This is a genomic window from Vitreimonas sp., assembly GCF_035627415.1.
GTDB lineage: Bacteria > Pseudomonadota > Alphaproteobacteria > Caulobacterales > Aquidulcibacteraceae > Vitreimonas.
Map to the genome: position 1 here is coordinate 1 of NZ_DASPLU010000014.1, position 41,304 is coordinate 41,304.

General features: G+C 66.2%; 50 protein-coding genes, 1 other RNA gene and 1 pseudogene. 25 read left to right on the forward strand and 27 right to left on the reverse strand.

Annotation, left to right across the window (positions count from 1 at the left end):
- Nucleotides 1-151: 151 nt before the first annotated feature.
- Entirely contained in the window at nucleotides 152-1,408 is a 1,257-nt protein-coding gene (locus VEA80_RS10335) for an MFS transporter (protein WP_325060655.1), read from the reverse strand.
- Between the two features lie 125 nt (nucleotides 1,409-1,533).
- Here VEA80_RS10335 and VEA80_RS10340 point away from each other — a divergent pair, with 125 nt between their 5' ends.
- Complete coding sequence (locus tag VEA80_RS10340) at nucleotides 1,534-2,031, forward strand: N-acetyltransferase (RefSeq protein ID WP_325060656.1); 498 nt, start codon at nucleotides 1,534-1,536, stop codon at nucleotides 2,029-2,031.
- On the opposite strand, the gene VEA80_RS10345 is transcribed toward VEA80_RS10340, so the two are convergent.
- A complete protein-coding gene (locus VEA80_RS10345; RefSeq protein ID WP_325060657.1) occupies nucleotides 2,028-3,122 on the reverse strand; it encodes a hypothetical protein in 1,095 nt (364 codons plus the stop codon). The genes VEA80_RS10340 and VEA80_RS10345 overlap by 4 nt on opposite strands.
- A gap of 108 nt (nucleotides 3,123-3,230) precedes the next feature.
- On the opposite strand from VEA80_RS10345, the gene VEA80_RS10350 reads away from it, so the two are divergent.
- Entirely contained in the window at nucleotides 3,231-4,580 is a 1,350-nt protein-coding gene (locus VEA80_RS10350) for a peptidoglycan-binding protein (RefSeq protein WP_325060658.1), read from the forward strand.
- Between the two features lie 3 nt (nucleotides 4,581-4,583).
- Here the strand turns inward: VEA80_RS10350 and VEA80_RS10355 are convergent, their stop codons facing one another.
- The 4 genes from VEA80_RS10355 to VEA80_RS10370 form a co-directional block, all read right to left on the reverse strand.
- Nucleotides 4,584-6,629 (reverse strand): hypothetical protein, encoded by a 2,046-nt coding sequence (locus VEA80_RS10355; RefSeq protein WP_325060659.1) that lies wholly within the window; start codon nucleotides 6,627-6,629, stop codon nucleotides 4,584-4,586.
- Nucleotides 6,626-9,271: a DUF4159 domain-containing protein gene (locus VEA80_RS10360; protein WP_325060660.1), complete on the reverse strand. Its 2,646-nt coding sequence runs from the start codon at nucleotides 9,269-9,271 to the stop codon at nucleotides 6,626-6,628. Before VEA80_RS10360 ends, VEA80_RS10355 begins: the two co-directional genes overlap by 4 nt.
- 13 nt (nucleotides 9,272-9,284) lie before the next feature.
- A complete protein-coding gene (locus VEA80_RS10365; RefSeq protein ID WP_325060661.1) occupies nucleotides 9,285-10,124 on the reverse strand; it encodes a DUF58 domain-containing protein in 840 nt (279 codons plus the stop codon).
- Between the two features lie 147 nt (nucleotides 10,125-10,271).
- The gene (locus VEA80_RS10370; RefSeq protein WP_325060662.1) at nucleotides 10,272-11,267 is read right to left on the reverse strand and encodes a MoxR family ATPase; all 996 of its coding nucleotides are present in this window, start codon (nucleotides 11,265-11,267) and stop codon (nucleotides 10,272-10,274) included.
- 33 nt (nucleotides 11,268-11,300) lie between these two features.
- Here VEA80_RS10370 and VEA80_RS10375 point away from each other — a divergent pair, with 33 nt between their 5' ends.
- The 6 genes from VEA80_RS10375 to VEA80_RS10400 all read left to right on the forward strand — a co-directional run bounded on the left by VEA80_RS10375 (nucleotide 11,301) and on the right by VEA80_RS10400 (nucleotide 15,537).
- The gene (locus VEA80_RS10375; RefSeq protein ID WP_325060663.1) at nucleotides 11,301-11,879 is read left to right on the forward strand and encodes a DUF1285 domain-containing protein; all 579 of its coding nucleotides are present in this window, start codon (nucleotides 11,301-11,303) and stop codon (nucleotides 11,877-11,879) included.
- Complete coding sequence (locus tag VEA80_RS10380; RefSeq protein ID WP_325060664.1) at nucleotides 11,876-12,280, forward strand: hypothetical protein; 405 nt, start codon at nucleotides 11,876-11,878, stop codon at nucleotides 12,278-12,280. Before VEA80_RS10375 ends, VEA80_RS10380 begins: the two co-directional genes overlap by 4 nt.
- A 157-nt stretch (nucleotides 12,281-12,437) precedes the next feature.
- Entirely contained in the window at nucleotides 12,438-12,971 is a 534-nt protein-coding gene (locus VEA80_RS10385; RefSeq protein WP_325060665.1) for a hypothetical protein, read from the forward strand.
- A 241-nt stretch (nucleotides 12,972-13,212) separates the two neighbouring features.
- A complete protein-coding gene (locus tag VEA80_RS10390; protein ID WP_325060666.1) occupies nucleotides 13,213-13,827 on the forward strand; it encodes a CoA pyrophosphatase in 615 nt (204 codons plus the stop codon).
- Nucleotides 13,828-13,837: 10 nt separating this feature from the next.
- Nucleotides 13,838-14,302: a hypothetical protein gene (locus tag VEA80_RS10395; protein WP_325060667.1), complete on the forward strand. Its 465-nt coding sequence runs from the start codon at nucleotides 13,838-13,840 to the stop codon at nucleotides 14,300-14,302.
- A complete protein-coding gene (locus tag VEA80_RS10400) occupies nucleotides 14,299-15,537 on the forward strand; it encodes a CCA tRNA nucleotidyltransferase (protein ID WP_325060668.1) in 1,239 nt (412 codons plus the stop codon). The genes VEA80_RS10395 and VEA80_RS10400 overlap by 4 nt, the downstream gene beginning before the upstream one ends.
- Here the strand turns inward: VEA80_RS10400 and VEA80_RS10405 are convergent, their stop codons facing one another.
- Together VEA80_RS10405 and VEA80_RS10410 are read right to left on the reverse strand one after the other, a co-directional pair.
- Entirely contained in the window at nucleotides 15,538-15,936 is a 399-nt protein-coding gene (locus tag VEA80_RS10405; protein WP_325060669.1) for a hypothetical protein, read from the reverse strand.
- Between the two features lie 67 nt (nucleotides 15,937-16,003).
- A complete protein-coding gene (locus tag VEA80_RS10410) occupies nucleotides 16,004-17,137 on the reverse strand; it encodes an acyltransferase (RefSeq protein ID WP_325060670.1) in 1,134 nt (377 codons plus the stop codon).
- A 73-nt stretch (nucleotides 17,138-17,210) separates the two neighbouring features.
- Between VEA80_RS10410 and VEA80_RS10415 the strand changes: the two genes are divergently transcribed.
- Both VEA80_RS10415 and VEA80_RS10420 read left to right on the forward strand, forming a co-directional pair.
- Nucleotides 17,211-17,519 carry an AbrB/MazE/SpoVT family DNA-binding domain-containing protein gene (locus VEA80_RS10415; RefSeq protein ID WP_325060671.1) on the forward strand — a complete coding sequence of 103 codons (309 nt, stop codon included), beginning with the start codon at nucleotides 17,211-17,213 and terminating at the stop codon, nucleotides 17,517-17,519.
- Nucleotides 17,516-17,905 (forward strand): type II toxin-antitoxin system death-on-curing family toxin, encoded by a 390-nt coding sequence (locus tag VEA80_RS10420; RefSeq protein ID WP_325060672.1) that lies wholly within the window; start codon nucleotides 17,516-17,518, stop codon nucleotides 17,903-17,905. The genes VEA80_RS10415 and VEA80_RS10420 overlap by 4 nt, the downstream gene beginning before the upstream one ends.
- A 4-nt stretch (nucleotides 17,906-17,909) precedes the next feature.
- Here the strand turns inward: VEA80_RS10420 and hemF are convergent, their stop codons facing one another.
- Both hemF and VEA80_RS10430 read right to left on the reverse strand, forming a co-directional pair.
- On the reverse strand, nucleotides 17,910-18,797 hold the full coding sequence (hemF, locus tag VEA80_RS10425; protein ID WP_325060673.1) for an oxygen-dependent coproporphyrinogen oxidase: 888 nt from the start codon (nucleotides 18,795-18,797) through the stop codon (nucleotides 17,910-17,912).
- A 1-nt stretch (nucleotide 18,798) separates the two neighbouring features.
- Nucleotides 18,799-19,260, reverse strand: coding sequence for a tRNA (cytidine(34)-2'-O)-methyltransferase (locus VEA80_RS10430; RefSeq protein ID WP_325060674.1), 462 nt, complete (start codon nucleotides 19,258-19,260; stop codon nucleotides 18,799-18,801).
- Between the two features lie 133 nt (nucleotides 19,261-19,393).
- Between VEA80_RS10430 and petA the strand changes: the two genes are divergently transcribed.
- The 6 genes and pseudogenes from petA to VEA80_RS10460 all read left to right on the forward strand — a co-directional run bounded on the left by petA (nucleotide 19,394) and on the right by VEA80_RS10460 (nucleotide 24,205).
- Nucleotides 19,394-19,930, forward strand: coding sequence for a ubiquinol-cytochrome c reductase iron-sulfur subunit (gene petA / locus VEA80_RS10435; protein WP_325060675.1), 537 nt, complete (start codon nucleotides 19,394-19,396; stop codon nucleotides 19,928-19,930).
- A 16-nt stretch (nucleotides 19,931-19,946) separates the two neighbouring features.
- Nucleotides 19,947-21,065, forward strand: a pseudogene (locus tag VEA80_RS10440) (cytochrome b); the annotation flags it as partial.
- A gap of 471 nt (nucleotides 21,066-21,536) precedes the next feature.
- Complete coding sequence (locus VEA80_RS10445) at nucleotides 21,537-22,379, forward strand: cytochrome c1 (RefSeq protein WP_325060677.1); 843 nt, start codon at nucleotides 21,537-21,539, stop codon at nucleotides 22,377-22,379.
- Between the two features lie 58 nt (nucleotides 22,380-22,437).
- Entirely contained in the window at nucleotides 22,438-23,361 is a 924-nt protein-coding gene (locus VEA80_RS10450) for a CPBP family intramembrane glutamic endopeptidase (RefSeq protein ID WP_325060678.1), read from the forward strand.
- 2 nt (nucleotides 23,362-23,363) lie between these two features.
- A complete protein-coding gene (locus VEA80_RS10455) occupies nucleotides 23,364-23,714 on the forward strand; it encodes a ribonuclease E inhibitor RraB (protein ID WP_325060679.1) in 351 nt (116 codons plus the stop codon).
- Nucleotides 23,711-24,205: a cupin domain-containing protein gene (locus VEA80_RS10460; RefSeq protein WP_325060680.1), complete on the forward strand. Its 495-nt coding sequence runs from the start codon at nucleotides 23,711-23,713 to the stop codon at nucleotides 24,203-24,205. The genes VEA80_RS10455 and VEA80_RS10460 overlap by 4 nt, the downstream gene beginning before the upstream one ends.
- 33 nt (nucleotides 24,206-24,238) lie before the next feature.
- On the opposite strand, the gene VEA80_RS10465 is transcribed toward VEA80_RS10460, so the two are convergent.
- From VEA80_RS10465 to VEA80_RS10475, 3 genes are all read right to left on the reverse strand, one after another.
- Nucleotides 24,239-25,039, reverse strand: a complete 801-nt coding sequence (locus VEA80_RS10465) for a cell wall hydrolase (RefSeq protein ID WP_325060681.1) — start codon at nucleotides 25,037-25,039, stop codon at nucleotides 24,239-24,241.
- A gap of 479 nt (nucleotides 25,040-25,518) precedes the next feature.
- Nucleotides 25,519-26,124, reverse strand: a complete 606-nt coding sequence (locus VEA80_RS10470; RefSeq protein WP_325060682.1) for an ATP-dependent Clp protease proteolytic subunit — start codon at nucleotides 26,122-26,124, stop codon at nucleotides 25,519-25,521.
- Nucleotides 26,125-26,255: 131 nt separating this feature from the next.
- Entirely contained in the window at nucleotides 26,256-26,855 is a 600-nt protein-coding gene (locus VEA80_RS10475; RefSeq protein ID WP_325060683.1) for a type 1 glutamine amidotransferase domain-containing protein, read from the reverse strand.
- A gap of 96 nt (nucleotides 26,856-26,951) precedes the next feature.
- On the opposite strand from VEA80_RS10475, the gene VEA80_RS10480 reads away from it, so the two are divergent.
- Complete coding sequence (locus VEA80_RS10480; RefSeq protein WP_325060684.1) at nucleotides 26,952-27,392, forward strand: toll/interleukin-1 receptor domain-containing protein; 441 nt, start codon at nucleotides 26,952-26,954, stop codon at nucleotides 27,390-27,392.
- Here VEA80_RS10480 and thiE read toward each other — a convergent pair.
- The 5 genes from thiE to VEA80_RS10505 all read right to left on the reverse strand — a co-directional run bounded on the left by thiE (nucleotide 27,358) and on the right by VEA80_RS10505 (nucleotide 30,690).
- The gene (gene thiE, locus VEA80_RS10485) at nucleotides 27,358-27,999 is read right to left on the reverse strand and encodes a thiamine phosphate synthase (RefSeq protein WP_349257244.1); all 642 of its coding nucleotides are present in this window, start codon (nucleotides 27,997-27,999) and stop codon (nucleotides 27,358-27,360) included. The two genes, VEA80_RS10480 and thiE, sit on opposite strands and share 35 nt — an antisense overlap.
- A complete protein-coding gene (locus VEA80_RS10490) occupies nucleotides 27,996-28,463 on the reverse strand; it encodes a hypothetical protein (RefSeq protein WP_325060686.1) in 468 nt (155 codons plus the stop codon). The genes thiE and VEA80_RS10490 overlap by 4 nt, the downstream gene beginning before the upstream one ends.
- Nucleotides 28,456-28,683, reverse strand: a complete 228-nt coding sequence (locus tag VEA80_RS10495) for a hypothetical protein (RefSeq protein ID WP_325060687.1) — start codon at nucleotides 28,681-28,683, stop codon at nucleotides 28,456-28,458. Before VEA80_RS10495 ends, VEA80_RS10490 begins: the two co-directional genes overlap by 8 nt.
- Nucleotides 28,684-28,803: 120 nt before the next feature.
- Complete coding sequence (locus VEA80_RS10500; protein WP_325060688.1) at nucleotides 28,804-29,520, reverse strand: DUF805 domain-containing protein; 717 nt, start codon at nucleotides 29,518-29,520, stop codon at nucleotides 28,804-28,806.
- Nucleotides 29,521-29,667: 147 nt separating this feature from the next.
- A complete protein-coding gene (locus tag VEA80_RS10505) occupies nucleotides 29,668-30,690 on the reverse strand; it encodes a class I fructose-bisphosphate aldolase (RefSeq protein WP_325060689.1) in 1,023 nt (340 codons plus the stop codon).
- A 204-nt stretch (nucleotides 30,691-30,894) separates the two neighbouring features.
- Between VEA80_RS10505 and VEA80_RS10510 the strand changes: the two genes are divergently transcribed.
- Nucleotides 30,895-31,560 (forward strand): hypothetical protein, encoded by a 666-nt coding sequence (locus tag VEA80_RS10510; RefSeq protein ID WP_325060690.1) that lies wholly within the window; start codon nucleotides 30,895-30,897, stop codon nucleotides 31,558-31,560.
- Here the strand turns inward: VEA80_RS10510 and VEA80_RS10515 are convergent.
- The 7 genes from VEA80_RS10515 to gap form a co-directional block, all read right to left on the reverse strand.
- Nucleotides 31,557-31,766: a hypothetical protein gene (locus tag VEA80_RS10515; RefSeq protein ID WP_325060691.1), complete on the reverse strand. Its 210-nt coding sequence runs from the start codon at nucleotides 31,764-31,766 to the stop codon at nucleotides 31,557-31,559. The two genes, VEA80_RS10510 and VEA80_RS10515, sit on opposite strands and share 4 nt — an antisense overlap.
- A 117-nt stretch (nucleotides 31,767-31,883) precedes the next feature.
- Complete coding sequence (locus VEA80_RS10520; RefSeq protein ID WP_325060692.1) at nucleotides 31,884-33,068, reverse strand: phosphoglycerate kinase; 1,185 nt, start codon at nucleotides 33,066-33,068, stop codon at nucleotides 31,884-31,886.
- 151 nt (nucleotides 33,069-33,219) lie between these two features.
- A complete protein-coding gene (locus tag VEA80_RS10525; protein WP_325060693.1) occupies nucleotides 33,220-33,726 on the reverse strand; it encodes a DUF1993 domain-containing protein in 507 nt (168 codons plus the stop codon).
- Nucleotides 33,727-33,740: 14 nt separating this feature from the next.
- Complete coding sequence (locus tag VEA80_RS10530; RefSeq protein ID WP_325060694.1) at nucleotides 33,741-34,019, reverse strand: hypothetical protein; 279 nt, start codon at nucleotides 34,017-34,019, stop codon at nucleotides 33,741-33,743.
- A gap of 79 nt (nucleotides 34,020-34,098) precedes the next feature.
- Nucleotides 34,099-34,374: a hypothetical protein gene (locus VEA80_RS10535; RefSeq protein WP_325060695.1), complete on the reverse strand. Its 276-nt coding sequence runs from the start codon at nucleotides 34,372-34,374 to the stop codon at nucleotides 34,099-34,101.
- 4 nt (nucleotides 34,375-34,378) lie between these two features.
- On the reverse strand, nucleotides 34,379-34,720 hold the full coding sequence (locus tag VEA80_RS10540; RefSeq protein WP_325060696.1) for a hypothetical protein: 342 nt from the start codon (nucleotides 34,718-34,720) through the stop codon (nucleotides 34,379-34,381).
- Nucleotides 34,663-35,670, reverse strand: a complete 1,008-nt coding sequence (gene gap, locus VEA80_RS10545; RefSeq protein ID WP_325060697.1) for a type I glyceraldehyde-3-phosphate dehydrogenase — start codon at nucleotides 35,668-35,670, stop codon at nucleotides 34,663-34,665. Before gap ends, VEA80_RS10540 begins: the two co-directional genes overlap by 58 nt.
- 298 nt (nucleotides 35,671-35,968) lie before the next feature.
- Between gap and VEA80_RS10550 the strand changes: the two genes are divergently transcribed.
- From VEA80_RS10550 to VEA80_RS10570, 5 genes are all read left to right on the forward strand, one after another.
- Nucleotides 35,969-36,298, forward strand: coding sequence for a cell division protein ZapA (locus tag VEA80_RS10550; RefSeq protein WP_325060698.1), 330 nt, complete (start codon nucleotides 35,969-35,971; stop codon nucleotides 36,296-36,298).
- A gap of 34 nt (nucleotides 36,299-36,332) precedes the next feature.
- Nucleotides 36,333-36,493, forward strand: a non-coding RNA gene (ssrS, locus tag VEA80_RS10555) — 6S RNA.
- Between the two features lie 130 nt (nucleotides 36,494-36,623).
- Entirely contained in the window at nucleotides 36,624-37,220 is a 597-nt protein-coding gene (locus tag VEA80_RS10560; protein WP_325060699.1) for a 5-formyltetrahydrofolate cyclo-ligase, read from the forward strand.
- A 113-nt stretch (nucleotides 37,221-37,333) separates the two neighbouring features.
- Nucleotides 37,334-38,527, forward strand: a complete 1,194-nt coding sequence (locus tag VEA80_RS10565) for a zinc-dependent alcohol dehydrogenase (RefSeq protein WP_325060700.1) — start codon at nucleotides 37,334-37,336, stop codon at nucleotides 38,525-38,527.
- Between the two features lie 15 nt (nucleotides 38,528-38,542).
- Nucleotides 38,543-39,094, forward strand: coding sequence for a hypothetical protein (locus VEA80_RS10570; protein WP_325060701.1), 552 nt, complete (start codon nucleotides 38,543-38,545; stop codon nucleotides 39,092-39,094).
- Nucleotides 39,095-39,122: 28 nt separating this feature from the next.
- On the opposite strand, the gene VEA80_RS10575 is transcribed toward VEA80_RS10570, so the two are convergent.
- The gene (locus VEA80_RS10575) at nucleotides 39,123-39,590 is read right to left on the reverse strand and encodes a GNAT family N-acetyltransferase (protein WP_325060702.1); all 468 of its coding nucleotides are present in this window, start codon (nucleotides 39,588-39,590) and stop codon (nucleotides 39,123-39,125) included.
- A 162-nt stretch (nucleotides 39,591-39,752) separates the two neighbouring features.
- Here VEA80_RS10575 and VEA80_RS10580 point away from each other — a divergent pair, with 162 nt between their 5' ends.
- A complete protein-coding gene (locus VEA80_RS10580; RefSeq protein WP_325060703.1) occupies nucleotides 39,753-40,193 on the forward strand; it encodes a hypothetical protein in 441 nt (146 codons plus the stop codon).
- A gap of 151 nt (nucleotides 40,194-40,344) precedes the next feature.
- Here VEA80_RS10580 and VEA80_RS10585 read toward each other — a convergent pair whose 3' ends face one another.
- Entirely contained in the window at nucleotides 40,345-40,890 is a 546-nt protein-coding gene (locus VEA80_RS10585) for a hypothetical protein (RefSeq protein ID WP_325060704.1), read from the reverse strand.
- A 7-nt stretch (nucleotides 40,891-40,897) separates the two neighbouring features.
- On the opposite strand from VEA80_RS10585, the gene VEA80_RS10590 reads away from it, so the two are divergent.
- Entirely contained in the window at nucleotides 40,898-41,044 is a 147-nt protein-coding gene (locus VEA80_RS10590) for a hypothetical protein (RefSeq protein WP_325060705.1), read from the forward strand.
- The last annotated feature ends 260 nt before the right edge of the window (nucleotides 41,045-41,304 follow it).

Genomic DNA, 41,304 nt, shown 5'->3' on the forward strand with positions numbered 1-41,304 from the left:
TCCCCCGCACGCGTCTCTGTCCAGCGTCGCCGCCGCGCCCGACGTCACGTGCGCCGACACGTCTTGATGCAACCCCCACGGCCCCGCACGCCCGCCCCCGCGCCGAACAGGACGTTCGCCGCGGCCGCAAGTGCTGCGCGCGTGGAGCGCCTCAAGTCTTCGGCTCGAATCCGTCCGCCTTCGCCAGCTCCGGGAAGAGCCGCATCCACCACACCGACGCCGCCACCGCCGCCACGCCGCCGATCGTCACCGCCAGCACCGGTCCGAAAATGCGCGCCATCAGCCCGGCTTCGAAATCACCGAACTCGTTCGACGCCGAGATGAAGACGAAGCTCACCGCCGCCACGCGCCCGCGCATCGCATCCGGCGTCGCCAGTTGGATCAGGCTCTGGCGCACGTACACGGAGATCATGTCGACCCCGCCCGCGACCGCGAGCGCCGCCGCCGTCAGCCAAAGATATTTCGATTGCCCGAACACGATCGTCGCCAGTCCGAACGCGATCGTCGCGCCGAACATCCACAGGCCCACCCGCGCCCGCAGCGGCTTCACCGCGAGCCACAGCGCCACCGCCGCCGCGCCGACGCCCATCGCCGAACGCAGCACGCCGAGCTCGCTCGGCCCCGCATTGAGGATGTCGCGCGCGAACACCGGCAGCAGCGCCACCGCGCCCGCGAGCAGCACCACGACAAGATCGAGCGAGATCGCGCCGAGCACGATCTTGTTGCGCCAGACGTAATGCAGTCCTTCGACGATCATGCCGATCGTGCGCGCGTCCTTCACCGGCTCTTGCGGCGGCGGCTTCAGCGTGAGCATCAGCACAGCCGAGATCGAAGCCAGCACGAAAGCGGTGAGATAGGGAACGACAGGCCCGCCGCCATAGAGCAGGCCGCCGATCGCTGGCCCGACGATCAGCGAAAACTGGAACGCGAGCGAGGACCAGGCGATTCCCGGCGGCAGCGCCTCGCGCGGCAGCAGCATCGGCAAAAGGGCGCTCGCCGCCGGCGGCATGAAGGCGTTGATCATCCCGGCGCTGATGGCCGCGGCGAACACCGCCGGAATGACGATCTCGGGCCCCATGTTCGAAGCCAGCGCCAGCCACAGCACGATCAGCGCCTTGGCGACGATGCAAGCCGTAAGGATGAGACGGCGATTGTAGCGGTCCGCCGCCTGGCCGCCGAACAGCGAGAGAAACAGCAGCGGCAGAAATTGCGCGAGCCCGACGAGCCCCAGCACGAACGCCGCTTCGGCGATGCTCTGCCCGGCGGCGCGCGCGGCGTCATAGACCTGCCAGCCCATCGCCGTCGATTGGATCTGCACCGCCATGCTGGCGAACATCCGCCCCGCCCAGAACTGGGCGAACAGCCGATGCCGGAAGATGTCGAGGGAAGGGATGCGAAGCGCGGCCAAGGCGCAAGCCGTATGGACCGCGTCCGCCCCAGCCTGCAACAGGTTCTAGGTTTTCGTTGGAGAGCGTCGCGCTTTGTGCTTCATGCGCCTCCCCAGAACCTAGCACTTAGAACCCAGACCCTCCGTTGGCCCACACGCTCGTCGCCGAAAAACCCGAACACGCCGCCGCAATCGAGCGCGTGCTCGACCGCGCTTTCGGCCCCGGCCGCTTCGCCAAGACCAGCGAACGCGTGCGCGAGCGCGGCGCGATGCTGGAGCCTTGGCTCTCGCGCGTCGCGCTCGACTCCGAAGGCGAGGTCATCGGCGTTTGCCGCATTTGGCGCGTCGAAGCGGGCGCGCCGCTCTATTTTCTGGGTCCGCTCGCCGTCGATCCCGCCGCGCAAGCCGCCGGCCTCGGCCTTGCCTTGGTGCGCGACGCCATCGCCGCCTGCCGCAGCGTCGGCGGCTCCGGCATCGCGCTCGTCGGCGCCGAGCGCTTCTTCCGTCCGGCCGGTTTCAGCGTCGCGCCCGAGGGCCGCATCGGTTTGCCCGGCCCGGTCGATCCGAAACGTCTGCTCTGGCTCGAACTCCGCCCCGGCGGCTTCGACAAGGTCCGCGGCGAGATCGGCGCGCCGAAACCCTAGCGCCGGCCGACGATGCGCTGGATCGCGTCGAACCAGAACGGCGCGCCTTGGGCCGCGGCGACGATCGTGATCAGCCAGCCCAGCAACACCTCGAGCACGCCATTGCGCTCGAAGTCCGGCCCATACACGGGCGCGGCTTGCACGGTGAGATCCGCCGTCGCGACCTGCTGCGAAGCCGCCTGCAGCACCGTGAGCCGTTGTGCGAGTTGGCTGCCGGGCGCCACCCGCTCTTGCGCCGCCGCGCAGGCCGCATTGGCCGAGGTGTCGACGCCGCCGCGAATCCGCTCGGCCACGTCCGCCATCCACGGCCAGCCGACAGGAATGTCTCTATCGCCGCCGGCGCAGCGCGCGATCGTCAACAGCGTCACCACTTCTTGCGCGCTGAGTGCGGGGTCTGCGCCCGTCTCCGCAGCGGCCGTTTCGCCATCCGGCGCCGCCGGCTGCGTCGCCAGCGTCGTGAACGCCGCCTGCGATTGCGCCAGCTCCGGCGTCACCGAGGCGAGTGCGGCGCGCATGTCGTCGTTCGCCTGCAGCCGCTTGCCGATTTCGATCGTGCTCACGTTCAGCGTGATGGTCAGCACCGCCGCCACGGCCCACGACAGCGCCGTGCAATCCGCCTTGAAGCGGTCGGACATCTTCTGCGCCGAGGTGTTGAACCAAGCCTTCACCGCGGTCGCGATTTCATCGCGCGATGCGCCCGCCGCAGGCAGCACCAATTGTAGCCGCTGCTTCAGGTCGCCATCGCGCAGCGCCGCCACGGACGCCGGCAGCGCAAGCACCGGATCGCCGTTCGACCAGCTCGGCTGCACCGCGCTCGCCAAGGCGACGACGAACGTGTCCGGCTCCATGCAGGTCGTCTGCGCCCGTCCGCCCGAAAGCGCCGCGGTCATCGGATGGCGATAGAAACGTTTGGCGATCTCGTCCTTGTAGGTCTTGTCGCTCAAGAGCTTGGTGATGCTGCTGCGCAACGTTCGCGCCCGCAGCCGAAAGCCTTCGACGACGAATTGCTGAACCAGGCTGACGAGGCCCGCCATCACCAGAAAAACGAGCAGCAGCGCCAAGGCGAGCTGAAACAACGGGCTGTTGAGCATGGCCCCCCTCCAGCGCCACGCCGCCTTCACGGCTGCCCAACTTCCGCGTTGGCGCGCCGCCAGTCGTAATATAGATTAACGCCAAGCGCAATTTCGGGGGAGGCTGCGATGTCGGACGAAGGCTCACGCCTGTCGCCGATCGAGATCGGGACGATCGACGCGATCGTCTCCTTGTTCGAGACCAACTCGCCCGGCAAATACGATGCGATCGCCCGCAGCGCACAGGACCGCGGCGGCTTGAGCTACGGCAAGCACCAGGCCGCGCTGGTCAGCGGCTCGCTGCACCGGCTCATCTCGCAATATTGCAGCGCCGACGGCGCTCAATGCGCGGATCGGTTGCGCCCGTATTTGCCGCAGATGCAGGCGGAGGATCGGGCGCTCGATCATGACGATGCGCTCGTCGCCGTGCTCCGCGAAGCGGCCGCCGATCCGGTGATGCAGCGCACGCAGGATGAGTATTTCAATCACCATTACATGGGGCCAGCCTTGCGGGAGGCGCAGGCGTGCGGCTTCGTCACGCCGCTCGGCTGCGCGGTCGTGTACGACAGTTTCGTGCACGGCTCCTGGGAAGCGATGAAGGGTCGTGCGAGCAATGTCGCCGGCCAGCCTAGCGCTCAGAACGAGAGGCAATGGATCGCCGCCTATCTGAGCGAACGCCGCGCTTGGCTCGCCGGGCACAGCAATGCGCTGCTGCCGCGCACCGTCTATCGGATGGATTGCTTCCTCGATCTCATTCGTCAGGACGCTTGGGACTTACGATTGCCGCTGACGCTCCAGCTCAACGGCTTCACCTTCACGCTGACCGCTTGGGATTTGGGCGCGCATCTGTTCGACGATCCGGTGTTCCGGGCCGAAGCGACGGGACTCGGAATCGTGAAAGCGCGCCGCGCCGTCGTCGCCGAAGGCCGAGATCGCCACGTGCAGCTTCTGCTCGCCGATCTCGGCTTGCTCAACGCATCGAGCGGCGTCGACGGCAAGTTCGGCTCCGGCTCGGCCAACGCCGTGCGCAGCTTCCAACTGAGCAGCGGCATGACTGGCACAGGCGAGGTCGACGCCGGGACGTACGTGCAGCTGTCCAATTCGGTGCAGCGCCGTCAGAGCAGCGCGCAGTCGGGCGACGGCGCGTTCACCCCGCTGCCTGAACGCGAGCGCGGCGCGACCGGAGCGGCGCTCAACGGCGCCGGGGCGACGACGGCCGCCGGCGGCGGCGCCGCCGTGGGCTCGCAAATCCTCGAAGGCGAGGAAAGCAGCGCGCCCGATGCGCAGCCCCCGGCCAGCACCGAAGCGCAAGCGCCAACCGGTGTGGAAACGCCGCCGCCCTCCGGCGCCGAGTCCGTCGGCGGGCACGACGCCATCATCCTCGGCCTGAGCTGGAGCGAGCTGCTGCCGTGGATCGGCGTCGCTCTGCTGCTGGCGGCGCTTGCGTTCTTCGCGCTCGCCCGCCGCCGCGCGTACTGAGCCTCACGCGCTCTCGCGCCGCCAGCCCAGCATCAGCAGCGCAACGCCGATCACGGCCCAAAGCCAGCCCGGCCCGAGCGGGCTCGCCCGCGCGGCGCGCACGACATAAGCACCGTTGCGTTCGATGCCGATCCAGTCGCCGCCGCTGGCGCGCGCGCCGCGATCGATGCGCCGCACGTCCGGCAAACGCCGTCCGTCTTCGCCGGTGAGAAAAACGCTGCCGCCGGTCGCCTCGGCGAACGGGCGCAGAATATCCGGATCGGCCGCAAGCGCCGCCGCCTCGCGCGGATTGAGCGGCCCCACCGCGGCGAACGCGCGGAGATTGCCGCTGCGCGCTTCGTACAAGCCTTGCTCCTCGGCATCCGCTTCGCCGGTGAATAGTCCCGGCGCGCTTTCGCCAAGCGCAACCGTCGATCGCGCGCCCGAAGGCGCGATGATCTCGACGGGCGCCACGCCCGCCGCCAGCGTCGAACGTTCGATCTCGAGACCACGCGGCCCGGGCTCAAGCGAAAGCCGCTCGTCCTCCAGCTCCGGCTCCTGCATCAGCCAGTGCGCGAGTCGCCGCAGCAACTCGCCGTGCGGTCCGCCGCCGTCATAGCCGCGCGCCCACAACCACGGCTGATCGGACCAGAGCTGCGCGACGCGTCCGTTGCCCGCGCGATCGAGCGTCAGCAGCGGCGCGCCGCCGGCGCCCTGCAGCACCGTCTGCCCGCCCGTCGCCTGCGCTTCGACCTGCACCGTCCAGCGCCCCCAGCGCTCCGGCGACGGCAAGCCGCGCACCACCGGATGGCGCCGCCCGAGCGCTGTCGGCGCCGGGCGATACGGCGTCGTCGACACATTGCCCGTCGGCTGCGCCGGCAGAATGCCGGCGAGCGCGGTGCGATGAATGCCTTCGACGCCCGCTTCCGCTTCGCTCGCGGTGATCAGCAGCGCCCCGCCTTGCTCCACCCGTCGCGCGATCGAGGCGAAATAGTACGCCTGCAAGATGCCGCGCCGGCGATAGCGGTCGAAAATGATGAGGTCGAATTCGTTGAGCCGCCGCTCGAACAATTCCTCGGTCGGGAAGGGGATCAAAGCCAGCTCGTTGAGCGGCGTGAAGTCTTGCTTGTCCGGCGGCCGCAGAATCGAGAAGTGAACCAGATCCACCGCCGGATCGCTCTTCAGCAGATTGCGCCACACCCGCGCGCCCTGATGCGGCTCGCCAGTCACCAAGAGCACGCGCAGCCGGTCGCGCACGCCGTTCGCCGCGAACGCGGCGCGATTGTTCGCCAGCGTGATCTCGCGCGGGCCTTCTTCCGCCTCCACCACCACCATGTTGCGCCCGCGCTTGGGCAGGCGCACATTGATCGAGAATTCCTGGTTCGCGCGCGCGGTCGTCTGCGTCACGCGCACGCCGTCGATGCTGACGCTGACGCGGACAGGCGCATTGAAGCCTTCGTCGATTACCCGCGCCGTGATCCGCATCGGCTCGTCGACGATGCCGAATGTGGGCGCCGACACCAATTCGAGCCGCCGGTCGCCGCGCTCGGGATCGCCGACGATGAGGATGTGCGCCGGCCCAAGCTCGCGCAATCGGTTCGGCTCGGCTGGCGGATCGGCGGCTTGGCCGTCGGTGATCACAACGACGCCGCCGATGCGGTCGCGCGCGACATCGCTCAGCGCATCTTCGATCACCGATGTGATCATCGTCCCATCCGGCCCGCCGCGCGTTTCGCGCACGCGCACTTCGAGCCCCGGCTCGCGCGCCAGCGCGACCGCCATCGCATCGCCCGCCGCCCGCGCCGCCTCGCGGCGTCCGGCAAGCCCGAGGCTCTCGCTTTGATCGACGACGACGAGCGCAATGTCTTCCGCCGGCTCGCGCGTTTCGCGCACCCATTGCGGCTGCATCAGCCCGAGAAAAACAAACGCCAGCCCAAGCGCGCGCAGGATCGGCGCGCCGCCGCCGCGCCAGAGATAGAACGCGAGCGACGCAAGCGCGAGCACGCCCAGCGCGATCAGCGCCGGCGTCGGCAACGCCGGATCCAGCCCGATGCGCCAAGCGCCGATCACTCGCGTCCCATCCGTTCGAGCAGCGCCGGCACGTGCACTTGGTCGGCTTTGTAATTGCCGGTCAGCGCCACCATGACGATGTTGACGCCGAAACGCAGCGAAAGCTCACGCTGACGCGCGCTTCCCACGTCGCCGGCCCAGGCCGAGGCCCAATCGCCGTCGCCGATGAAGATCGCGGCGACGCCGTCGCGCGATTCCGCCGCGCTCGCCTCTTCGGCCCAGAGCGTGGTCGCTTGTGTGCGCCCCGGGAAGCTGCGCATCAGATAGAAGGCGCGCGCCACCACGTGCTCAGTCGTCACCTGCTGCAGCGGCGGCACGTCGACGCCGGCGAGCATCGTCGCCGCCGGCCGCCCGCGCCCGCCGCTCGCGGCGTTGCGTGTATCGACGAGAAGCAGCCCGCCGATGGCGAGATAATGATCGACGTTCGCGAGCGCCGCGTCGGAGAGCCGCTGCGGCGAAGAGGGCGCCGGCCAGTAGAGAAACGGATAAGCGGCGAGATTGTCGCGCGCGAGATCGATCGCCACTGGCGGCCCCGGCTCCACCGAAGTGCGCTCTGTCAGAATTTGCGACAGCGCCTCCAGCCCCGCAGCAGAGGTGCGATCGACGCGCGCATCGCCGGTGCGCACATAAGCGAGCCGCAGCGTTTGTGTCGGATCGTCCCGCCGCGTCTGCGCCTCTGCTTCGCCGCCGATCAGCGCGAACGCGATCAGCGCCGCCGCGCTCGGCTTCAGCAGGCGCGGCAGCTTGCCGAACAGAAACAGCGCGATCAGCAGATCGATCGTCAACATCAACGCCGCCGCGCCGAACAGCCAGCCGGACAGCGGCCGCTCGATCACGCCGCCCAGGCTTTGGCGCGCGATCCCGCCGGGCAGCGCCAGCGGCTCCAACGTTTCCGCCGGCCGCGCCGCATCGATGGCGGCGCTGACGCCGGCGCGCTCGTAGAGGCCCGGCGGCGTCTCAGGCGAAGCGACCGCCAAGGCGAACGCGTCCGGCGCAATCGGCTCCGCATCCGGCGGCGCCGGCGCAAGCGTTCCGAAGCCGTCGAGCAGGCGCTGCGCCGTGAACGGCCCGCCGGTGATCTCGCGTTCGCCGGCCCCGTCCGGCCGCGCCGCGAACGCCAGCGTCCGCCGCAGCAGTTCGACGAACAAGCCAGAGAGCGGCGCGTCGGACCAATCCGGCGTCGCGCTCACATGGAAGAGCACGACGAGGCCGCGTCCGCGCGCCTGCGCGGTCACCAAGGGGGAATTGTCAGAGAGCGTCGCCCAGACGCGCGCCTCTTCGAGCGAAGCGGGTTCGGCCAGCACTTGCCGGCGCACGTTCACGTCCGGCGGCGGCGCAATGCCGGCGAAGGGGGAGTCCGCCGGAAACGGAGCAATGGCGAGCGGCGTCTCCCACGCCAGCGCGCCGCCGAGCGAACGCGAACCGGGGCGCAAACGCACCGGCAGCAAATCGTCGGCGTCGTTCGCAAGCCGCGGCCCGGCGAAACGCACCAGCAAGCCGCCGTCTTCGATCCAGCGTTCGAGCGCGCCGGCGTCGGTCGGCGCGACCCGGCCGGCATCGGGCAGGATCAGCGCTTGCGCGCGCGCGTCGATCAATTGGCTGATCGAACCGCGCTGCAAGCTCGCATACGGCTGCAGCGCGCGGTCGACATAGAAGAGTTCGGACAAGAGCGGCTGTCCCGCGCCGCCCGCATCGACGAGGCCGACGAACGGCCGCCCCGCGCCCGCCGGCAACAGCTTCACCGCGCCCGCGCTCTGCTCGCCGACAATGCGCACGCGCGCCGCGCGCGCGGCGATCTCCGGCGGCAGCTCGATGCGCGCAGACGTGCTCGTCGCGTCGCCGGCGAAGCGCGCTTCGGCGGCGCCGAGCGAACGGCCTTCCGCCGTCTCCGCCGCGATCGCCACGATCGGCGAACCGCTGCTCGCGCGGCGAATGTCGGCCACCACGCCCTGCGGCGTCACCGATCCGCCGACGAGCGCCCGCGCCGTTTGCGTCGGCAGCCGCGCCGTCACCGGCCCGCGCCGCTGCAGCTCCGCCGCCAAAGCGCGGGCGCCGTCGTCGTTCAACCCATCCGTGATCCAGACGATGCGGTCGAACCGTCCTTGCGTCTGCGCCAGGCGCTCGGCCGCTTGCGCGCGGTCGGGTCGCCACGGCTGGGGCTCCAGCCTGCCGATCGCAGCTTTCGCATCGGCCGCCGTCATCGCTTCGCCCGGATCGCGCGGGCGCGCGCTCGGCGCGGTGAGCAACAAAAATACCGGCGCGCCGGTGCGCTCGGCTTGCGTCGCCGCCGCAACGCCCGCCGCGCGCGTGTCGCTCCAGAACGGCGCCGAAGTCCAGCCGTCGTCGATCACGATCAAGGTGCGCCCGCCCTGCGCGCTCTCCGCCGCGCTCGGCGCCAGCGATGGCCGCGCGAACGCCAAGATCAGCAGCGCCGCCGCGAGCGCGCGGAACAGCACCAGCTGCCACGGCGCGCGCTCACGGCTCTGATCTTCCGTGCGCACGCCTTCTAAGAGCCGCGTCGGCGGAAACTGCGTGCGCTGCGGCGGCGGCGGCGTCGCGCGCATCAGCCACCAGAGCGCCGGCAACGCAGCGAGCGCGGCCAGCGCCCACGGCGCGCCGAACAGGATCGGGCCCAGAGTCATCGCAAAGACTCCGTCACCCGTAGCGCTCCGAAACGAACGCGATCAGCATTGAAAGCGCGGGCGCCGCGTTGTGGTCGGTGCGATGCAGCAGCGCCGGAAAGCCGAACTCGGCGCCGAGCGCGCGGATGTCGCGCCGCTGCTGCGCCAGGCGCTCGGCGTAGGTCGCTTGCGCCGCTTCGGCGCGGCCGATCAGCACTTCGCCGCCGCGGCCGGGCGCCTGAAATAGCGTCCGCCCGCGGAACGGAAAGTCTTCCTCCGCCGGATCGGCGATCATCACCAGTGCGCCGCTCGCGCCGGCGCGCGCGCACGAAAGCAAGCGCTCGCGCCAAGCCGAGACCGGCGCGTAGAAGTCGCTGAAGAACACGATGCTGGAATTGCTCGGCGCTTCGACATCGCGCACCGGCTGCAACAAATCCACTGCCAGGCGATCCACCGCCCGCGCGCCGCGCCGCGGCTGCTGTCCCAACGCCCCGACACGCTCGCCGCCGCGCGAGAGCAGAATCGCCAACGCAAGCGCCATCGTGCGCGCGCGGTAGAGCTTCGTCGGCCGCGCTGGGTTGCTGCTCCAGTCGAAGCCGGCGTCAGGATCGATCCAGAACCACGCCGTCTGCGCCGCTTCGCGCTCGCGCTCGCGCACGAAGAACCGATCGCCGCGCGCCGAACGCCGCCAATCCACCAACCGCGCGCCGTCTTCAGCACGGTGATCGCGATACTGCCAGAAATCTTCCCCTTGCCCCGCGCGCCTGCGCCCATGCACGCCCGGCGCACTCGCGGCGAGCCGCTTTGCGTCCAGCAGCACGCCCGGCAGATCGCCGGCGAGATTGAGCGCGTCGAGGCGCGGGGAGTTAGACACGGAGAACCTCCCCCCTTGCGGGGGAGGTGGCCGCGAAGCGGCCGGAGGGGGGGCGTGCAAACAAGCAGGCGCCTGATCGTTTGAACGCCCCGCGCCCCCCGACCCCCGCCCCGCGAGGGGGCGGGGGAGAAAGAGCGCGCATCACACTCAAGCCGCGCGCTCCGCCAGATCATCCACCAAGCTATCGATATCCAAACCTTCCGCGCGCGCGCCGAAGCTGAGCTGCATCCGATGCACCAGCGCCGGCCGCGCCAGCGCAGCGACATCATCGACCGCCGGCGCCAAGCGTCCGCGCAGCAGCGCACGCGCACGCACCGCCAGCATCAAAGCCTGTCCCGCGCGCGGTCCCGGCCCCCACGCGACGTGCTGGTTCACCCGTTGATCCGTGCTCGAACCCGGCCGCGCCGAACGCACCAGCTCCAAGATCGAAGCCAGCACTTTCTCACCCACCGGCATCGTGCGCACCAGCCGCTGCAGTCGCATCAGCGACTCCGCATTGAGAATGGTCTCCGGCTGCTCATCCTCCAGCCCCGTCGTCTCGATCAAAATCTTCCGTTCGATCTCCGCGTCCGGATACGGCACGTCGACTTGCAGCAGGAAGCGATCGAGCTGCGCTTCCGGCAACGGATAAGCGCCTTCGTGTTCGATCGGGTTCTGCGTCGCCAGCACATGGAACGGGCGCGGCACATCGTACGCCGCGCCGGCGACGGTGACGTGATGCTCCTGCATCGCTTGCAGCAGCGCCGATTGTGTGCGCGGGGAGGCGCGGTTGATTTCATCCGCCATCAGTAGCTGCGTGAAGATCGGACCTTTGACGAAGCGGAAGTGACGCCGGCCCGCTTCGTCCTGATCCAGCACCTCGGAGCCCAGAATGTCCGCCGGCATCAGGTCCGGCGTGAACTGCACCCGCGCCCAATCGAGCCCCAGCACCCGCGCCATCGCTTCGACCAGCCGCGTTTTGGCGAGGCCCGGCGCGCCGACCAGCAGCACGTGGCCTCCAGCGAGCACGGCGGCGAGCGTCAGCTCGATTACCCGCTCCTGGCCAAACACGGATTTGCCGATCTCGGCGCGCACCCGCGCCAAGGCTTCGCCCGCGGCCTCGGCCTCGGCCACCAACGCTTCCGGATTGTCGTGATTGCTCATGGGGGCGAAGCTCGCGTAGTTGGGGGCTAAAATATGACGGCGCCTGATAACCCCACGTCCCTGGAGCAATTGCTGGCCCTGCTCAAGAGGGAGGCCGGCGGCAGCGCCAACTCTGGTTCTCGGGGCCCGCCGCCCGTCGACAAATGGAACCCCACCCATTGCGGCGACATCGGCATGGAGATCCTCGCCGACGGCACGTGGAAGCACGCCGGAACGCGCATTGCGCGCGAACCTTTGGTGCGCCTGTTCGCCTCGATCCTGCGCAAGGACGAAGACGGCCAAACCTATCTCGTCACGCCAGTGGAGAAGATCATCGTGCGCGTGGAAGATGCGCCGTTCGTCGCTGTGCGCGCCGATCGCGTCGGCGAGGGGCGCGAGCAGACGATCGTGTTCAAGACGAATGTCGGCGATGTGGTCGAGTGCGGGCCAGCGCATCCGCTGCGCGTCGCGATGCGCGATGGTGAGCCACGGCCGTACGTGCTCGTGCGCGGGAGGTTAGATGCGCGCGTCCTCCGCGCGCCCTTCTATGAGCTGGTGGAGTGGAGCGAGGCGCGGGAGGGGACGTTGGGTGTTTGGAGCAGGGGAGCTTGGTGGGAGTTGGGCGCGGAATGACCACCGTGCCGACTTTCGTCACGTTCTTCGCGGACTTCGCGGACGACGCTGTGTTCAATGCTGCCGGTGACGTAGAACGGCCGGGCGGCAACGCAATTGCCGCTGCACTCTGCCATCAGCTAGCCGAAGAAGGTGTGCCAGTCTTCCCTCCTGTCCAACACAGTTTTTACGGCTGGGCCTTCGCGACAAAGCCGAAGGGCGCTCTGGGTTTCGTGCTGCAGTACGTCGATCCTTGGCTCCTGATCTGCGAGAATCAAGGTGGCGTCGCGCCGGATGAGTTCATTGCCATGGTGCATGCTACTCATCGCGCTCTGGTTTCTGACCCGCGCTTCTCGTCAGTGCAGTGGTTCACGCGGACGGAATTTGACAAAGGAGCCCAAGGCGCGAACGAACCAGTGTGATGCTCGATTTCGAAACCCTTCTCCGCACGCGCCTTGATTCGATTGATCCGATCCCACGTGCGCACCCCCCCTTGAGGGGAGGGGGCAGAGGTGAGTGGTTTGAGTTGGGCTCGCGTTAGCGTTTGACGTACTGGCGCCGTGTCGCGATCATACTTTCATGTCTAAATGGAATAATCACATCGTCCTCGACGTGGAGTCGGACGGGCCCGCCGCGGGCCTTTTTAACATGATCTCATTCGGCCTGGTGTCCGTCGGTGATCCGGCCAACGGTTTTCTCGGCGAAGTCGCGCCAATTATCGAGAGCGCAGGCGTGCAGCAAGCGCGCGAGGTTGTCGGGATCAGCTATGAAACGCAGCAGAGCTATCGCGCGCCAGACATCGTCATGCGCGAAGCCGTCGCCTGGGTGAACGCTCTCACTGGCGGCAAGCGCGCAGTGTTCTGGTCGGACAATCCCGCGTTCGACTGGCAATTCTGGAACTGGTATTGCCATAAGTTTGTTGGCGAGAATCCGGGTGGTTTCAGCGCGCGACGCATTGGTGATCTTGACGCGGGTCGGCGCGGCGAGCCTCTCAACACGAACGCTTTCAAGAAGCGGCGCGAGACCATGCATACGCATAATCCCGTCGATGACGCGCGCGGCAACGCCGAAGCGCTCCGATGGGTTCTGGCGCAAATGGGCGAGAAGCTGTGAGCGTCACGCGCAGATTGAATCCCCTCCCCTTGAGGGGAGGGGGCAGGGGGCGGGGTGAAGCGCCGTGCCTGGAAATCGCGACGGAAGACCCGGACCGCCGGCGCCCTCGCCGGCATTGGTTCGTGCAAGCTGAAACAGATGCCGGCGAGGGCGCCGGCGGTCCGGGTTGTCGGCGTTTGATAGCGAAGCATCGCGCTTCACCTCGCCCCCCAACCCCCTCCCCTCGAGGGGAGGGGGAGTCATGAGCGACGCCTTCGAACGTTTGCTCCGAACCAAGCTCGATCCGCTCGACGCCGTCGCAGACGAATCCGCCCGCACGCGCAGCGACAACGATCTCAATCCCGATTGGGACAATCATCCCGAACAGCGCCCGGCTGCGGTGCTGGCGCCGATCATCAAGCGGCCCGAAGGCTGGACCATGCTGTTCACCGAGCGCTCGGTGGAGACGCCGGCGCATCCGGGGCAGATTTCGTTTCCCGGCGGGCGCGTGCAGGCGAGCGATGCGAGCGCGGTCGAAACGGCGCTGCGCGAAACGATGGAAGAGATCGGGCTTGAGCGCCGCTTCATCGAGCCGCTCGGCGCCTGGGATCGCTACGACACCATCACCGGCTATCGCGTCACGCCGATCGTCGGCCTGGTCGAGCCGGGCTTCACGCTGACGCTTGATCCGCGCGAAGTGGCGCGCGTGTTCGAAGCGCCGCTCGATTTCCTGTTTGATCCCGCCAACCACGAAAAGCGGCAAGCGCAATGGCAAGGCCGCACCCGCTATTATTACGCCATGCCGTACGGCGACCACTTCATCTGGGGCGCGACGGCGGGGATGATCAGGGCGCTGTGGGAGCGGTTGTATGCTTAGGCGCCGATCGTTGCTTGGGCTGGGCCTAGCCGCAGGTTTAAGTGCTTGTGGTTACGGGCATCGTGGCTTCTACGAACTGACGCCGGAACGGCAATTCAAAGTCACGATTGACGAAGGAGCTCGGGAGGCGTTGCTTCGGTTTATTGGCGAGTTCGCGAATGAGCAGGGGTTCACAGTCTATCGCGATGCCCTTCGTTCAGCCTCGTCCGCACCGTCGGTCCTTTGGACGCTTGAGCAGTTCAAGGGAATGATCGTATTTCAGAATACAATTGAAGGACAAGAACCGGACCCAGAATTTCCCGGTCAAATGCTAAATCGACATTCTCAAACCGATTTTCGAGCTTGGTTCTATCGTTCAATGTTTGGCTACAGTGAGGATGAGCTCACACAGATGATTTCACGATTTGGTGCGGAAGTATCCGCAGTGAGCGGCGTGCGTGAATTTGTTGATCAGTTTCCACGAGCCACGCGATGACCGCGAGTATCGCCTACACCGCCTGGTTCAAAGCCAAGGAAACGCAAGCGCTGATCGCCGCGCTCGAAGCGGCGCGGCCGAATGGTTCGCGCTTCGTCGGCGGCTGCGTGCGCAATACGCTGATGGGGCGCGAGGTCGACGACATCGATGTCGCCACGCAACTGACGCCGGACCAAGTCACCGAAATCTGCGCCAAAGCCGGCTTCGCCGCGCACCCGACCGGCATCGAGCACGGCACCGTCACCGTCGTCATCAATCACAGGCCGTTCGAAGTCACCACGCTGCGCCGCGACGTCAGCACCGACGGCCGCCGCGCCACCGTGGCCTTTACCGAGAAGTGGGACGAGGACGCCGAGCGGCGCGATTTCCGCATGAACGCGCTCTACGCCGATGCTTCGGGCGCTGTGCACGATCCCACCAGCGGCGGCCTGGAAGACGTCCGCGCCGGCCGCGTCATCTTCATCGGCGACGCGCACACGCGCCTGCGCGAAGATTACCTCCGCATCCTGCGCTTCTTCCGCTTCAACGCCTGGTACGCGAAGGGGCCGCTCGATCCGCATGGGCTCTCCGCCTGCGCCGATCTGGTCGCCGGGCTCGATACGCTGTCGGCCGAGCGGATCTGGAAGGAAGTGAAGAAGCTGCTCGCCGCGCCCGATCCGCGCGCCGCTTGGGAGGGGATGACGGCGATCGAAGCGCGCGCCCGCGCACTGCCGGAGTTCTCGAACGAAACCCGGCTCGACGCGCTCTGCAGCATCGAAGCCGATCTGATGCTGACGCCCGATCCGATGACGCGCATCGCCGCCGCGCTCGCGGATCAGGACAGCGCCCGCGCTTTGGCGCGCCGGCTGAAGCTCTCGAACGAGGAACGCGAGCGCCTCGTCGCCGCGCTCGGAACGGACGTGAAGATCACCTCCTACATGTCGCTGCGCGAAATGCGGCGCGCCATATATCGCCTCGGCAACCAGCCGTTCCGCGACCGCGTCATGCTCGCCTGGGCCGGCGCCGGCGGCGAGAAAGCGCAGCAATGGCGCGCGCTGGTCGCCCACGGCCAGATGTGGACGCCGCCGAAACTGCCGCTCACCGGCGATGAAGTGATGGCCGCCGGCGTGCCGGCCGGCCCGAAGGTGGGCCTCGTCATGCGCGAAGTCGAAGACTGGTGGATCGACGCCGATTTCCCGGACGACAAGCTCAGCGTGATCGAACGGCTGAAGGCCGTGGCGCAGGGGATGAGCTGATCATGAAGGGCGCAGCGCGGCGCGGTACTCCGCTTCCGTGAAATACGGGAAAACACATGGGCCGATGTGCAACCCTCGCCGACCGCGGTCGGCGAGCACGATCACCCGCGCGCCGCGTGCAAAGGTTTGGACCGCGCACGTCGTGTGATCGCTTTGCGCCACACGAACGTGGCCACGCACGTCGCCCTTGAGCGATTCGTCGACGACAAACGTTGTGTAGATCAAATGTCGATTGAACCAATCCCGTTCGGTTCGGACGGCGCGTCCGATAAATAGCACGTCAGTCGTCCGAACTTGCTCACGCGCATTGGAAAACCGCACGCAACTACATGCAAGCGCCGGAAGAGCGGAAGCCGTCAGGACAGTCGCCAAGATCACTGCTCCGGCCGCTTCTCGCATCGAACAACTCCGCTCGAAATTAGTAGCAGAGGCGTGCGCGAAGTGGTCATCACCTCTGCGTTAGAAGCTAAGCTTCTGCGGCTTTGGCCTTGCGATACTGCGGCAACTCCAGCTTTCTGATCCACTTCCGCGCCGGCTCTTCAAGCCAGAGATACGCGAACGCCGACACGATGATGCAGACGGCGAACACGCCGACCATGGCGCCGATGCGCAAGGTCAGGTCGCTGGTTTCGGTCACGCCCAAGCGCTCCAGCGCATGAAACCAGACAATGTCGATCGGCAGATGGATCATATAAAGCGCATAGCTCGCCGCGCCCAAGAACACGAACGCGCGCCCGCTCATCGGCGCGTCGACGCCGTGGCGCGAGGTTTCGGCAAGGCCGTAGAGCAGGCCGGCGAGGCCGAACCAGACGAGGCCCTCCCACCAGCCCAGCGTCGTCACCGCGACGATCCAGCCGGCGCTCGCGGCGACGATCGGCCAGGCCCAGCTCTTCGGCGCCGCGTGGTCGCGGCCGAACGCGTAGAGCGCAACGCCGAGCAGGAACGACGGCAGGATCCGCAGCGCGCCGATCTGCGCCGTCATCTGTGAGAAGTCGCGCCCGACCCACGGCAGCGCCTGATGCAAATTCGAAAGCGCCCAGAACGAAGCGACGCAAAGTGTGAGCGCGCCGAGCGCCACCGCGGCGGACCAACGCTGCGCCTTCACCACCAGCGCGGCGATCAGCGGGAAGAGGAGGTAGGCCGCCCATTCCGCGCTGATCGACCAGGACGGGAAATTCCAGCCCACCGCTTCGGTCGCCCCCCAAGCGTGAACCATCAGCAGGTGCGCCGGCAGATCGCTCCACTTGAACGCCTCCGGCGAGCCGACGCCCGCGCCCACAGCCGAAGCGCCCGCGAACAGCACGATCATCGCCGCCAGCGCCGCAAGGTGCATCGGATAGACCCGGGCGATCCGGTTCTTGAGAAAGCCGCCATAGCCGAAGCGGCGCTCCTCCAGGCTGGTCAGATAGACGTGGGCCAGGATGAAGCCCGACAGGGTGAAGAAGAGATCGACCCCCAGATAGCCGTCCGCCACCAGGCCCAGCCGGCCCACATCGAGCCCGAGATGGTCCTTGAAATGGTACAGCAGCACCCAGAATGCCGCGATAAAACGCAGCGAAGTCAGAGGCTTGAGCTCTTGCGGATAGGCGAAACGCGTCATGACCGCTCGCCTGACGCAAGAAAAGGGCCGGACCCTTGTTATAACAGGCGTTATAACTTAAATTGCAGACGCTATGACCGATAACACCGAAAAGCCCAAGGGCGTCAGCGAAGCCCAGTCACCGAGCTTCCAGGCCCAAGCGCCTACGAAGCCGGTTGGCCGCACGCTGAAGGTCCGCAAGATCGGCAATTCGCTCGGCGTCGTTCTGCCCAAGGACGTGCTGGCGAAACTGCGCGTCGGCGAGGGCGATGAGCTAACGGTTAGCGATACTCCGAACGGCGTCGCGCTCCAGCCTCATGACGCCGAGTTGCAGGAGCAGATCGAAGCCGCGCGCCGCGCCATGAAGCGCTACCGAAACGCGCTGCGTGAGCTGGCGAAATGAACACTGAGCCCAAGTGGCTTGGCGTCGACTCCGTCTTGATCATGCACGAAGAGCAGATCGCCGAACATGGCGGGGCGAGCGGCATTCGTGACTTTGGTCTGTTGGATTCCGCGCTGGCTCGCCCGCGCAACGCCTGGAGCTATGGCCAGGACGACCTCGTCGCCCTGGCTGCGCTCTATGCGGCGGGGATCATGCGCAACCATCCGTTCGTCGATGGCAACAAACGCACCGGCTTTCTGGCCGCGTACTCGTTTCTTTATGTGAACGGGCTCGAGATCGTCGCCAGCGAAGCTGAAGTGATCGTCCAGTGCGTGTCGCTCGCCGCCGGCGAGATCGACGACGCGGAGTTCGCGGCGTGGCTGCACGAGAACGTGCAGGCGCGCTAGCTAGTCAAGGCCACTTCGCCACCGGCGGCATCGAACTCAGAATGCTCTCCACATTCCCGCCGGTCTTCAACCCGAACGTCGTGCCGCGGTCGTAGAGCAGGTTGAACTCGACATAGCGGCCGCGCTGTACGAGTTGCTCTTCGCGCTCCCCTTCACTCCACGGCTTGTGCATGTATTTGCGCAACAGCGGCGGATAGGCTTCGAGGAAGGCGCGGCCGACGCTTTGCGTGAACGCGAAGTCGCGCTCCCAAGAATCCTCGCCGCGGTCGCGCCCGCTATTGTGGTGATCGTAGAAAATGCCGCCGACGCCGCGCGGCTCGCCGCGATGCGGCAGCCAAAAATACTCGTCCGCCCATGTCTTGTAGCGATCGTAGAGTCCGGCTTGGTGCGCCTCGCATGCGTCACGATAGGGCGCGTGAAACGCCAACGCATCTTCGCTCGTCTCATCGCGTTGATAGCTCTGCGTCGGATTAAGATCGCCGCCGCCGCCGAACCACCATTGCGTCGTGACGATGTGGCGCGTGTTCATGTGCGCGGCGGGGCAGTGCGGGTTCTTCATGTGCGCGATCAGCGAAACGCCGCTGGCCCAAAAGCGCGGATCGTCGGCTGCGCCCGGAATGTTTTTGGCGAAGTCTGCGCTGAACGCGCCATGGACCGTGCTCACATGCACGCCGACCTTCTCGAAGAATCGCCCCCGCATCATGCCGGCGACGCCGCCGCCCTGATCGCTCGCGCCGTCCCCCCGCCGCCAGGGCGTCCGCACGAACCGGCCGGGCTCCCCCGGATAAAGCGCCGCCGGCGCCTCGTCCTCGAGCCGCTCGAACGCCGCGCAAATCTCGTCGCGCAGCGTCTCGAACCAGGCCTTCGCGCGCGCTTTGCGTTCCTCGCTCACCTCAAAACTTCTCCCACGCCCCGGTCTGCCGCATCGCCTCGGTCAACACTATCGCCCCGGCGGTGATCACGTTGAGCGACCTCACTCCCCGCACCATCGGCACCCGCACGCTCGCCTCCGCCGCTTGGTAGAGTTCCCCCGGCGAACCCGCGCTCTCGCGCCCCAGCACCAAAGTGTCGCCTGTGGAGAACGAGAAGTCCTGAAAGCTCACTGCGCCGTCCGTCTCCACCAGCACCAGCCGCCCGCCCTGACGTTCCGGTGCCGAACGGAACGCCGCGAGGCTGGCGTGGCGGACGACGTTCGCCTTGTCGCCATAGTCGAGCGCCGCGCGCTTCAGCGATGCGTCCGTCAGCGGAAACCCGCACGGTTCGATCACGTCCAAAGCCGCCCCGAGGCAAGCGCAGAGGCGAATGGCCGCGCCCATATTTTGCGGGATGTCCGGTTGATAGAGAGCAAGCCGCACGTTATGGCCTCCGCGCCGGAGAATCTGGGCTGAATCGGGTGCTACAAGCGGCACGCATGCGGCGACGCGCCGCGCGCTTGCGCGCCCGGACTAGCCTAGCTTCGCCGCCGAACCAAGCCGGGAGCTGGACTGAGTGGCCGACGACAAAGACCCTAATCGGCGCGACTTCATTTACATCGCTGCCGGTGCGGCGGCCGCAGTCGGAACCGCGGCGACGATCTGGCCTTTCATCGACCAGATGAACCCCGCCGCCGACACGCGCGCGCTGTCGACCACGGAAGTCGATCTGAGCGCGGTCGAGCTCGGCCAGCAAATCAAGGTGATGTGGCAGGGCAAGCCGGTGTTCGTGCGCCACCGCACGCCGACGGAGATCGCCGCCGCGCAGCGCGACGACTTCGCCCAGCTCAAGGACCCGCAGACCGACGCGGAGCGCCTGGTGCAGGAAACTGGCGAAGCCGGTCGTCCCGAATGGCTGATCCTGCAGGCGAGCTGCACCCACTTGGGTTGCGTGCCGACCTTCGTCGAAGGCTCCTCTTACGGCGGTTGGTTCTGCCCGTGCCACGGCTCGGACTACGACACGTCCGGCCGCATCCGCCGCGGCCCCGCGCCCGCCAATCTTCTCGTCGCGCCGTACGTCTTCACCGGCCCGACGGCCATCCGTATCGGTTAAGTCTGGAGCCTGTTAAGTGGCTGGATCTTCCACCTACGAGCCGAAAACGGCTTTCACGCGCTGGCTCGACAAGCGCCTGCCGATCGTCCGGCTCGGCTATGACAGCTTCGTCGCCTACCCGACGCCGCGCAACCTGAACTATTTCTGGACCTTCGGTGCGATGCTGTCGCTCTGCCTCATCGTGCAGATCGTCACCGGCGTCGTGCTGGCGATGCACTATGTGCCGCACATCAACATGGCGTTCGCCTCGGTGCAGCGCATCGACCGCGACGTGCCGTACGGATGGCTCATCCAGAACATCCACTCGGTCGGCGCCTCGATGTTCTTTCTGACCGTCTACATCCACATGTTCCGCGGCCTCTACTACGGCTCCTACAAGGCGCCGCGCGAGCTGCTCTGGATTCTGGGCTGCATCATCTATCTGCTGATGGTCGCGACCGCGTTCCTCGGCTACACGCTGCCGTGGGGCCAGATGTCGTTCTGGGGCGCGACGGTCATCACCAACCTCTTGGGCGCGCTGCCGCTCGTCGGCGAAAGCATCCGCAACTGGCTGATGGGCGGCTTCTCGGTCGATCAGCCGACGCTGAACCGCTTCTTCTCGCTGCACTATCTGCTGCCGTTCGTGATCGCCGGCGTCGTCGCGCTGCACGTTTGGGCGCTGCACGAAGCCGGGCAGAACAATCCGGCCGGCGTCGACGTGAAGTCGAAGGCCGACACCGTGCCGTTCACGCCGCACGCGACGATGAAGGACCTGTTCGCGACCGGCCTTTTCGTGATCCTGTTCTCGGTGTTCGTGTTCTATATGCCGGACGCGCTCGGCCACGCCGACAATTACATCCCGGCCAACCCGTTGCAGACGCCGCCGGAAATCGTGCCGGAATGGTACCTGCTGCCGTTCTACGCCATCTTGCGCGCGTTCGACTTCAACATCGGCCCGATCGATTCCAAGCTCGCCGGCGTGCTGGCGATGTTCGCCTCGATCGGCATCCTGTTCGTGCTGCCGTGGCTCGACACCTCGCGCGTGCGCTCGATGCGTTATCGCCCCGTGGCGCGTTGGTGGTTCGTCATTTTCGTGATCGTCTGCGTCGCGCTCGGCTGGTGCGGCGGGCAGAACCCGGGCCGCATCCTCGCGCCGGCGACGTTCTCGGCCAATCTGAGCTGGGTCGAAGGCGGCGCGGTGCAGCAGATGGGAATCCGCGCAACCGGCTCGTGGGAAGAAGCCGCGGCCGCGGCGGAGGCCGACATGCGCGAACGCGGCGCGACCATGGTCGCGATCACGCGCACCTCCGCCAACGAAGGCGTCGTCCGCGGCGTTGTCGGCGGCGCCGAGCAGAGCCGCCAGGTGCGTGCGGGCACGCAGGACGAGCTGGAAGCCGCCATCGGCGAAGCGAAGACCGAAGTCGGCCAGGCGGCGCCGTTCTTCAACGTCGAGCGGCATCTGCCGTTCACCTTCACGGTGACGCGCCTCTCGCAGGTGCTGACGGCCTATTACTTCCTCTTCTTCCTCATCATCCTGCCGCTGCTGGGCCTCCGCGAAAAGCCCGGCCGCGTGCCGGACACGATCGCGAAGCCGGTGATTGACGGCCAAGTGCAGGGGGCTTCGTAAATGTTGCGCGCACTCTCAGTCGCCGCCGCCGTGATGATCGCGGGCGTCGGCGTCGCCTTCGCCGCCGGGGATGCCGAGCACCCGCACGACCACGCGTTCAGCTTCGACAGCCCTGTCGACGGCTACGACATGGCCGCAGTGCAGCGCGGCTATCAGGTCTATCAGCAAGTCTGCGCGACCTGTCACGGCATGGATCACCTCGCTTATCGCCATCTCGGCGAAGAGGGCGGTCCGTTCGCAGGATACATGGTGCGAAATCACGAGACCGGCGAGCTGGAGCTGGTTATCGGCAAGCCCGAGCATGGCGGCCAGTTCGTCGACGTCACCGAGAACCCGTACGTGCGCGCCATCGCGGCGGGCGTGACCATCTCCGATGTCGATCCGAACTCGGGCCAGATGACGGATCGCCCGGGCCGCATCTCGGACCGTTTCCGCCGCCCGTTCCCGAACGAGATCGCCGCGCGCGCTGCGAACGGCGGCGCCTACCCGCCGGATCTTTCGGTGATCACGTCGGCCCGCCACGGCGGCGCCGATTACATCTATGCGCTGCTCACCGGCTACACCGGCGCCAGCGAGGGCGCGCTCTACGAGAACCCGTACTTCCCGGGCCACATGATCGCGATGCCGCCGCCGCTGGCCGAAGGCGCGGTCCCTTACGCCGACGGCTCGCCCACCACGGTCGAGCAATACGCCGCCGACGTGACGCACTTCCTGCAATGGGCGGCCGATCCGCACATGGAAGAGCGCAAGCGTATGGGCATCGTCGTGCTCGCCTTCCTGATCGTGCTCACCGGGCTCTTGTATCTTTCGTACAAGCAGATCTGGCGCAACGAGAGCCACTAGGTCGCATCCAAAGGAACAATGAGGCGCATCCTCCTGGAAACAGGAGGGTGCGCTTTTCATGTCAGCGACACGCAACGGCGTGGGCGCGGCCGTCGCCGCTGTGCTCGCATTCGCCGCCATTTGGGGCGGCTCGGTCTATTACCTCTTCGCCAAAGCCAACGAGGATTGGTTCACGGGCGTCTTCGTGATGGCGATCTTCGGGATCGCACTGTCGGGCATCGCTTGGCTGCTGACGCGCGGCGCCAATGCGCCGCCGATCGAGGTGAGGCGGCCCGCGCTCGAGAGCGGCGTCCTCATCATCTACCTCCTCGTCTACGCCGTGCTCTTTCTCGGCTACGGCATGAGCGCCGCGCGCGCCGCCTTCCCGGAAGGGCAAGCGCAGGAGCTGTTGGTCATGGGCCTGAAGCTGTTGGCGCACGTCGCGATCCCGGCGCTTTTGCTGCTGGCGCTCGGCGCGCGGCTCGGGCCGCTGTTCCAGGCCGGCCTCAGCGGCCGCAAGTTCTGGCGCACGCTGATCGTGCTCGGCGCGATCCTGCTGGCGCTGCAATGCCTCATCAGCCCCAGCCTCAAGAACATCGCCGCGACCGAACCAGCGTTCGCGACCTTGGCCTGGGTCGCGCCCGTGAGCTTCATCTGGATCGCCATCGAAGCCGGCCTCAACGAGGAAGTGCTCTTCCGCGCCGTGCTGCAGACGCGGCTGCAGGCGCTGTTCAAGTCGGCCTGGGCCGGGGTGTTCGTCTCGGCGCTCGTCTTCGGCGCCGTCCACGCGCCCGGCCTTTTCCTGCGCGGCAGCGCCGATACGGATGGCTCTTCGGCCGATCTGCTGCAGGTGATCGCCTACACGATCGCCGTGCTCGCGCCGATGGGGCTCCTGTTCGGCTTGATCTATGCGCGGACCAAGTCTTTGCTGCTCGTGGTTCTGCTGCACGGCCTCGTCGACGTGCTGCCGAACATGGACGAGTTCATCCGCATCTGGACGTGAGCATGAGCGATTTGGACAAGGTGAGCCGTCCCGCCGATCGGGCGATCCTCGAACAATTGAACCAGCATGGCGACGATCTGTCGTCCGTGCGTCATACGCTCGTCTTTTTCCTTCGCGCCGAAGACGATGAGCGCGACGGGGAGCTTGTCTTCAATCCGCTGGCCGAGCGGTTGGTCGCCGCCGGCTGGTCGATCTACACGCTGCATGGCGACGGTGTCAGCGGTGAGGCGCAAAGGCGCGTCGATCCCGTCGGCATCAATCGGATCAGCGAAGAGATGGAGGCGCTCGCCGCCGAGTTCGGCGTTGTCTACGACGGCTGGGAGTGCGCGATCGTACCTGGAGCGGATAAATGAACGAAGCAAAGCCGCGCGGCCCGATCACCATCGACACCGTGCCGTGGACCGAATGGAGCGAGAGCGTGCGCTTCGGCTCCCGCTATCGCGTCCTCTCCGATACGCGCAAGGATGGACGCAAGATCGGCGTCAGCTACGAGGAATTGCCGCCCGGCAAGCAGAGCGTGCCGTTCCATTATCATATGGTGGAGGAGGAGCACATCATCGCGCTTGAAGGCGAAGCCACGCTCCGGCTCGGTGATGCGCGTTATCCGATCAAAGCCGGCGATTATGTCGGCTTCCCGGCCGGCCAGCGCGCCGGCCATTGCCTGATCAATGAAACCGACAAGCCGTTCCGCTTCATCATGATCGGCGACCGCGCCGCGAACGAAACCTGCGTCTATCCCGACAGCGGCAAGATCATGATCAACAGTCTCGACCGCTTGATCCTCCGCGAAGGCGCGAGCATCGACTATTGGGACGGCGAAAAAGCAAACGAGCCGCCCGTCTAGGGCGGCTCGCTGTTTTCCGTTCGGTCGTTGCGCTTAGCGCAGCGAAGTCTGTTGGCTGATCGGCACGCCGTTGATGGTCGGCGTCGCCGCGGCGTTCACATCGATGGTCTCGCTCGGCAGGCGCTGGCGCGCCATCGAGGCGGACGCACGCTGGATCACGCCGCCGACGCGTCCGGCGCGCGGGCCCTCGGCGGCCGGGCCGTCGATCGCCAGCGGCTGACGGAACGTGTGCGCCACCTGCGTCACGCGGGTCAGCGTGCGCGGCGTGCGCCGCACGCCGGCGTCCGGCACATCGGCGTAGAAGATGTGCGCGCCGAACACTTGCCGGCCGACGCCTTGGCGCGCCCAGGACGGCCGCACGGCGCGCGTGTGATAGAAGAGCGCCCCGCCGGTCGGATCGACCGATTGGCCCGAGAGCACTTCGCGCGCGATGCGTTGCGCCGCTTCCCACGTCTCCAGCGCGACGCCGCCGGTCGCATAGCGCTCCGGGTTCGACACGAGACGCCGGTTCGGGTCGCCGCGATTCCACACCGAGAACTGGTACGGCGTCATGATCACCGTTTCGAGGTTCTCGCCGAAGCGTTGCCCTACGCGGTTGACCATCACGTGCGCCACGGCCCGCATGCCGTCTTCGCCTTCGCTGCGCGCTTCGCCCCAAATCGTGGCGGCGAGAAGGCGCACTTCGGCCTCGTTCAGCACCACTGGCGCTACCGCCTGTTGTTCCGCTGCGCTCGCCGCCGGCCGGTCCGGAACGAAGCCGACGATCTGACGTTCGCTGCCAACAACTTCGGCCAGCGCTTCGGGATGGAGCGCAAAATTGAACGCGGCGGCCATGACGAGCACGCTCGTCGCGCCGAGCGCATGAAGGGAGTGCTTAACGCTGCGCTTTGCAGCGGTACGGGCATTTGCTTTTTTATTGTTCGGACGAACAAGTCCGACCCACCGAGCGGCCATCTTGGTCTCTCTAGTTCATGGACGGACGACCCCGCCCGCCGTGGCTATTGATAAGAAGTTGGTCGCGACCGCCCCGCAGCGCGCCGCGGTCACAGGTATGCGTTTTTACTTCTCCACAGGGCGAAAATGGGACAGGGAGGGGGCGGGGCCAGAGGAACTCCGCCTCGTTTTCCTAAGCATTCTGTCAGGTTGTGGAACCAAACGCGCCTGAGGCGCGAGTGCCGATCATGAAAAAACGGACAGAAGCTCAGCGCTCCTGCCCGTTTGTACTAGGTCTAGTCTAACGAGGTGCTTACGAGTACAGCGCCGCTGCAAAGCACTCACAGGATGCACAGGCGCTGGACTTGCTCAGCAAGAGCTTAACTCAGCTCGCGCTGGTGGTTCACGATGCGGCCGACGAGGCCGTATGCTTTCGCTTCTTCGGCCAGCATCCAGTAATCGCGGTCGATGTCCTTCTTGATCTTCTCCACCGGCTGGCCGGTGGCGGCGGCGAAGATGTGGTTCAGCCGCTCGCGCATGCGCAGGATTTCCCGCGCCTGGATTTCCACGTCCGAGGCCATGCCGCCGACGCCGCCGCGCGGTTCGTGCAGCAAAAAGCGCGTGTTCGGCAGGCAGAAACGGCGCTCGCGCGGGGCGGCGCAATAAATGAGGGCGCCGGCGCTGGCGACCCAGCCGGTGCCCAGCATCTGCACCGGCGCGTCGATGAACTTCACCGCGTCATGGATCATGTCGCCGCTCTCGACGTGGCCGCCGGGCGAGGAGATCACGAAGGTGATCGGCTTCGAGTTCTGGCTGGAGAGCGCGAACAGGCGCTCGGTCACGCGCCGGGCCTGGATGTCGTTCACTTCGCCCGTCAGCATCACGACGCGGGCGTCGAACAGCGCCTTCTCGATCACGTCCGGGGCGTTGCGGGCGTCGGCCGGGTTCTTCTTCTCGTCTTCGTCGTCCAGGCGGTAGGTCAACATCTGGGGCAGGGCTCCTAATCTGCGCTCAGACGTAGGCGGGTTCGGCCCGATTTCCTAGCCCGGCCGGGCGCCGGCGGCGGGCGTATTCCCGCCGCAATTGGCTTCGCTTGGCTTCCGCCCGGCGGGCGAGCTCACTGCGCCCGGTTCTCGCGTTCGGCGCCAGTGAAGCCGGCCGCGCCGTTCGGATGGCGGCCTTCGCCGAACGCCTCGATCATCTTGGCGCAGAACGCCGGCAGATCGTCCGGTTTGCGCGAAGTGACGAGCCCATTGTCGACGACGACCTCTTCATCGACCCATTGCGCGCCGGCGTTCTTGAGGTCCGCCTTGAGCGAGGGCCAGGACGTCATCCTGCGTCCTTCGATGCCGCCGGCGTCGATCAGCGTCCACGGCCCATGGCAGATCGCCGCGATCGGCTTGTCGTCCTCGACGAAGCGGCGGATGAAGGCGATCGCTTCACGTTCGAGGCGCAGCTTGTCCGGATTGGCGACGCCGCCCGGCAGCACCAGCGCGTCATAGTCACCGGCGTCCGCCTCGGCGAGCGGCTTGTCGACGCGAATCCTGTCGCCGTTCTCGTCGTGCCGCATGCCCTGGATTTCGCCCGCTTTCGGCGAGACGATCTCGGCGACGGCGCCGGCGTTCCTCAGCGCCTTTACGGGTTCGGTCAGTTCCGATTGCTCGAACCCGTCGGTCGCCAGAACCGCGACTTTCTTTCCGGCCAGCTTCTGCGCCATCTCGTGCTCCTTGTGGCTTTCGCGGAAAACCAAGGCGCGCCGCCGATGTTCCGATCCGGCGCGCTCGCCGCTACACTGCGGCGGCGGGAGGGCGCGATGAGCGAGGTTTTCATTGCCTACAAGCGCGAGGACCGGCGCCGCGCAGAACAGTTGCGCGCCTTTCTGCACGAGCGCGGCGTCTCGACCTGGTTCGATGCGGAGCTGGAAATCGGCGTGGAATGGCGTCCTCAGATCGCGCGCCAGATCGACTGCGCCGAATCGATGATCGTGTGCTGGAGCAGGGCCGCTTGCGCTTCGCCGCATGTGCGTGAGGAAGCGCGGCTCGGTTTGGCGCGCGGCATGCTCGCGCCGGTGCTGTTCGAGCGCTGCGAGATCGCGCCGCCGTTCGGCGTTGTCACCGCCGCCGATCTTTCGGATTGGCGCGGCGAAGCGGAGCATGCCGCTGCGCGCGCTTTGCTTGTGCGGCTTGCGGCGTTGTTGGGCCGCGCGCCCCTTTCTGACTCTATCCCTTCGCCAGCACGTCGAAGAGTTCATTGAACGCCGACACCGCCGCGCCTGGTCCTTGCGGGTGCGTCCACACCCCGGCCGAGACGGCGAGAAAATCCGCACCCGCGCGCACCAGCGGCGCGGCGTTCTCGACCGTGATGCCGCCGATGGCGACGCAGGGCGTCTCCATCGTCTCCTGCCAGATTTCGAGCAGCTCCGGATCGGCGCTGGTCTTCGGCGTTTTCGTCGCCGTCGGATAGAACGCGCCGAACGCGACATAGTCCGCGCCGGCCTCCGCCGCTTCGTACGCGAGATCGCGCGAGTCGTGGCAGGTGACGCCGACGATCCCGTCTTTGCCAACGGCGGCGCGCGCCGCGGCGTAGCTGGCGTCGTCCTGGCCGATGTGCACGCCATCTGCTCGAAGTTTGGCGGCGAGGTCAGGACGATCGTTGACGATGAACGCCGCGCCCGCCTCCTGTACGATCGGCATCAGCGCCGCGCCGATCCGCAGCACCTCAGCGTCGCTCACGTCCTTCAGCCGCAGCTGCACGCACGCGACGTCCCCGCCGCCCAGCGCTTCGCGCAGCGCCGGCGTGAAGGCGGCGAGCTCCAGAGCGGGCGGCGTGATCAGATAGAGGCGGCAGCGCACCGAACTTATGCTCGCTCACGCGCAAGCAGACGCGTCAAGAAGTGAGGCTTATCGACGAAGCCTCCCCTCAGCTCGTCGATTGCCGCTTCGGCGTCCAGGAAATATCCATGCACTTCCGCAACGCGAAAGCGTGGGGCCGGATTATAATCGGCTTGGTGGCGAGCTTCTTGTAGCGTGACGAACGTGGCGGCGACTTGAGCCGATTCGGCGCTCGACCGGGGATCGGCAGCGACTTTTTTGCAGGCGTCTTTGGCGCGACCATGATCCAAAGAGCGATATATCAGCGAATACCTGGGCTCTCGACGGAGGGTTGCGCCAACATGTTGGTCGGCTATCTGGCGACAGAGTTCATGAAAGAGAGCGTAGTAGATTTCAGAGGTCGCTCTCCTGAGAAATGTTTGATTGGGTGCGCCGCGTTCTCTGTGGGTGAGCTCCTCGTGAGACCGCCACAGCAGATAATCTGGGTCAATCATCGTTCGCGGCTTCGGCCAGCTCGTCGCGGGAGATGAATTTCACAAAGGGAAACCGCGTATCGCCCTCGTCCTTCAGTCTGCGTATGATGGAGCGAACGATCCATGAGCGGTTCTGAGCAGTGAGCACGTCCGGATCGTATTTGCTCAGCACAAACACGACTTCGTAGGCCGACTCCCCGTCTTCATCGACGTAGTTGTGAACGTCAACGTCCTGGACCATGGCGCCCAAGCGTTCCTGGGCGGCCCTGCGCGCATCTGCAGCTAGCGACGCTAAATCCGTCATCTCTTGAATATAGCTGCGGTCGAGCCGACGGCCAAGTTGGCGCGAAGCGGGGACAATCTAGCGCGTGACGCGGCGGCCGAACGAGGGCGCGGCCGCTGACGCCGGCGAGGCGGCTGTGCGTGGGGCCGACGCGGCCGCTTTGACCGGCCCTTGCGGCTGACGCGCGCGCTCGGCGATGGCGCGGTCCATTGCTGATTGAGCGCCGAGCAGGGAGCTTGCCGCGGCAGCGGCCGGCGCCGCTTTTCCAGCTGGTGCGCCCGATGGCGCATAGGGCGTCGAGGAGGGCGGCGCGCCCGGCGGATTGCCGTACTTGTTTGGGCCTTCCTTGCTCGGCAGACAGGCGAGATCGATGAAGAAGGCGAAATTGATCAGCCACAAGAACATCAGCCACGGCTGCATCGCAGCGCCAACTTCCGCGCCGCTCATGTTGGTCGCCACGCCATGAAACAGCGTCGAGACCAGCATCGTCATCGGCAGAGCCGGCAGCAGCACCCACAAGCCGCTGCGGCCGCGATCGTGGAAGCGCTTCACCTGCAGCGCCATTCCGCACCAGCTCGAAACGAGCAGGATGGGCCCGATCGCCAGCGCCAGCCGAGCCACCGCGCTGACAGCCGCCGCCGGATTCTCCCTCGCGTTGGCGAGCGACGCGCCGGTCGAAAGCATCAACACGAATACGAGGACGAACACGGCGACGCTGACGCCGATCGTACCGAGCCAATACTGGGCGCGGTTGATGCGCCCGTTCAGGCTGAACAGCAGGCCAAGCAATCCCACGGCGAACTCCCGCGATGTGATCGCAGAAGCTTAGCCGTAACCGATTAAGTCCCGGTCAGCGCGCAAGGTTAAAGCGCGTTTGCCATACCCATGAAAAAGGCCGAGCGCGCGGGGCGCCCGGCCTTGATGTTCACGCGCGTTGGGCGATCAAGCCGCCTGCTGGCGCTCCAGCACTTCGTTCCACTTGCCGGTGCTGGCGAGGCCGTTCATGCGCGCACGGTGCAGGAACGCAGCTTGCGCCGCGGCGACGTTCTCGGCTTTGCCGCCCCACGCCTTCTGCGGCGCCGCCTGCAGCGCGCGGCCGTAGGAGAACGTCATCTGCCACGGGAAACCGCCGATTTCGTTCATGCGCGAGAGGTGCGCGGTGGCGAGTTCGTCCGACTGGCCGCCCGAGAGATAAGCGATGCCCGGCACCGCCGCCGGCACGCACGCCTTGAGGCACTTGATCGTCTTCTCGGCGACTTCGTCGACCGAGGCCTGCTTCGCGCACTTCTTGCCCGGGACGATCATGTTCGGCTTCAGCACGATGCCTTCGAGCTTCACGTTGAGATAGTAGAGCTGCTGGAAAACTTCCTTCAGCACCCACTCGGTGACGGCGTAGGTGGTGTCGATGTCGTTGTCGGCGTCCATCAGCACTTCCGGCTCGACGATCGGCACGATGTCGAATTCCTGGCAGAGGTTCGCATAGCGCGCGAGCGCATGCGCGTTGGCGAGCACACCGGCGTAGGAGATGTTGGTGGGATCGATCACCGCGCGCCATTTGGCGAACCGCGCGCCGCGCTCGTAATATTTCGGCAGGCGCTTATCGAGGCCGTCGAGGCCCTTGGTGATGCATTCGCCCGGCTTCGCGCCGGCAAGCTGGCGCGTGCCTTCGTCGACCTTGATGCCGGGAATGGAGCCCGCGTCGGCGATCAGCTTCACCAGCGGCGTGCCGTCCTTGGCGTCCTGCCAGATGGTTTCGTCATAGAGGATGACGCCGGAGACGTAGCTCATCGCTTCCTTGGCGCGGAACATCATCTCGCGATAATCGCGCCGGTTCTCTTCGCTGTTCTCGACGCCGATCGCAGCCATCCGCTTGCCCATCGTGCCGGTGGATTCGTCCGCCGCCAGGATGCCCTTACCCGGCTGAACCATGTCGTCGGCGACCTTCGCCAATGCCTCGAGATTCACGTCAACGCCCCGTTTTGGCGGGGAAAAACCCCGCGATTTGCATAGATGGCGGGGTGTTTAGCGCGCTGCGTGGAAAAAGGCCACGTGGCGCAACGCGTAGGTACAGTGCTCCGCGCCGCAGCCCGATCCGGATAAGGTCTTCCCGTGCTACCGCAGATGGTATAGTTAACCAATCGCAATAAAATTCTGCCGGGGGGCCGGAGAATGATGAGCGCTCACACCGCAGGAAGTAGCGATCGGGAGAGCTGGTTTCTCGCAACCGTGCGAGGAATGGGCAGGCGTCTTAGCAGTGTCGTCGGGATTATCAGCGCGGCCACCATCATGGCGCTCCAACTAGTGGAGCTTGGTACCGAAAAGGGCTGGCACTTCCGGGTTTATGGCTGGCCCCACCCGGACATTCTGATCAATTGGCAGCGCAACTTTGCTGAAATCCATCAATCGGATTGGCCATCAGTTTGGGTAATCGTCGCTACTGGGGCCTTCGCAGGCATTGCTGCAGCCTTCACGACCAGCGCGGTTCGTCAAACCGTTACAAATATAAGTCATCATTTCAGCACGACATGGCACGTCATAACGTCGCCACCGACCGATGTCGTTCGAGCTGACAAGGATACTAGAGAGTGGGTCAACAATCTCAGTGCAAAAGAGAGCACTGAGCAGCAGAAGAAAATCGCTGAACTGCAGGACGAATGCGATACGCTTGCACGCGAACGCAATGCCTTGGCGCTCAAGGTGTCACTCCAGGAGGAGACCTTGAGGAAGGCTGGCGAGCGTCTAAAAGCGAATGAGCGCGTGTTCTCTCAGTTTGAGAAACTATCGCGCGCTATGCAAAGCAGCATCGACCGCGCGCGCCAAAAATATCCCGTCTAGCGAGTGAGCGCTTCAATCTCGGCAATAAGTTCCCGAGTTTCGGCCGCTGCGGTTTGAAGATCCGCGAAGAACGTCGCGAACTCCCGTTCTATCTCGTGCGGCAGACCGCCCGTCACTTCTGTCAATTTTCGCAAATCTGAGGAAAATTCATCGCAGACTTGTCGGTTGACACTATTGGCGTAAGCGAGGGCGAGTTCTTCGGACATTAGCTCACGTGACACGATTCGGGGCTAGAGCTGAACTCATGAAGCGGCGAGTTGTTCGGCGCACGTTACAATCTCATAAAAAACAACATGTCGCAGGCTTTGAGCCTGTGGAAATCTTCACCGCCGCAGCGCCTCGACCCCCGGCAGCGCCTTGCCTTCCATCCATTCCAGGAACGCGCCGCCGGCGGTCGAAACGAACGTCATGTCGCCGACAACGCCCGCATGGTTCAGCGCCGCCACTGTGTCGCCGCCGCCGGCGACCGCGACCAGCTTGCCGGCCTTCGCCAGCTCCGCCGCTTCCTGCGCCGCGATCACCGTCGCCTGATCGAACGGCGGCACTTCGAACACGCCGAGCGGGCCGTTCCAGATCAAGGTGTGCGAATGCTTCATCGCGTGGCGAAGCTTCTGCACCGTCTTCTCGCCGGCATCCAGGATCTTCTCGTCGGCCTTGATATCATCGAGCCCGCAGATGCGCGCTTCGGCGTGCGGTTTCACTTCTTTCGCCACCACGACGTCGACCGGCAGCAAAATCTCGCACTTGCCCTTTGCCGCATCCATGATCGCGCGCGCGGTGTCGGCCATGTCCTTTTCCGCCAGCGAGCCGCCGATCTCCACGCCTTGAGCATAAAGGAAGGTGTTGGCCATGCCGCCGCCGATGGCGAGCTTGTCGAGCTTGGCGATCAGGTTCTGCAACAGGTCGAGCTTGGTCGACACCTTGGCGCCGCCGACAATGCCCAGCACCGGGCGCTTGGGATTGCCGAGCGCCGCATCGAGCGCATCAAGTTCGCGCTCCATCTGCTTGCCGGCGTACGATGGGAGGATGTGCGCCACGCCTTCGGTCGAAGCATGCGCGCGGTGCGCGGCGGAGAAGGCGTCGTTGACGTAGAAATCGCCGAGCGCGGCGATTTCCTTCGCCAGCGCCGGATCGTTCTTCTCTTCGCCGGCGTGGTAGCGCGTGTTCTCCAGCAGGATCACACCGCCCGCAGGCAGCGCCGCGATCGCCGCCTTCGCCGCTTCGCCGACGCAATCGTCCGCAAACGCCACCGGCGCGCCGAGAAGCTTCTCCAGCGCCGGCGCCACCGGCTTCAGCGACATCTCCGGCACGCGTTGGCCCTTGGGCCGGTCGAAGTGCGCCAAGAGCGCCACCTTGCAGCCCTTCGCGCGCAGCGCCTGGATCGTCGGCAGCGCCGCGCGCAGCCGCGTATCGTCGCTCACCGCCCCGTCCGCCATCGGCACGTTGAAATCCACACGCACCAAAGCGGTTTGGTTCAATGGCGCGTCTTCGATGCGGCGAAAGCTCATTTCGTTTGGTCCTAATGCAAACTTCGTCATTCCGGGGCTCGCGAAGCGAGAACCCGGAACCCAGGGGCAAACGCTGCGCCACGCGCCCCTGGGTTCCGGATCGCGCTCCGCGCGTCCGGAATGACGATCTAAATGATCAGCTGCGCAGCGGCTAGCTGAACAGAAAATCCCGCTTGCCCAGCTCGATCCCGTTCGCGCGCAGGATCGCGTAGGCGGTGGTGACGTGGAAGTAGAAGTTCGGCATCACCCAGTGATTGACGTAGTCGAGCCCGGTGAACTTCAGCTCGTCGTTCGGAATCTTCACGGTGACTTCGCGCCCTTCCGAGCCGTCGATCTGCTCCGGCTTGTAGGCTTCGACAATGCCGATCACCTTGCGGATACGCGCCTGCAACTCGGCGAACGTGGTCTCGGTGTCCTCGATCGCTTCCGGCTGGTGGCCGGCGAGGCGTGCGACGCAGCCCTTGGCCTGGTCGGTCGCGATCTGCACCTGCCGCGTCAGCGCAAACATGTCCGGCGCGAGCCGCGCATTGAGCAGCACGGCCGGATCGTAGCCCTTCGCCTTCGCCTGTTGTTCGGCCTTGGCGAGAATGGCGGACAAATTCTTCAGCATGTGCACGAGTACGGTCGCGCTGACGGCGTGCATCGAAAGCTTGGTCATTTTGGACGTTTCCCCTAGAGCGAGCCACCCACTCCAAGGCCCAGCCAGTAGGCGCCTGCGAGGATGGCGATCAGCACAGCAATCGCGAGCGAAGTCTGGCTCGCCCAGGCCGCGCCGCGCAGCCGGTTAAGTATGGAGCGGCGGGTCCAGCTCCAATAGGCCAGCATCCCGAACGCCGCCAGCCCCGCCGTCCAGAGCGGGGCGTTGAACAGCCCGCACGCAAAGATGGCGATGGCGAAGCCAAGATCGCCAAACGCCACGGTGAACTCGTCCGGTCTCCGGCGCGCGCGCATGGAGCCATCAACGCACGAAAGCGGCCTTGAGGCCCGCGCCTTCAACCGCCGTTTGCGTTTCTCACCGCGCTGGCGAGGATTAAGGACGCAGCGCTTCGAGCAGCCACGCCGCCGCGACGCCGACCGCCGGAAACGCCAAGCCGCTCACCACAGCGAGCGCAACCGTCCGCCCATCGGCGCCGGTCAGGCGCGGCGCCAGATAGCGTTCGCTCGCCACCCACGCCGCCAGCATGCCGATCACGAAAATCGCGTACGAGAGCTCCAGCCGCGCGCACGCCAGCAGCCCCAGCGCAAACCCTGCCGCCATGCCCCAGAGCTGGCCTTTGGCGACGGGCGTCAGGTGCGGCAGCTTCATCGGCTCAATCGTCGGCCAGAAAGCCTTTGCCGTCGACGACGCGCACCCGGAGCGGCGCGGCGCTGTCATCGAAGAATTGGCTGCGTGGCGCGATCTCGCCCGTGCCGGTCAGCTCGTCTTCGGTGAAGCAACAAACCCGGTCCGTCGCTTCGATCAGAACGTCATAGGCGGCGGGCTCGCCCGGCGCATCGCCGATGCCGAGCACGTGGCCGCTCAATCCGACCAGCGACGGATCGTCGTCGCATTTGGCGACGACGACCTTCTCGTAGAAGCGGAGTTTGGCGCCGCTCAGATCAGCTTCGCCAGATGCACGGCGGTGTCGGCCATGCGGTTCGAGAAGCCCCACTCGTTATCGTACCAGGTGAGGATCGAGCAGAAATTCCCGTCCATCACTTTGGTCTGATCCATGTGGAAGATCGAGGAGTGCGGATCGTGGTTGAAATCGCACGACACGTTCTTCTCGTTGGTGAAGCCGAGCACGCCCTTCAGCGGGCCTTCCGCCGCCGCTTTGATCGCGGCGTTGATCTCTTCCTTGCTGGTCGCCTTCTTGGCGATGAACTTCAAGTCCACGACCGAGACGTTCGGCGTCGGCACCCGCATCGAGAAGCCGTCGAGCTTGCCTTTGAGCTCCGGCAGAACGAGGCCCACCGCCTTCGCCGCGCCGGTCGAGGTCGGGATCATGTTCAGCGCCGCGGCGCGGGCGCGGTAGAGATCCTTGTGCATCTGGTCGAGTGAGGGCTGGTCGTTGGTGTAGGAGTGGATCGTCGTCATCATGCCGCGCTCGATGCCGATCGCCTCGTGCAGCACCTTCGCCACCGGGGCGAGGCAGTTGGTCGTGCAGCTGGCGTTCGAGATGACGAGATGGTCCTTCGTCAGCCCCTGATGGTTGACGCCATAGACCAGCGTGTAGTCCGCATTATCGCCCGGCGCCGAAACGATCACCCGCTTGGCGCCGCCTTCCAGGTGCGCCGCCGCCTTGTCGCGCGCGGTGAAGATGCCGGTGCACTCCATGGCGATGTCGACACCGAGCGCCTTGTGCGGCAGCTCGGCCGGGTTCTTGATCGCGGTGACCTTGATCTTGCCGCGGCCGAGATCGATCCAGTCCTCGCCGCTCTTCACTTCGCCGGGGAAACGGCCGTGAACGCTGTCATAGCGCAGCAGGTGCGCGTTGGTTTCCACCGGCCCCAGGTCGTTGACGGCGACCACCTCGATGTCGGTGCGCCCGGATTCGTAGATGGCGCGCAGGATATTTCGCCCGATCCGCCCGAACCCGTTGATCGCCACCTTCACCGTCATGATCCTGCTCCTGATTTTGTGGCTGTGGGGATAGCTGCAAAGCGTCCTTGCGTCCACGTCCGGAACCGCAGGGCAGGGTTTCTCCGAATCGCACTTCGCCGTAACATTTCGTCGCAATGGCGAGCGATTCCCCACCCGCGCCGACAACGGCCCAAGCCGAGCGCATCGAAGCCGCGCTCAGCGCGCTGGAAAGAAGCTTGGACCGGCTGGAACCCGGCGCGCCTCCGGCGCTTATCGCAGAGGCGCTCGCGGAGCCGGTCCGCGTCTTCGGCGCCGCCGTTCGGGAGGGGGTCCGCTGATGCAGACCAACGTCACCATTCTTGGCCGTCAGTTCACCATCGAATGCGGCGAGGGCGATTGCCGGCGCCTAGAAGATCTCGCCCGCGCGCTTGACGCGCGCTTGGCGCACTTCGCCGGCGACGACGCCCATCGCCTCGTGCTCGCCGCGCTTTCGCTGCTGGACGAAACCCAGGCGACCAGCGCCGCGCTGGTGCGCGCCCGCCACGAGATCGAGCGCCTCAGCGACATGCTGGTCGAAGCCAAGCTCGAAGCCGCCAAGGCCGGCGCTGCGGTGATCGACGACCGCGGCCGCATCGATGCGCTGCGCGTCGCACAAGGCGTGGCTTGAGAGCGCGCCCGCGCCACACTACGTTCGTCGCGGGCGGTTACTGCGGCGTTCGAGAGGCGCTTTCATCCCTGGGACCGTATCATCTCTCTCGGGAGCTGGCTCTGTTCCGGACCGTGGTCTGGAGCACCTGGTGCCCACCTAGTATTGCTAGGGTTCGAGAGGATGAGCATTCCTTCCGGCGCATGTGGTTCCGCCTTCCTCCCCCGCGTGCGGGGGAGGTGGCGAGCGTAGCGAGCCGGAGGGGGAAGTTGAACGCGGCGACGCCAACGCCCGCCTCAGTCTCACGCTTCGCGTTCGATAGCTCCCCCGCACGCGCGGCAGCGCCATGACCGACCCCGCCCTCGAAGCCGCCAAAGCCGATGCGCGCCTGATGATGCGCGCCGAACGCGCCGCGCTCGAACCGGGCGATTCATCGCTTAAGCTGATCGAAAACTTCCCGCTCGAACTCGCCCGCCTGTCCCCGGTCGCCGGCTACTGGCCGGTCGGCGGCGAGATTGACGGGCGCCCGCTGCTCGCCGCGCTCGCCAAAGCCGGGCGCACCATCGCCTTGCCGCGGATGGAGAGCCGCGCCGGCCCGGCGCGCTTTCTCGCCTGGCGCGGCAGCGAGGCGCTCACCGCCGACGCATTCGGCGTCCCGTCGCCGCCCTCGACCGGCGCCGATCTTTCCCCGCGCCTGCTGCTCGTGCCGCTGCTCGCTTTCGACCGCGCCGGCGGCCGCTTGGGCCAAGGCGGCGGCCACTACGATCGCATCATCTCGCTCTATCGCGCCCACGGCTGCATCGCCGCCGGCCTCGCTTACGCCGAACAGGAAATGGACGCCGTCCCCACCGGCCCGCACGACGCCCACCTCGATTGGGTGATCACCCCCAAAGAAGCGATCCAATGCGCGCGCGGCGAGGGTCTGCGCGGCCGCAGCGCATAACTTCAGGCGCCGCCGCACACCGCATCGATCGTCCGCAGAAAAATATTGCGCCGACGGAGGAACGGCGCCGGCCGGCAAAATCTTGATCGCGCATCCCGCAATGGAGATTGCCGATGAAGGCGCTGGTTTGGCATGGCCCTCAGGACATCCGCTGCGACACCGTCCCTGACCCGCAGATCGAGGATGGGCGCGATGCGATCATCAAGGTCACCAGCTGCGCCATCTGCGGCTCCGACCTCCACCTCTTCCACAACTTCATCCCGTTCATGAAGCCGGGCGACATCGTCGGCCACGAAACCATGGGCGAAGTCGTCGAGGTCGGGGGCGACAACAAGAACCTGAAAGTCGGCGACCGCATCGTCGTGCCGTTCACGATCTTCTGCGGCGAATGCGAGCAGTGCGTGCGGGGCAACTATTCGGCCTGCGAGCGGACCAACCGCAACCGGGCGTTCGCCGACAAGCTGCTCGGGCACGCCGGCAGCGGCGCGTTCGGCTATTCGGCGCTGACCGGCGCCTATCCCGGCGGACAGGCCGAGTATTTGCGCGTGCCGTTCGCGGACCGCACGCACATCAAGGTTCCTGACAGCCTCTCCGACGAGCAGCTCCTGTTCCTCAGCGACATTCTGCCGACCGGCTGGCAAGCCGCGGTGCAATGCGACATCGAGCCGACCGATACGGTCGCTGTCTGGGGCTGCGGGCCGGTCGGACAAATGGCCATCCGCAGCGCGATCCTTCTCGGCGCCGAGCAAGTCGTCGCCATTGATCGTTTCCCCGAGCGGCTCAGCATGGCCGCGGCCGCGGGCGCGCTAACGATCAACTACGCCGAAGAGAAAGTGATCGAACGGCTGAACGAACTCACCGGCGGCAAAGGCCCCGAGAAATGCATCGACGCTGTCGGCATGGAGGCGCACTCCGGCATGCTGCCGGCTCACCTGATCGACCGCGCCAAGCAGGCGCTGATGCTGGAGACGGACCGCCCGCATGCGCTGCGGGAGATGATCTATGCCTGCAAGCCCGGCGGCGTGCTCTCGGTGCCTGGCGTGTACGGCGGCGTCTCCGACATGATTCCGCTGGGCATGCTTATGAACAAGGGCCTGACCGTCCGCACCGGCCAGACCAATGTCTGCCGCTGGACCGACGATCTGCTGCGCATGATCGAGGAGGGGCTGATCGATCCGTCCTTCGTCATCACTCACACGCGCCCGCTCGAAGCGGGACCGGAAATGTACCGCACGTTCCAGCGCAAGCAGGACAGCTGCATCAAGGTCGTGCTGAAGCCCGAACACATGTCGCAGACGCGCCACTGAGCCGGAGGACGAGAGATGATGCACGAACCTGAGACCATCTTCCGCAAGAGTTCGCTCGGCCTTGTCGATCACGCGGCGCGCGGGCTTGGCTTCTTCTCACTCGCGCTCGGCGCGGCCGAGCTCGCTTTTCCCGGCGCGATTTCACGCGCGCTTGGGCTGAAGAACCAGGACGGCTTGCTGCGCGCCTACGGCTTGCGTGAGATCGCTTCCGGTCTCGGCGCGCTGCAGCCCAACCCGGCGCCGGCGGTCTGGAGCAGAGTTGCGGGCGACGCGCTGGATCTCGCGATGCTCGCGCAGGGGCTCAGCGCCGATAACGACAAGCGCGTCGCCGCCAAAACCGCGCTCGCCGCCGTCGCCGCGATCACCGTCGTCGATGTGGTCGTCGGCGCGATGCTGTCACAGCAGGCCGCGCGCAAAGAGCCGCCGCGCGACTACAGTGACCGCTCCGGTTTCCCGAAGGGCTTCGCCGCCGCTCACGGCGCCGCCGCAGGCTATCGCGGTCCCGACTTCATGCGCGTCCCGCGCGAAGGCGGCGGCGCGCCCGCACAAACCGGGGGGCCGCTCTAGCGCGCGAAGAAGGCGCACGCTGCGCGCCTTAGAGAACGCGCTCCATGAACACGTCCGCACGCACGTACGGCGAAGCCGGATGCTCGTCCGCGCGCAGGTGTCGGAAGCCGAACTTCTCATAGACGCGGATCGCCGGCGCCAGCGCGGAATTGGTTTCGATGTAGAGCCGCCGCGCGCCCAGCGACGGCGCAAGCGCGATCAAGTACGCCATCAGCGCCGAGCCGATCCCGGCGCCGCGCCGCGCGGGCGCGACGCCCATTTTCGCGATCTCCCACGTGCCGGATTCCGGCCGCCTGATCAGCGCGCAAGCGCCCACCGCTTCGCCATCGATCTCGGCGATCGCGATCGCGCCGTCGGCGAGAATGCGCTCAGGATGGTCGAGCGCCTCGAGGTCCTTGGGCTCGACGCGAAAGTGCTGCTCGATCCACTGGATGTTGAGCGCCTTGAACGCGGCCGCGTCGCCGTCGTGATAAGCCCGCACCAGCACCTCGCCCATGCTCCGCGCTCCCTGGTTGCACCGTTCACAGATGGTGAGCGCGCTCGCTTTTGCCCATAGGGACTCGCGCGGCGCTTCGGGGCTTGCACGCACAGCAAGACGCATGAAGGATGGGCGAGGGACGCTGCGCTTCGGCGCGATGAACATTTGGGGGGCGAACTCGTGCGCACAATTTTCCTTGGCTTGATCGTCCTCCTCGGCGCATGCGCCACATCGCCCGCAACGCCCGATCCGACAATCATCGCCGTCGAGCGCATGTATTGGGGCAACCCGACGTCGAGCTGGTCGGTCAGCAGCGCCGGGGAAGGGCGCTATGTCGAAGGCGATCAGAACACAACGTTCGCCGTCTCGCCGGCGGCGTTCGATCAGATCCGCGACATCTTCCGTCCCTACGAAAACCGAGACTTCGCGTGCCATCGCCTGATCGCCGACGGCCCCTACGGCGATGTCGTCTGGTCCGCGCGCGATGGTTCAGAGCAGCGGCGCACGCGCTTCGACGCCGGCTGCGTCACCGGCGACGCCGCCGACCTGTTCGACCGCCTCGATCGCGCCGAAACCATTGTCGTCGAACTGCGCAATTCCGCCCGGGAAGCAAGTCGGTGACATCCCGCATTGAATATTAAGCTGTGCTTTGGCAGTGTGGCGGTATGGCGAAGCAGACTAAAACCGCCGGCGAGCCCGTTAAGCTGGGCAGAAGCGCGGTGACCGGCAAGTTTGTCCTGAAACCGGTTGCGAAACGGGGAGGCAGCGTCAGTCAGCACAAGATGCGTGAGGTCACGCGCACCGTGCTCGCCCAAAAGAAGGCGTGACGAGTTCGACGGCCACGTCGGCGGACGATGTGTTCGTCAATTGCCCTTTCGATGAAGACTACAAGCCCATTTTTGATGCGCTGATCTTCACGATTTTCGCGTGCGAGTTTCGACCTCGATCGGCGCTTGAACTCGAAGACGCCAGTCAGCCCCGCATCGAGAAGCTGTATGGCATTATCGGCGAGTGCCGGTTTGGCATTCACGATCTCTCCCGAACCGAACTCGATCCGCAGAACGGGCTGCCAAGGTTCAACATGCCCTTGGAGCTTGGCATCTTCCTGGGCGCGAAGAAGTTCGGAGAAGACGCGCAGCGGCAGAAGCGTTGTCTCGTCCTCGATGTCGATCGCTATCGCTATCAGCGATTCATCTCGGACCTGTCTGGAATGGACATCCGCGAACACGGCGGCGAGGTCGACAACGCCGTGGCGTGCGTGCGGAATTGGCTGGCGAATGTTTCGCGGCGCCGGCTTCCCGGCGCTAGGCTCATACAAGGCGCGTATGCAGACTTTGTCAGCAAGAAGCCGGCAGATCGCCGGCGGTCTCGGGTTCGAGCCTGAAGCGATCCCTTATGCCGACTACGAAGCGATGGTGACCGCTTGGCTGCTCGAAGCGCAGCCGCCGCGCCGCCGCAGGAAGGGCGATTGAGCCTCCGTTCATGACGGAGCTGCGTTCGAGCGGGGGATAGCGCGCCGCTCTATCCCCGCTCTTTCCGCACTAACCTCCTGAAATCGCTCACCCGCATACGAAACTTATCCGCCTGCAGAAAAACCGTGCGATACTGCTTGCACCGTTCAGCAAGGAGAGCAGTCGGCCGCTGTTCGAGATCGATGCGAGAACGGGGTGATCGAGCGTGAACCTCCGTGGCGCGGTTGAGCAAAGCAGAGGTGAAGCCCGCCGAACATGAA

Coding starts and splice junctions, on each gene's coding strand:
- VEA80_RS10345 (WP_325060657.1), bottom strand. CDS start 3,122: ATGCTCAACAGCCCGTTGTTTCAGCTCGCCTTGGCGCTGCTGCTCGTT.
- VEA80_RS10350 (WP_325060658.1), top strand. CDS start 3,231: ATGTCGGACGAAGGCTCACGCCTGTCGCCGATCGAGATCGGGACGATC.
- VEA80_RS10360 (WP_325060660.1), bottom strand. CDS start 9,271: ATGACTCTGGGCCCGATCCTGTTCGGCGCGCCGTGGGCGCTGGCCGCG.
- VEA80_RS10370 (WP_325060662.1), bottom strand. CDS start 11,267: ATGAGCAATCACGACAATCCGGAAGCGTTGGTGGCCGAGGCCGAGGCC.
- VEA80_RS10375 (WP_325060663.1), top strand. CDS start 11,301: ATGACGGCGCCTGATAACCCCACGTCCCTGGAGCAATTGCTGGCCCTG.
- VEA80_RS10380 (WP_325060664.1), top strand. CDS start 11,876: ATGACCACCGTGCCGACTTTCGTCACGTTCTTCGCGGACTTCGCGGAC.
- VEA80_RS10385 (WP_325060665.1), top strand. CDS start 12,438: ATGTCTAAATGGAATAATCACATCGTCCTCGACGTGGAGTCGGACGGG.
- VEA80_RS10390 (WP_325060666.1), top strand. CDS start 13,213: ATGAGCGACGCCTTCGAACGTTTGCTCCGAACCAAGCTCGATCCGCTC.
- VEA80_RS10400 (WP_325060668.1), top strand. CDS start 14,299: ATGACCGCGAGTATCGCCTACACCGCCTGGTTCAAAGCCAAGGAAACG.
- VEA80_RS10405 (WP_325060669.1), bottom strand. CDS start 15,936: ATGCGAGAAGCGGCCGGAGCAGTGATCTTGGCGACTGTCCTGACGGCT.
- VEA80_RS10410 (WP_325060670.1), bottom strand. CDS start 17,137: ATGACGCGTTTCGCCTATCCGCAAGAGCTCAAGCCTCTGACTTCGCTG.
- VEA80_RS10415 (WP_325060671.1), top strand. CDS start 17,211: ATGACCGATAACACCGAAAAGCCCAAGGGCGTCAGCGAAGCCCAGTCA.
- VEA80_RS10420 (WP_325060672.1), top strand. CDS start 17,516: ATGAACACTGAGCCCAAGTGGCTTGGCGTCGACTCCGTCTTGATCATG.
- VEA80_RS10445 (WP_325060677.1), top strand. CDS start 21,537: ATGTTGCGCGCACTCTCAGTCGCCGCCGCCGTGATGATCGCGGGCGTC.
- VEA80_RS10450 (WP_325060678.1), top strand. CDS start 22,438: ATGTCAGCGACACGCAACGGCGTGGGCGCGGCCGTCGCCGCTGTGCTC.
- VEA80_RS10455 (WP_325060679.1), top strand. CDS start 23,364: ATGAGCGATTTGGACAAGGTGAGCCGTCCCGCCGATCGGGCGATCCTC.
- VEA80_RS10460 (WP_325060680.1), top strand. CDS start 23,711: ATGAACGAAGCAAAGCCGCGCGGCCCGATCACCATCGACACCGTGCCG.
- VEA80_RS10465 (WP_325060681.1), bottom strand. CDS start 25,039: ATGGCCGCCGCGTTCAATTTTGCGCTCCATCCCGAAGCGCTGGCCGAA.
- VEA80_RS10470 (WP_325060682.1), bottom strand. CDS start 26,124: ATGTTGACCTACCGCCTGGACGACGAAGACGAGAAGAAGAACCCGGCC.
- VEA80_RS10475 (WP_325060683.1), bottom strand. CDS start 26,855: ATGGCGCAGAAGCTGGCCGGAAAGAAAGTCGCGGTTCTGGCGACCGAC.
- VEA80_RS10480 (WP_325060684.1), top strand. CDS start 26,952: ATGAGCGAGGTTTTCATTGCCTACAAGCGCGAGGACCGGCGCCGCGCA.
- VEA80_RS10490 (WP_325060686.1), bottom strand. CDS start 28,463: ATGATTGACCCAGATTATCTGCTGTGGCGGTCTCACGAGGAGCTCACC.
- VEA80_RS10495 (WP_325060687.1), bottom strand. CDS start 28,683: ATGGTCCAGGACGTTGACGTTCACAACTACGTCGATGAAGACGGGGAG.
- VEA80_RS10510 (WP_325060690.1), top strand. CDS start 30,895: ATGATGAGCGCTCACACCGCAGGAAGTAGCGATCGGGAGAGCTGGTTT.
- VEA80_RS10515 (WP_325060691.1), bottom strand. CDS start 31,766: ATGTCCGAAGAACTCGCCCTCGCTTACGCCAATAGTGTCAACCGACAA.
- VEA80_RS10520 (WP_325060692.1), bottom strand. CDS start 33,068: ATGAGCTTTCGCCGCATCGAAGACGCGCCATTGAACCAAACCGCTTTG.
- VEA80_RS10525 (WP_325060693.1), bottom strand. CDS start 33,726: ATGACCAAGCTTTCGATGCACGCCGTCAGCGCGACCGTACTCGTGCAC.
- VEA80_RS10530 (WP_325060694.1), bottom strand. CDS start 34,019: ATGCGCGCGCGCCGGAGACCGGACGAGTTCACCGTGGCGTTTGGCGAT.
- VEA80_RS10535 (WP_325060695.1), bottom strand. CDS start 34,374: ATGAAGCTGCCGCACCTGACGCCCGTCGCCAAAGGCCAGCTCTGGGGC.
- gap (WP_325060697.1), bottom strand. CDS start 35,670: ATGACGGTGAAGGTGGCGATCAACGGGTTCGGGCGGATCGGGCGAAAT.
- VEA80_RS10550 (WP_325060698.1), top strand. CDS start 35,969: ATGCAGACCAACGTCACCATTCTTGGCCGTCAGTTCACCATCGAATGC.
- VEA80_RS10560 (WP_325060699.1), top strand. CDS start 36,624: ATGACCGACCCCGCCCTCGAAGCCGCCAAAGCCGATGCGCGCCTGATG.
- VEA80_RS10565 (WP_325060700.1), top strand. CDS start 37,334: ATGAAGGCGCTGGTTTGGCATGGCCCTCAGGACATCCGCTGCGACACC.
- VEA80_RS10570 (WP_325060701.1), top strand. CDS start 38,543: ATGATGCACGAACCTGAGACCATCTTCCGCAAGAGTTCGCTCGGCCTT.
- VEA80_RS10575 (WP_325060702.1), bottom strand. CDS start 39,590: ATGGGCGAGGTGCTGGTGCGGGCTTATCACGACGGCGACGCGGCCGCG.
- VEA80_RS10590 (WP_325060705.1), top strand. CDS start 40,898: ATGCAGACTTTGTCAGCAAGAAGCCGGCAGATCGCCGGCGGTCTCGGG.